Raw genomic sequence first — 57,671 nt, forward strand, 5'->3', positions numbered from 1 at the left:
TTAGAGAAAAGATGGGACAAACATGTTGAGCCTACTTTGAATAATATCTTGAAACAAGAAGAAGCAACTTGGGGAAATGTTGAAGGTCAAGTCGCTCAAGCATTAATGGGAACAGTTATAAGGATTCAACTGCTCGTAGTATAGGTTATTGGGTATCAACAGTAGGACAGACTTTAATATAAAGATATGGAAGTGATTTCATGAATAATGAAGAATTAGAATCGAAGATATTACTAATAAAGAATTCTATAGATGTGCTACAAGAGCATTTGGCTCCAGACCTAATTACTAAGGATTTAGTGTTGTTACGCTATTATTACTCTGCAAATGAAATTAATAAATTGAATTTATATTTATATAATTTAGCAGTAAATAATGAAGTAGTAACAAAAAAGCAATTTCAAGAGAAACTTAGTGAAATAAGAGAAATGCCTGAAGTACCACTTCGACAAGTAGAAGACGTATTAAAAGGCTATAAAAATAGTGATTTATATGTTGAATTGATTGAAAGTATTTTAGCCCAATAGGACATTTACTTATGTACTTGTCCTATTTTTTTATGAGTAGAGACAAATGACAATTTAACACTTATGATTTTAAATATCTAAAAAATAATGATAGAATACAATTAGATTAAGCTTAATTCGATATGTAAAACGGTTAATTAATCATTATTATTGAATTTCAAAAATTATTGGAGTGATTTTCATGGCAAAACCATTATTTGAAACAACTGTCATAAGTAATGGAGGAAGAGATGGAAAAGTTTTTAGTGAAGATAATACATTTTATCAAGACTTAGCTGTTCCAAAAGAAATGGGTGGCAACGGCGTTACAGAGTCAAACCCTGAACAGTTATTTGCAGCAGGTTACAGCTCTTGTTTTAACAATGCGCTAATGCATATTTTGAAAGGTGCAGGTAAAGGTACAATTGAGCCAGAAGTACGTGCGACTGCTTATTTATTGCCAGATAAATCTGATGGCGGTGTGAAATTGGCAGCTGAATTAGATGTATTACTTAAAGATCTCAGCCAAGAAGAAGCGGAGATGTTCGTTGAAAAAGCGCATAATTATTGTCCGTACTCGAAAGCACTAAAACACACGATTGATATTGAAATTACTGTAAGCGTTAATTAAGTAAAGTGATGCAAAAAGCTAGATAAGATTTTTTTGGAATTTTATCAAGCAGTCATATATTTATATAACCATATCTTAATTGGTGCGGTTATTTTTTATAAAATAATATAATCCAACTAAATGTTTATGTACTTTTATTAAGAAAAAGTATCAATTGGGTCATAAGCATATTAGAATAAATCAGAAAATATTTTTTGGAATTTAGCACTGTATTTTTAGTGATGATGATATTGTTACATCATTAAATAATGGGTCACCCTCAGTGGAAGCATCAACATTCTTAACAATAATTTTATAATTTGGAGTGGCAAATATGCCTAAATCACAACAAGTATTAGTTGGTATATGTCTAATATTATTTAGTTTTAATTTTATAGCCCCTATTATTGGAACAATGCTGCATATTAAAATATTAGAATTTAGCTCACCTCTAATTAAAACTGTACAATTCGCCTTTGTCATTATTTTTGGTATTTTTACATATAGACAAATTAAACGTAAAGGTTTCTAGAAGAGTAAGACTAAAATACTATATGATTGGAGTTTTAATATGTCTATGCCAAACATAGTCATGCTGATACTTACTATAATAATGCTGTTATTTGTATTTGTTTTTGGTCTATTACTTGATAAACCAGTGATATACATGTTTATTGCGTTGTTTGTGCATTCAACGCTTTTATTCGTCATTCGTTATTTCTGGCAAGATAAAGAATTTGGGCAAGCTTTTACACATTCTTTTGATTTCATTACCATAACAATTGTTATTATATTTATAATTTTGAAAGTTCATAAAGCAAAATCAAGTGAATAATACGTTTGATTATAGGTTTACCTACTATTGATAAAACGAAGAGTGTATCTTTTATATAAAAGTACAATCAGAATAGACTAATAAAATTTGAAGATCAGTGTTATGGGAAATTATAAACACCTAAAATACCATTTTAAAATAAGATTGAATCATATTTAATCATATAAAAAGAGTTGGGAACATTACTAAGGTACAGTTTCCAGCTCTTTTTATTTTGACTTAAACATTTTGACAGACTTGATATTACCAATATTTAAATTTAAAACTTACATATTATTACTATTTTCTATCTATATTTTTACTTAAATAAAAATATCACCCTAATAAACGACTCCTTGCAATATTATGGTAATTAGTAATAAATCCATAAATATTCGTTATTAATTTATAAAATATATTGTATACATACAACAGATAACTTCTTGGTAGTTAAGGAAAATTTTATATTACGAAAATTCACTTTACCAGTAATAATGAGGGAGATATTCATATTACAATAACTCTATTAGAAAGGAAGTTTTAAAATGAAAAAGGTACTATTATCTACAGCTTTATTAATGACAGTTGTACAATTTAGCAGTCAAGGGGCAAATGGTGAAGAGATTCCTCATGGTATTTTGCATAAGAATGGAAGCTTTACAGAACCAAATGTGTTTCCACATAAAGATATAGCAGAGGTTGAAAAACCTATAGAGTTAAAGGATGGTACGAAGAAAATACCTCATGGTATTTTACATAAGGATGGAAGTTTTACAGAACCAAATGTGTTTCCGCACAAAGATATAGCAGAGGTTGAAGAGCCGAAGGAATTAGAAGATGCTACGAATGAATTTAATCATAAATCTAATAGTGAGACGTCATTGCACAATAATGCAGTAAATGAAAAATTAAAAGATGAAGGTGTTTTAAACCCTAAAAATCCAGGAATAGAAAGTGATCGATTTAATAAAAATCAGCAGTTAGACGCTTCAAAAAATAATGATTTCTCAAAAGTTAACTCTGAAGTAAAAAATTCAAAAAATAGCGTGAAGCACAATGTAATAAAAGAATTACCTGATACAGGCATGATTTCAGATAATAGAATATTAACCATTTTTTTAGCGAGTATCTCATTGATTGCGGGTAGTTTATTATTATGTAAACGTGTTAATTTTAAAGTTTTTCAAAAATAAGACATTTTAGGTATTACTATTGTGATAATCTTACAGTGATATCATTTTGAATAGCATTAACAAAAATTCAAATATTATGATGTGGATGTATTCACAATCGTGTACTTTCCATAAGATATTCATAGCTGAAACATTATTATGTTTCAGCTATTGTTTTTATTTCAAATATAGTTGGATTGGAATATTTCCAATTATAATAAGTTAGATTATTTACAAACAATTCACGTTTTAAAATGTATGATATTATAAAAATATAATTTGAAGTATCTTTTTGAACTTGAACGAATAATAATCAGTTATACAGTACATTTTAGGAGAGGTAAAATGAAAACGATTGGCATTATTTTAGGGATTTTAGTTATTCTTTCTTGGCTATTTGTAATAAAGGAATATAAAAATGGAAATCAGGACACTCATAGAGCTCAAAATGTTATGTTATTAGCTTGTTTGTTAACTATAATTATGACCGTTTTACAATTATTTTATTAGCCGTTCGTGAAAATAGGTTTGTAAATGAACAAATAAGTAATGCTATATAGAAGTCTAAACATGTTTTCCTATACAATAAACTTAGGACTGAGACTTAACTTTATTGTAAAGAATACCTACGCCACAGCTGCTATATCCTAATTGATAATCGAATTTAATGATTTCGATATAAGGGTTTTCCTCTAAGAATTCATTAACTTTTTTGTTTAGGCCTTTTTCTGTCATAGCTGTTAAATTTACAAATTTCATATGATGACTCCTTTACTATTTTTGTTTTTATTATATTATACAGTATTTTAGAAACATACTTTTTACAGTTCGAGTTTTAATTCAACTATATCATTGCTCATTTATGGTAGAAAGTTACCATATTTTGATTATTCGATTACAAATTTGAATTAAGTAATAATAGGTAAAATCCTGTTGCCATAACTGCAAACAAACACCACATAAAGCGACATTGTTTACCATTCATTGCTGCCGTACCTTCTTTTTTAGCTCGTCTAATAAGTTTGATATGTAAAAGTATTGTTGAATTTGAAGCATATACAAAAACGAAAATAATACCTAAAAGTGTAAGTAAAAATAGTTGCACAATACCCCTCCAACTTTATGATATTTAGCCCATATAATTTTAAAAATAACTACGTACAATGTTAATTATAAAATAACACATATGTTTTTAGGTTGTAGTAAAAATTTGAATTAATATTTTTATATATATTTAATTATTAAAAATCTTGTGGTACGATATGGATTAAATGAGACGATATCTTGGGGCTCCAGTCATGTCAATGATACTGTTAAGCATTGTTTTAATCGTTAATTTTGTTGAAGCGTTGTATTTAGGAATCAAATTTATTCGGTTGAAAATGCGTAATGCACCAGATCAAGCGTATAAAGATTTAGTGAGTTCTCCGTTTTGGTTAATGTCACTCATTATTTCGATTATATTATTTGTGATTGCATACATATTGAGTTGAAAAACTTTAATTGTGGTTAAGTGGGATTTTCTATATTTTATAAATAAAAAGTTATTGTATTTGTGATGCCCAATTTTTTAAAACTATACAACAGACTGTCTTTATTTCATTTTAAATGAATTTCAGTATAGGAATAATGTAAATTAACATAGCGAAAAAAGGGAGTAATCCAATGAAATTTTCATCTATATTAATCAGTATGATAACTGGTTTACTTATGTTTTTAGTGACGTTTTATACTAGCAATCATTCTGTTATACCATCATTAGTTATGGGGATTGTCGGTTTAGTAACAAATATATGGATTGGCATCGAAGCAAAAAAGCGATTATGAGCATTAAAATGGTAGAAAATATTAGAAGTATTAAAGACTGAGGCAAATGTTGTCTCAGTCTTTATTTTATCATTCAGCAATTTTTGTATTTATGAATGTTATTATGGTGGTATTACTATCAAAACTTAGGAATCTGTTTTATGCATCATCAATCCAATAAGGAATAATGAACTGTTAGACGATATCATCTTATACTCATAGAATATAATGTATTTTGATAGTATAAAATAATGAAATGTTTTAAAAATTTTTAAAAAGGATAGATATAAAATAGGTTCATTATAAGGAGATGATGTATATGGTTTCGGTGTTTTTAGAAACGATATAGAGAATCGATAATATTTTATAAATTTATTAAATTACTTCCTTGAATTATAAGTATAAAAAAGAATGGTCTAAATTAAAGTTTAAAATATCATTTCAGGGTATAGTTGTAATATATAACTTTTGGAGTAATTTTATTTTATTGTAAGTGGTACGGCATGATTTATTGTTTTACGTTTAGTGTCAAAAAGATAGCATGTAACCTTAATATGAGATGGATTTTGTGAATGAAGTGGGGGATATGTATGGTTAATTATTACAATAAAGATATCAAAATTGATAGAACTAATGAGATGCGCACGGATGAAATTTCTAAAATGATTGAAGAGGGTGGACTTGGTGCTGATCAATATTATGTTATAGATAAGTATCAGCCTAACCATAAGAGATTAGTAGAAAATATCGATCAATTTCGGCAAGAATTAGTTCAAATGGATAATGATGATTTAGTAGACATTTTGATTATTAACACTCAAGAAAATACAAGTTCTAAGTATAGCCAAGCATTAATGATTATTAAGCATGAAATAGTCAAAAGAATGAATAACTAGGGTGTAGTCACTAAAAAATTACAATCAAAGCGCACAAGTTAGAAAACATATTTTGCAAATAAATAATTCTATCTTGTGCGCATTATTATATTATTAGCTCATCAAAATAATATTTTTATTAAGTGTATTGTTTTGATTCATAATGTGATGTTTAAAGGTGATTGAATGCTTTTTTAGGTACTTTATTTTTAGGCACTTCTTTATAACTTTGAACATGCCCAAGTTCGGTGTCTAATTTTAAGTAATGATTTGTTTTTAATGGTTTTTCACCAAAACCATTAAAATCTAAATGTCTTTTTTCACCTTTTTTGTTATATCCATTTTGCTTATAATTATATGTGACAAGAGTTTCTCCATCATCACTTTTGTTGTGCTCAACTTTTGTTGGCTTTTGAGTTTTTACATAATATGCTTCATTAGTAATGAGCGGATTTAATTTGGCAAAACTAACAACATCAGGATTGTCCGAATGTTTTTCTGCATAAACTTTCCAGCCAAAAAGGCCGATAAAAACAATGATAATGATAACAAAGATATTTAGAAGTACTTTTACAAACCTGTTCATACTTATTACCTCCTTAAAGTAACTATCTATAATGTAAAAGTTATTTGATTTGTTCGCTATATTTTTAAGTTACAAAAATGCATTTTAATATAACGATTTTGTCATTTTTCATATTCAATTAAATTATATATTTCAAATGGATTATATTACTAAAAATAAAGTGCAAAATATATTTATTTGAAAATAGGGGTATACAAAGGTCTGATTATTCGTTATACTAGGTATTAAGTAATTTAGTTCGTGAAATTGATTTGTAGTTTTATTCTTTTGAATTTACTCCTTTTGATTTTTTAGACAGATTACAAATTTTTGTGCAAAAGCACTTGGAGGATTTTTATTATGAATAACGGTACAGTTAAATGGTTTAACTCAGAAAAAGGTTTTGGTTTTATCGAAGTAGAAGGTGGAAACGATGTATTCGTACACTTCTCAGCAATTAACCAAGACGGCTACAAATCATTAGAAGAAGGACAAGCTGTTGAATTCGAAATCGTTGAAGGCGACCGTGGACCTCAAGCAGCTAACGTTATTAAATTATAATAACGCATAAAAAAAGACGAGCAACGCTCGTCTTTTTTTATTTGTCTTAAAATCGAACTCTGAAGTTATATACATGTATTTACTTTAAAAGGTGTTAATTCAAAGTCAACTTGTTAGTTATGACTCGGATTTGCACCTATTTTTTTACTACCAATAAAATATTAATGACTCTTGCAAGATTGCTTAGCATTAATACATCATTTGAAGCCAATTTTATAAAAGAATGGCAATAGCCACAAACAGCAGCATAAAAATTAATTTTTGGGTGTATGCATGTAGAATAATTTTTAACATCATTTTGGGTTGAAATAGAGCCTTTTTTAAGTACTTCAATGAGAAATTACATATAAATACGTTGTATTTTGACGAGACGCTTGAGGGAACAGGACAAGTTGAAGACTACAAGCTGAAGTTGTCCCCTAAGAAAGTGAGCCAACAATACGAAATATTGAATAATAAAATAGCTATGAAAAAATCTATCGTCATAGATTTCTTCATAGCTAATCTTAGTATGTTTTTTACACCGTTCAAGTTGTTGAAGCGTTGCTACTTTCACTTAAATAGATTTAATATTATACTTCACGCGTATTATCCGCTTTATTTTTTGTTTTTATCAGTAGTGTTAATATAAAACCAATAATTAATAATAGCGTAGTGAATGCAAATGCTGCGTCGACACCTTGTACAGTCGCTTGTTGTGCAATATCTGCTTTGGACTGATGCTTACTTGGAACATAGTTTGTACGAACAATTGCCATAATTGTAATCATAATGGCAGTACCAATCGCACCTGCAATAATTCTTAAAGAATTAATAATCGCAGTACCGTGTGAAATATTTTTATTTTCTAATGCGTTAATACCAATTGTATTCAGTGGCATTATAATCAATGCTACAGCAAACATTCTTATAGCGTAAATGACGACAATATACCAATAAGGTGTGTCTGAAGTTAAGAAACAATGTAGTATTGTCATAAAAATTAAAAGGACAAATCCAGGAATCGCCAATACTTTCAAGCCATATTTATCATATATTTTCCCTGTATAGACGGACATAAATGCGTTGACTACTGCGCCTGGTAAGATAACAAGGCCTGACAAAATTGCAGATAGACCTAATCCTGATTGGACATAAATTGGAATCAATAAAGCTGGTCCGACAATGCCGATAAATAATACCATAGACGCAAATGCAGATAATGAAAATGTACGGTTTGTAAATACACGCATATTTAATAGCGGATTATCGATTCTTATTTGTCTTGTTACGAAAATGGTAACAATCAAGATTCCCACAATAAGTGAAATAATAACGATTGGTGATGTGAAACCTAAGTTGCCTGCGCTACTAAAGCCGTAAAGCATTAAACCAAAACCTAATGTTGTATATATAACAGAAGTTTTGTCTAATTGTGTATGTTTGGTTTCGTTATTACTTTCTACAAATATTGCACCTACAATAAATGCGATAATCGCAATAAAAGCTACCACAATAAATGGTGCTCTCCAGCTAAATGTATCAATTAAAAATCCGGTTAAGGTTGGTCCGATTGCTGGGGCTGATTGTGCTACTATACCGGTAAGTCCCATTGCAAATCCACGTTTCTCAGAAGGGAACAGTGTAAATACAGTGAATTGCATAAGCGGTAAAAGTATCCCTGCACCAATCGCTTGAATCACACGTGCAAACATGAGTAAGCCAAATGTAGGTGAAAGTGCTGCAATGATTGAACCAATTAAGAACGCGCTCATAGAAAAAATATAGAGCGGTCTTGTGTGAAATCGATCCATAAGAAAGGCTGTTAGTGGAATCATGATACCATTCACTAACATAAAGCCTGTAATCAACCATTGAGCAGTTGTGTCAGTTATTTCTAATCCCGTAATAATTGCTGGTAGTGCGGTGTTGAGCAATGTTTGATTTAGCATCGCTACAAAAGCACTACTTAGCATAACTAATATAATCGTATTTCTTTTTTTATTAGATATAACATTCTCCGACATTATAAATGCATCTCCTTTTTATAACATCCCATCGATAAATTTTAATTATTTTAAGTTAGCAAAGCAAACCATTCGGTTTAAAAAATTAATATTTTTTGCAAAGAATTTTTAGAGAAAATGAATGCATAGATAATATAGGTTGGAATCGCTTGTTTTAGAGGTAACATAGATCACTGTTGTTTAATTAATGGAAAAAGCTACGCTGTTTGCATGATTGCGCAAACAGCGTAGCTTTTTTAAATAGATGGAGCGATTAATCGAAATGAATCATTTCAGATACATATAAAGCGATACGTATATTTAAGGAATGAACAGGGTCTTCAATATTTGTACCAATCATATTACTGCATTTATTGATTCTATATTTTACAGTATTTCTGTGTATAAATATTTTATCTGCCGTTTTTGTTATATCGCATTGATTATCCATGTACACTTTTAAAGTTTGTTTTAATTCTAAATCTTTTTTTTGTTTGGGATAACTCAGTGGGCCCAAAGTATGTTTTACGAAAGGTAATAGCTTTTCTTGAGGGATAAGTTGTAATAGCTCCTGAATATCTTTGGAATGATATTGTGAGATAAAAGTTTTTGCATGATTTAGCAGTTCATTTTCAAAGGCTTCATTTGCTTCAAAAAATGAAGAAGGTAACTGTGTGAATTCTGTTACTTCATTTCCGATACCAAATGAAATCGTATCATCAAAGTACTCACTATAACTTTGTTGTATTTTTTTTAGGTATTCAAAGTAATATTCATGTCGATTTTGGATTAATATCGCAAAACGATCGTTACTCGGTAATTTATAAACGCTGATATAAGAATCAATATCAGTTAATTTATGCTTTAACCAAAGGAATGTGAGATGGTGCCGCTCATTTAAGTAGTAACTATTTTCTAGATTATTTTTGGTGTCAATGCCGCAAATGATAATTTGATAATAGTCAGAGGGATAAATATAATATTGTCTTAATAAATCAGCATGCTTTTTGATCGAAAGGGTTTGATCGTTTTGATTATTGACTAACGATTCGAAAAATCGATTAATATCATTTTCCTCGGCTTCTTGTATTTTGGTGTTTTTGTATAAGGCGAAACTTAACACGCTGACTACTTGTTCGAGTGTTAATAAACTAAAGGGGTAGGAAAGCTTATTAACTTGAGAAACCATTAAATAGTATGGAAAGTATGTGTAACCTAATACTTTGAAAATTACATGGTCTTTATTTTCAAAGACGAGGTTATTTTTATCATATGTTAGCGCATCTTGATAATGGTTCATGAAATACTTGGTATGTTCAGCCATTAAAACGTTACCTTGTCTATAATGACGACTGTATGCTTCAGGTGCTTTGAAAGGATCGAATAGAATGATAGGTACACCTAAGAGTTTGCTCATGCGCTCAATCATAGTATCAATACTGAAGCCTTTGATTAATAATTGGTTTAATTCTTGTTGTACTTGTAATGCATAATTTAACTTTCCAGTTTCAGAGTCAGAAATAAATGAAGAAATCTCGTGTGTAATTTCACCTAAGTTCCAACTTTCTGGTATTTCAATTAATGGGAATTCGATAGCATCCGCAAAATCAATGACATCTTGCTCGATTTCGTGTAAAAATCTTGAAACTTTGATTCCAAGTCCAGCAGTGTGTATATCATTTAAATCTTTAATTAACTTTTTTAAGTTATCTTGATTATCTTGAAACAAGACACCGGTTGTTAAAATAAAAGAATTATTTGAAGTAAAATGCTTAATATCATTATTTTCAGTAATGTCTAAATTTGTCACTTCTGCTGATAAATCTCCGTTGCTATTTAACAATTTTAAGCCTTTAAATTGGGGAACGGATAAAATTTCGTTTAGAGTAGTCATAATTATGTCCTCCGCTTCTGATTTACACAATCACTAGTAATGAAAATGCATGAAAATATATATAATGATAAATTCTATTTGTCTGTATTTATCTTAAAAAACAGGGTTTTTGTCAATTTGTGATAACGATTGTTCAAAATGTTCAAAAAATTTAATGTATATCATTAATTATACACTTATTTTGTTCGATTCCTATAATTTTATTGTTTAGAAATGTCATTAATAACAAAGAAAAACGCTTACACTCGTACTACACTTATAACTGAAGATTATACAACTAGTTATTAGCTTGTTAAAGTAAAGGAGATAAAAATAGAATGGGAAGACAGGAGAACAATGCGGCATTATCACAAGCGGTTTTCGAGAAGCGCGGTTATAATAAAGATATAATGCCTAAGACACCGACACAAAGAAATAACTCCGCATTTAACTTTTTCACACTATGGATGGGTGCTGTCCATAATATACCTAACTATACTGCAGTTGGGGGATTCTTATTATTAGGACTATCGCCATTACAAGTCATATTTGCATTAATATTAAGTTCTTTTGTAATCGCTTTATTATTAGTTAGTAATGGTTATGCTGGTTCTAAATACGGTATTCCATTTGCTATGCATTTACGTCATACATATGGTGATGTAGGCGCGAAGTTACCCGGTATCCTACGTGGCGTTGTCGCAGGTATCGCTTGGTTTGGTCTACAAACGTTTGCGGGGTCACAAGCACTATTAATACTATTAAATAAAATATTCCCTGGTTTTGCGGATATTGGACAAGGCATATCGATACTTGGTATTTCTGTTCCAGGTCTCATTGCATTTTTAATATTTTGGGCTATTAGTTTTGCAATTGGATTTGGTGGAGGAGATATTTTAAATAAATTCACAGCTATATTAAATCCACTTATTTATATTGTCTTTGGTGGTATGGCTATCTGGGGCGTTATGGCTGCTGGTGGCGTTGGAAATATTTTAGATTATGAAATTTCTACAAAATCTAGTGGTATCATTTACCCAGCGATTTTATCCTTTATTTTAATTATCAACTCGCTATTAGGTGTGTGGGCAGGACCTGGTGCAAGTGTTTCTGATTTTACGCAAAATGCAAAATCTACTAAAACACAACTGGTTGGTCAAATTTCAGGTATTGTAGTTGCCCACATTTTATTCGCGATTGCTAGTGTGTTCATCATTATTGGTGGCTCGATTTATCTTGGACATCAAGAATGGAATATCCTAACAATTATTAATGAATGGAGCAACTTCTGGGCGATTCTGATATCTACTGGTGTGCTATTGATGACGACGATTTCAACAAATGCGACGAGTAATATCATCCCAGCAGCATATCAACTCACTGCACTTTTACCAAAATGGATTAACTATCGTCGTGGCGTAATTATTGCCTCGGTATTGAGTATAGTCATTATGCCGTGGAAGATGATGGAAGAGGAAGATAGTATTTTCTTATTCCTAAACGCGATAGGTGCTATTCTTGGTCCGGTAGCAGGTGTTATGATTGTTCATTTCTATATTGTGTCTAAATGTCACATTGATATAGATAAGTTGTATTTTGATTTGAAAGAAAAAGAGCACAAAATACCACGTATTAATATTTCTGCATACGTCGGAACGGTTGCTGGTGTCATCATTTCACTATTAGGATTTTTACCAGCATTTACAGTGATATCAGACTTTTCTTGGTTTATAGGCTTTGTCATTGCCGGTGGTGTTTACTTAATTTTACATTATGTATTCCATGCAGAAAGTAGAAAAAAAGGAGGAGCAGATTATAATGAAGTATGATTTGATTATTAAGAATGGTTTAGTCATTTTAGAAGACGGAGAGCAACAAGTTGAAGTCGGTGTTAAAGACGGTAAAATTGTCGCTATTGGTCAAGCATTGGGAGAAGCTGAACAAGTTATTGACGCACAAAATCAAATTGTTTCACCTGGTATGGTGGATGCGCATGTGCATATAACTGAGCCAGGCGGTGGCTATCGTGATGGTTGGGAAGGATATGTTACAGGGACAAATGCTGCTGCTAAAGGTGGCGTGACTTCATTTGTGGAAATGCCATTAAACCAAGTTCCAGCTACAACTGACAAAGCGTCTATCCAAGCAAAATTTGATGCTGGAAAAGATGAATTATCAGTGGATGTTGCAAGTTATGGTGGTTTAGTACCATATAACTTAAACGGTGGTATTCAAGAATTAGATGAAGCAGGTGTTGTGGCTTATAAAGCTTTCTTAGCAACATGTGGTGACCGTTCTATTGAGGGTGACTTTGAAAATGTTGATGATTATTCATTATATGAAGGTATGAAGCAAATTGCTAAGACTGGCAAAATTTTATCAATTCATTCTGAAAATGCGGCAATCACTGATCGATTAGGTGAGATCGCAAAAGAAAATGGTGAAACGACATTAAGTGCTTACGTGGATAGTCGTCCGGTATTTACAGAAGTTGAACCAATTCGTAAAATTATTTTATTTGCTAAGGAAACGGGCTGTCGTGTGCACATTGTACACGTTGCTTGTGAAGAAGGCGTTGATGAAGTCATCAAAGCACAGCAAGAAGGTGTAGACATTACTTGTGAGACATGTACACACTACTTGTACTTCTATAAAGAAGAATTAGATGACATTGGACCAGTTGTTAAATGTTCTCCACCAATCCGTGAGCAATCTCGTTTAGAGGGAATGTGGAACCGCGTATTAAACGGTGATATTAGTTTTGTAACATCTGACCATTCACCTTGTACGCCAGACTTAAAAGATACTGACAATGCATTTGAAGCATGGGGTGGTATTGCTGGATTACAAAACAACGTAGACATTTTATTCGACGAAGGTGTTCAAAAACGTCAAATGCCATTAACAAAATTTGCTGATATTATTGCGACAGCACCAGCAAAACGCTTTGGTTTAGATACAAAAGGTAGTATTGCAATCGGTAAAGATGCTGACTTCGTATTTATTAAACCAGACGCACCTTATACATTACAAGCTGAAGATTTAGCTTATCGTAACAAAATGAGTCCATATATCGGTCGTGAAATTGGTGCTCAAGTCACACGTACAATTTTAAGAGGACAAGAAATTTATAGTGATGAAGCAGGTATTTCAGACAAACGTATTGGACGTTTTATCTAAAAGTTTCTTGAAAAGCTTGAAGTTAAGGATGTTGGAATATTAAAAACAAGCGCAACAAGGATTAATCCGTTTACTAAATGGATTGGTCCATACTGTCGACAAAGTCTCTGACTTTGTTGGCAGTTTTTTTATGCGCGCTTTCTAGGGACACTACCTTAGCTGTAGTCTTTCGCTAGTGTGCTTACCACAGGAGTAGGTATAAACCACTGCCAATATCACTCAAAATGATTACAATATATCAATCAAATCAGTGAGACAAGTGATTCAAAGAAATAGAAGTAAATGTAGCAGACCATTGATATTTAGGGTAGAGCTGAAGATTTAAAATTTGTTAATACTGTAAAGAAACAAAAACTGATCCATTTATTAACGGCACTATTGTTTTTTGTTTTCACAAGCTCTGAACTCGGTTTGAGTGAACGACTCTAGGGAATAATATTACATATTACATTTTTAAGTATCTACATATATCGCTTTTAAAGTGATTGGAGCTTAAAGTCATATTACTTTGATCACAACATATGGTGAGATGCTTTAAAGCAAAGGGGTTGTAATATTTGGAAAAATTAATTTCTTTTTCGGATTGGTTATGGGGTTATCCACTTGTACTCCTGCTTTTGTTTGCAAGTGTATTTTTGACAGTCTATTTAAATTTTATTCAATTTAGGCATTTTTTCTATATGCTCAAACAAACATTTGGGAGTGTTAATAAAAAACCTAGAGGGGAAGGAACAATTACACCACGTCAGGCTTTAACTTCCGCCTTATCTTCAACTGTAGGTGCAGCTAATATCGTGGGTGTACCTACTGCGATAATGATGGGTGGGCCTGGTGCGGTATTTTGGATGATGGTTATCGCTTTTTTAGGCATGGCTTTAAAATTTAGTGAGAATGTCTTAGGTGTCCACTATCGTGAGCAAAATAAAAAAGGTGAGTTTGTGGGCGGTCCGACTTATTACATGAAAAAAGGCTTTAAAAACAAGAAGTTAGGCACAATTTTTTCGTTGATATTTGCCTTTGCGCTGATGATTGAAATTGTTCCAAGTATTATGGTTCAAGGTCATTCTGCAGCGAGCACGATGAAGGATACATTTAATGTGCCTATGGCGGTTTCTGGTGTTATATTAGCAGTTCTTGCTGCACTCGTCGTTTTTGGCGGTGTGAAACGTATTGCTTCGTTTGCTGAAAAAATTGTACCAATCATGGTTGGGCTTTACTGTTTTTTTGGCTTTTTAATCATTTTAATGAATATTAGTCATGTCCCTAATGTTATTTGGTTAGTGATAGAACAGGCATTTAATCCTACGGCAGCTGTAGGAGGTACATTTGGTGCAGCATTAGCTACTACAATTCGTTGGGGCTTTGCGAGAGGGATTTATTCTAATGAAGCTGGTCTTGGTACATCGTCAATTGCGCATGCAGCTGCAAAAACGGACCACCCAGTTCGACAAGCTTTCTGGGGTATCAGTGAAATTGTGGTAGACACGTTAATCATTTGTAGTACCACTGGTTTTGTTGTTTTAGTTTCAGGTGTTTGGAAAGCGAGTGATGCGAAAGCACAGTCTGCAGCGTTAACTGCCAGAGCATTTGAAAATACTTTTGGTCAATTTGGAAGTATGATGGTATCTATTTCGATGATGTTCTTCGTATTTTCAACCGTTGTAGTAGTTATTTTTTATGGATCAAGAATGGCAGAATTTTTATTTGGACTTACGGCAGGTTGGGTGATGAAAACAATATATGTGCTTTCGATGATCGTAGGTGCGTTAGGTGCTGCACAACAATTGTGGGACTTGCTTGATTTGGCACTTGCAGCCGTATTGATTCCAAACGTTATCGCAGTGATAATGTTATCGCCAAAAGTGAAATCGTTAACCACAGATTTCTTTAAAAATTATAAATAAACCTTATTAATATAAAAAGTACCAAACCTCATACTTGTCATTACTAAAAGGAAATATTGGCTTTAACTTTTAGTACGATGCATCATGAATGAGTGTTATGGTACTTTTAATTGTTGATGATATTTATGATTTCGGGCTCTGAACTGGTAAATGATGTGTCGTATTATAGTCTAGGATGTGCGTGTTATTGTCGTTAATTTCTAATGTACTGAAACTACCATTAGCAAGTCTAGTAATACCAGTGCCGATTGCTCCATTAGAAAAATAATAGAATATAGCATTAATAAAGGCGCCATGAGAGATAATTAAAATATTTTTATTTGTGTGATCTTGATGTACAGTCTCAAGCCCCTTTAAAAAACGTTCGGTAACCATTGCTTCAGTTTCTTTGTTTGGATATTCACGATTCGGAAAACGCGCATCTCGTTCGTAATAAGTAAGGCCTTCTGCATCTCCAAATGCAATTTCAATAAATGATTCCTTTTCATAAAGTGGTATGTTTAACTTTTGTTGAATAATTTGTCCAGTTTCTTTAGCTCTTAGTAATGGGCTCGTAATCATGAGGTCCCATTCATTTTGAAGTAAGGAAGTGCCACAAGCTTGCGCTTGTTTTATGCCTGATTCATTCAATGGGATGTCTGTTCTGCCCTGTAATTTACCAGCAATATTCCAATCTGTTTCTCCATGTCTAATAAAACATATTTTTGTCATTATAAATCAACCTTTACCATGATGTGTTTTAAGCAGTATCTCTTTGATATTATTAACGATTTTTCTATTTATTATGGTATAACACGAATTAAATTTCCACTTATTATAAATAATCATAACACGTTTGCTTGTGTTAGATGGTGAAACACATATCAACAGGCGTTGGTTTCAAGAACCCTGTGTTTATGAAATGATGCATGATCATGATTGGTGTGATTATGCTGAAAGATTGTATATCATATTGCGATTGATAGGTCAAAAGACTAATGTGCATTAAGTTTCCAGTACTGTGTCAACTTTTGCTAATTCGATCGTTGTTGCAATCATCACATTAATACCTTTTTCGATTTGGCTATCGGTTACAGACTCTTTTGGCGAATGACTAATGCCATTTTTACATGGAATAAAAATCATACTTGTAGGACAAATGGGTGCGAAATTCATCGCATCATGACCAGCACCACTATACATATAGCGATATTGATATGCTAGTGCCTTACAACCGTCTTCAGAAATCTTAGCAATCGCTTGATTAAATTGTCGAGGTTGATCCTGACCTAAATCTTCTAATTCATAATCTGCTTGACGTTTTGTGGTAATGGTTTCGATGTGCGTTTTCATCTCTTCGACAACTTTTTCTCGAATATCTTCATCTTTTCCTCGAATATCGATGAGTAGTGTGACTTCACCAGGAATTGCATTCATTGTATTAGGATAAACGTTGGCATACCCCACAGTCGTTACTATCCCCTTATCATGATAAGCCTGACCTAAGGCTTCGATTTTTAAAATGACTTCAGCAGCAGTAGTCAATGCGTCTGTACGCATCGGCATAGGTGTTGATCCTGAGTGGCTAGTAATACCAGCTATTTGTAACTTGAAGCGGTGTGGTGCAGCAATGTGTGTGACGATGCCAATATCTTTTTGATTATTTTCAAGAATTGGACCTTGTTCAATATGTAATTCTAAAAATGCTTTGATTTTGTTTCTTTCAAATAATGCTGCTTTACCGTTCATATCTTGCGCTAAAGGTGCAACAATATCGTAAAGTACGTTGCCATCGTTATCTTTGATAAATTTCATATCATCTTTTGTCATTTTACCAGTAAGGTATTTACTTCCTAAAGTTGCTTCGTTGAAACGTGTAGATTCTTCGCAAGCAAATGCAATAATTATAATTGGATGATCCGTTTCTATATGATGCGCGTTTAAATGTTCGACTACTTCCAGTGCACCAAGCACACCTAATAGACCGTCATATTGGCCGCCATCCTTTACAGTATCGATATGTGAGCCTAGTACAATTGGTTTTAAAGAAGGATGCTTTCCTTCTCTACGTGCAATAACATTACCAAAGAAATCAAAGTAAACATCTAAACCTGCCTTTTGACATAACATTGAAAATTTTAAGGCTGCGACACGTTCTGGATGACTAAAAGCAATGCGGTTAATCCCCCCGTTTTTGGGGTTGCGAGCAAAATTATTAAATGTTTGAAAATTTTCTATTACATTTTGTAAGTTCATCATTTATCCCCTTCGATATTCAGTTTAATTTGATTCAAAAATTGAATAACTCGTTCATATACTGCTTTACTCGTTGAGTTAACTTCACGATCAAAATCATGGCTGTCTAGGTCTAAACGTTCAAAGTGACTCGTTTCAATTAATCTAGCTATATATTCACTTTCACTATAAGGTACATCAGGATCTCCTGTACAGTGTACAATGAACATAGGAGGGAAGTTTTTTATTTCTTGTGGTGTGATATTATAAGTACTTTGTGTAGATGATTGAATCCCTAAATAGGACATCCAACGTGCTTGACCACGAACATATAAGTAAATTGGATATCTTGTTTGCAACGGCGCAGATGTTAATGGTTTAGATTGAATCAATTGATTTAATATTTTCGGTGTAATTTGTGTAGATAGCGCTTGATATTGTTTATTTGGCTTCAAAAAGGCAGGCACATGTACACGCGAGTAACCATAGAAATCAATGATACTATCAACTTTACGATGACGTGCGACAAGCATAGCTAAAAATGCACCGGCTGAACGTCCGAAGGTAATCAGTGGTAACGAAGGATAAAGTGATTTTAAATGATCGTAGTTACTCAGTGCATCTTCAATAATCGTATCAATATGACTTTCTGGAGCAAGTCGATAGGAAACCATTATTAAGTAATAGGATTCGGATAAAATATCTATATACGCTTGCGGTAAATCGTTTGGTTGTCCAAAAATGAGTCCGCCACCATGAAAGTACATAATGACGCCTTTAGGGCTTTGGTTTTTAGCTGCTATGATGGAATAAGGTAATGGAAAACCATCCTTTGATAGACAAGTAGCTTTTTGTTGAGTCAAATTGACCTAGCCTCCTATTAGATATATTTTGCTAAATATATTATCTCAAATAAAAAACACGACGTATTTGTATAAATCGAATAAAAGTAAAGAACATTATTGTTAGAATTGTGAATGATAAGTCATATGTAAACGCTTATAATTGTATGTGAAATGAAAAAGGAGTTGAATTACATGGACATCCGATCTTCTTTTGAGGCTCTAGACAAAAAATTCACTGCGTTTGGCGGTTTGACTGGTGGAGGCATCACGCGTCTACTTTATTCTAAAGAATGGTCAAATGCTGTACAAGCATTGAAAGAAACACTAGAAAAAGATGGATTTGAAACAGAATTCGATAGCATCGGCAACTTAAAAGGACGTATTGAAGGTAGTAAATACCCCGAAGAAACAATTATGTCCGGTTCTCACATTGACACAGTTGTTGAAGGTGGCCATTTAGATGGTCAATTTGGTGTGTTAGCTGCTGTTGTTGCGATGCAGTCACTTAAAGCCGAATATGGCCAACCATTACGTTCATTAGAAATTTTAGCTTTAGCAGAAGAGGAAGGTAGTCGTTTCCCATTTGCTTTCTGGGGAAGCAAAAACTTCTTCAACTTAGCTGATAAAGCTGATGTAGATTCAATTGCTGATGGCGAAGGTGTTGCTTTTAAAGAAGCGATGCGTGAATGTGGCTTTGATTATCGAATAGCAGATAATGATTATAGTTACATAAAATCATTTATCGAAGTGCATATTGAACAAGGTAAAGTATTAGAGACGGAAAATAAATCAATTGGTGTCGTTAACGGCATCGTTGGTCAAAAACGCTATACGATTAACTTAAAAGGTGAAGCAAACCATGCAGGTACGACACCGATGGGCTTGAGAAATGACGCAGTTGTAGCTTTCAGCAAAATTGCTAATCAATTAACAGATCGTGCGCGAGAAATAGGGGATCCATTAGTCATTACATTTGGTCGTGTAGACCCAGTGCCGAATACAGTTAATGTGGTTCCAGGAGAAGTTACGTTCTCTATTGATTGTCGCCATATTAATCAAGATGAGTTAAACCAATTTGCAGAAGAAATTGATGCATGTATTAAACGTGTATCTGAAGAAGAAGGCGTGCAATGCGACATCGATTTATGGATGGATGAAGCACCAACTTTGATGGATGAACGCTTGGTTAAAGAAGTTCAAAATGCTGCTGAAACAGTAGTGGGTGAATCAAAGTGGAAATTAATGCCTTCTGGTGCAGGTCACGATTCTCAAATTTTTGCTAAATATGTGCCGACATCAATGTTGTTTGTACCATCTATTAATGGTGTGAGTCACAACGTTGAAGAAGAGACAAATGTAGAAGATTTAGTTAAAGGTATCGAAGTGTTAAAACAAGTATTATATAAACTTGCTTATAAAGAATAATACTTAGTGATAGGCACCTAGAACAACATCATTGGGCTATATAAATAAACATGGTTCAACAAACTTTTTATAGAGAAAAGCAAAAAAGATTTTAAATACAGATAAAGAAAAGGAGCATTTTATTTATGGGTTATATTAATCATAATCAAGGATATAGAGAAGGTTTATTAGAAACACGTTCAGTAATTAAAAAAGATAACTATGCAGTCATCACACCAGATGGTTTAGTAAATAATGTTGTACCTGGTTTTGAAGATTGTGACGTAACGATTTTAGGTTCACCAAGACTTGGTGCGCGTTTCGTAGACTACCTCGTAACATTGAAAAATCAAGGTGGAAATAGACAAGGATTTGGTGGAAATGGTGTTCAAACATTCATCTATGTTGAATATGGAAACATCAACGCGTATGCAGATGATAAAAAATATGAATTGAGTGCAGGTGGTTATTTATATGTACCATCTCATCAAGTAATGACATTTGAAAATAGCAATCAAAACAATGACAGCCGAGTATTCTTATATAAAAAACGTTATCAACCTTTAGAAGGTTATACGCCAGAAGTTGTAACTGGAAACGTTAATGATATGGTTCAAGAGCCATATGAAGGCATGGAAGAAGTTAAAATTCTTGATTTGCTACCAAAAGAATTAGCATATGATATGAATATTCACATCTTGTCATTTAAACCAGGTGCTTCACACGGTTATATTGAAACACACGTTCAAGAACATGGGGCTTATGTATTAAGCGGACGTGGTATGTACAACTTAGACAACGAATGGCAACCAGTTGATAAAGGTGATTATATCTTTATGGGTGCTTATGCACCACAAGCAACTTATGCTGTTGGTTTAGACGAACCATTCGCTTACATCTATTCCAAGGATGCAAATAGAGATATAGAAATTTAAGGAAGGTTGTTAGTCATGGAAGAGGGAGCATTAATATACGTCGAACGTGGTAAACTACGCCAATTATTTAAAGAGAAATTAACACACGCAGGTTTACCTGACGCGCAAGCTGAAAAAACAGCAGATCTGATGATATTTGCTGACGAACGAGGCATTCATTCACATGGCTCAGTTCGAATGCAGTATTATGCAGAACGAATTGCTAAAAAAGGTTTTAATTTGGAACCAGATTTGAAATTTACGAAGACGGGTCCTTCAGCAGGCACATACTTCGGCGATAATGCTGTTGGCCATTATGTTGCATATCAAGCGATGGAAGAAGCGATCAATTTAGCAAAATCCAGTGGTATCGGCATGGTAGGTATTCAAGAGATGGGGCATAGTGGTGCCATTGGCTATTTTGCAGAACAAGCTGCAAAACAAGGTATGGTTGCATTAACCGTATGCCAATCTGACCCAATGGTCGTACCATTTGGTGGTACAGAATCTTATTTTGGTACGAATCCAATCGCTTTTGCGTCACCACGAAAAAGTGGTGATCCTATATTGTTTGATATGGCAACAACGGTACAAGCGTGGGGGAAAATATTAGATGCACGCTCAAAAAACAAATCAATACCTGATACATGGGCAGTGGACAAACATGGTGAACCTACTGCAGATCCTTTTGAAGTAGCTGCGTTATTACCTGTTGCCGGACCAAAAGGTTACGGTTTGATGATGATGGTAGACATATTAGCAGGTAGCTTGTTAGGTTTACCGTTTGGTAAGCATGTCACTTCAATGTATGAAGATTTAAGTCAATATCGTAGATTAGGACAATTTCATATCGTAATTAATCCAGCATATTTTGGTGATGAAACACAGTTTTTAACACAGGTTTCTGACATGGTAGATGAGTTGCATGACGTTAAACCTGCTAAAGGTTTTGATCAAGTGTATTATCCAGGTGAGATTCAAGAAGAAGTTAAAAAACAATATGCAGAGCGAGGTATTCCAGTTCCGCAAGAAATTTATGATTATTTAATATCTGATGACATATATTAGGAAGTAATAAAAAGAAGTGAACGAGATAATTTAATGTAATAAATGGTGACTTATGACATTTAGCATGGTGCGTCTTTAGTAACTTCTTTTTTTACTGCTTGAAAACACAAATTTTAAGGAAATATAACACAATAATAGTAATAAGGAGGTTGTACTATGCGTGTTTCTAAAAATGATTTATTTGATTTAATGAAAAATAAACTAGTTAAAGCAGGATTAAATGAAGATGCTGCAAAGGATGTCGCTGATGTTTTGACTTTTGCAGACCATAGAGGTATTCATTCTCATGGTGCAGTCAGAGTGGAATATTATGCGGAACGTATTGCTAAGGGAGGTATTACTGCTAACCCTGAGTATCAATTTGAGCAAACAGGTCCTTCGACAGGTGTTTTTGAAGGGGATAATGGCCCTGGACATCAAGCTGCGAAACAAGCGATGGAAAAAGCAATTGCAATGGCAAAAGAAAATGGTGTCGCAGTTGTTGGTGTGAAACATATCTCTCATAGTGGTGCCTTAGGTTACTTTGTGGAAATGGCATCTAAAGCAAACATGGTTGGTTTAAGTATGTGTCAATCTGATCCAATGGTCGTACCGTTTGGTGGTACAGAACCTTATTTTGGTACAAATCCAATTGCATTTAGTGCGCCGTCTAATGATGAGAGAATTATTACATTTGATATGGCGACAACAGTACAAGCATGGGGCAAAGTGCTCGATGCTAGAGCCAAACATCAATCTATTCCAGATACTTGGGCAGTAGATGCTAACGGCGAGCCAACAACAAATGCAAGAGATGTTCATGCACTAGTTCCAGTGGCAGGTCCAAAAGGTTACGGTTTGATGATGATGGTAGATATCTTGTCTGGAAGCCTGTTAGGTGTGCCACATGGTGTTCATGTTTCATCTATGTACAAAGACTTAACTAAAGGTCGTGACCTAGGACAATTACACATCGTCATTAACCCTGCATTTTTTACTGACTTAGATCAATTTAAATCACGTATTTCAACGATGTTAGATGAACTAAAAGCGCAACCAGCTGCTGAAGGATATGGAGAAATATTCTATCCAGGTGAACGTGGACGCTTACGTAGTGAAAAATACGATGAAAAAGGCATTGAAATAGTTGATGAAATTTACGATTACTTAGTGTCAGAGGATGTACACTTTGATCGTTATCATGGAAAAAATAGATTTGCAGAATAATAACGGAGGAATAGTATGTTATACACAATAATTAAAGAAAACACGTACCAAGATTCGATTGTATTAATGTTGTTATCGAATAAATTGTCTGCTATTGATGGTGTGAACCAAGTTTCAATTATGATGGGCACGCCTGCCAATAAGGATATTTTCAAATCATCAGGATTTGACACTGAAGCATTAGATAATGCGAAACCTAATGACATCGTTGTTATCGTAGATACTGATGATGAATCTAAAGTTGATGAAGTTAATGAACAAGTTGATGCAGAACTCAAAGGTAAAGGTGAAGAGGATGACAAGTCTAAAAAGCAAGACGAAGCTTCAAACTGGAACCGTGCTTTAGAATTAGCAAACAATCCAAACTTGGCATTAATTTCAATTCCTGGTCAATATGCAGCGATGGAAGCTGAAACTGCTTTGAAAAACAATTTAAATGTATTTATGTTTAGTGATAACGTTGCAAAAGCTGACGAAGTGCGCTTAAAACAAATGGCGCATGAAAAAGGATTATTAGTGATGGGGCCTGACTGTGGTACAGGGATAATCCATAGCCTACCACTTGCATTTACTAACACAGTGAACGAAGGTGACATTGGCGTTATCGGTGCTTCTGGTACAGGTATCCAAGAAGTGACTACTATCATTGACCGTGAAGGCAAAGGTGTGACAAATGCAATCGGTACTGGCGGTCGTGACTTATCAACTGAGGTTGGTGCGATTACGATGTTAGATAGTATAAAAGCATTAAATGCCGATCCTAAAGTTAAAGTCATTACTGTTATATCTAAACCACCAGCTAAAGAAGTCGAAGAAAAAGTATTAAATCTTCTACGTAATATTGAAAAACCTGTGGTTACCTTATTCTTAGGTTCTAAACCAACTTACACAGAAGAAAATATCTATCATGCATATACTTTAGAAGAAGCGGCACGCGTATCTGTCCAACTATCTAATGATGAAACGCCGCAATTTAACCCAACTTTTAAGGAAAATCTTGGTATTAAATTTGCTGACAATCAAGACGGCATCAAAGGATATTATTCAGGTGGTACTTTAGCTTCAGAAGCAGCAATGTTAGTGAAGGATACTTTAGGCGACGCTTCAGGTGAAGTAACACCAGAAGGATTCTCATATAAAGGTGGAAACCATGAAATTATCGACTTAGGCGATGACATTTATACACAAGGTAGACCACATCCAATGATTGATCCATCGAAACGCATTGAAATGTTAGAAACATCATCTGATGATCCATCAACTGCTGTAATTATGTTAGATAATGTTATTGGTTATGGTAGTCATGATGATATGGCTAGCGAACTTGCACCGACAATCAAAACGATTTTAGACAAAGTTAAAGCTAATGGTCGTTCATTAGCAGTGCTTGCTACAGTTGTTGGTACGCAACATGATCATCAAGGGTATGATAATCAAGTTAAAACTTTAAAAGAAGCTGGTGCGATTGTTTGTGAAACAAACGACCAAATGGTTCGTACTGCGCTTAACTTAGTTGGCAGCAGCGTAGCACAACCAAAATTATCAACGAAATCATTTGATTCAGAACCTGTAGATTTAACTGTCGATGAAAAAGTGATGAATTTAATAAACATGAAACCAAGCGTGATTAACATTGGATTGAAGAGCTTTACTGAAGCAATCCAAGCAAGCGATGCACCAGTCGTGCAATTCAACTGGCGTCCAATTGCAGGAGGAGACGAAAAATTAATGAAAGTACTGCAATTCTTAAACAATTATGAAGGAGAGACGGTATAAAATGGCATATAAAACAATAGATGAAGCTAACCAAGCAGTCATTGATAAGATGATTGCAGCAGCACCATTTTTAGTGGATGTCGTGCCAGCTAAATCTAAAATTCCTGAACTCAAAGAAAACGTATTATTACATGCTGGTCCACCAATTAAATATGAAAATATGACTGATCCTATGCAAGGTTCTTGTGTCGGTGCAATTCTTTTTGAAGGATGGGCAGACAATGAACAAGACGCACGTAAATTGTTAGAAGAAGGTCAAATCACTTTCATCCCTTGTCACCACGTCAATGCAGTTGGTCCAATGGGTGGTATTACATCAGCTAATATGCCTGTACTTGTTGTGGAAAACAGAGAAACAGGTAACGAAGCATATTGCCAAATGAACGAAGGTATCGGCGCAGTATTACGTTTCGGTGCTTATAATGATACAGTAGTCAATCGTCTTCACTGGATGAAAGATGTTTTAGGACCGGTATTAAGTAAGGCATTACACAAAATGAACGATGGTTTAAATGTGAACGTATTAATCGCTAAAGCAATTGCAATGGGTGATGAATTCCACCAACGTAACATTGCAGCTTCATTAGCTTTCTTAAAAGAAGTTACGCCTATCATCTCATCATTAGATGATGTTGAAGCAGAAAAACGTACTGAGGTATTACAATTCTTAGCTGATACAGACCAATTCTTCTTGAACATAGCGATGGCTACAGGTAAAGCTATGATGGATGCAGCACGTACAATTGAGCACGGTACAGTTGTAACAGCGATGTGTCGTAACGGTGAAAACTTTGGTATTCGTATCGCTGGTATGGGCGATGAATGGTTTACTGCACCAGTCAATACACCACATGGGCTATTCTTCACAGGTTACTCTGCTGAAGATGCTAATACTGATATTGGTGACTCAGCGATTACTGAAACGATTGGTGTTGGTGGTATGGCAATGATCGCTGCACCAGCTGTAACTAGATTCGTTGGTACTGGGGGCTTTGATGACGCATTAGATATCAGTAATGAAATGACTGAAATTTGTATCGGTGAGAATCCAAACTTTGCCATCCCTACATGGAACTTTAAAGGTGCTTGCTTAGGTATTGATGCACGTAAAGTCGTTGAAACTGGTATTACGCCAGTTATTAATACAGGTATTGCTCATAAAATTGCAGGTTATGGTCAAATCGGAGCAGGTACCGTTCACCCACCGATTGAATGTTTCGAAAAAGCAATTACGGCATATGCTGAGAAATTAGGTTTTAAAGCGTGATTTTCCACGCAACAGCTATAGGCAATATTGCCCAGAAAATATTGGCAAATCATCAAACCTTTTATGTGCATAGTATATTTAACAAAGGATTCAATATTGTCAATGATGCGCAAGAACTGGTATTTATAGGTACAGATGAAAATGGCATGTTTCCGTTCGGCATATTAATAGATCAACAAACGAAACAAAGTTTGTTAAAAGAGATTGCTTTAAACCAACAAATCTCTATAGCTCCTAACACGATATATATTAGTAAAACGTGCCAACTTGTGTGGCATGTCCCATCATTGCCATTTAAAGACTTCGCTGAAAAGGTAAATAATGATGAACTCAAGCAGAATATATCGACATATGATTTTACGATGTATGAAGAAGGTGACTTTGACCGCCAAACAATGAGCCGAATCATACATGCGCTTAAAGATGAAGATGTTGAAACCGTAGAACATTATTATCGCTACTTAATTGGTAGAGGAAAAGGGCTTACGCCCTCTGGTGATGACATTCTAACTGGTATGTTGTTCATTCATTTTACTGATCCTTATATTAGAAAACCAAATTTAGAAAAATTAAAACAACTACTTGATGAACCATTAACAACACTAGTAGGAGAAACATTTTTAAAATGCGCACAGCAAGGGGTGTTTAGTTCGAAAATATCAGAGTTACAACATGAGCCGTCACTGGCAAATATTGAGCGACTGCTTAAAGTAGGTTCGTCATCAGGAAGAGACACAGTATATGGCATGTTTGTAGCATTAACTTGAAGGAGTGAAACGTATGAGTAAGCGTGTTGTACTTGCTTTAGGCGGTAACGCTATTTTACAACCTAAACAAGAAGCGTCATACGACAATCAATATAAAAATGTGTTTGCTGCTACACGAAAAATGGCAGAGTTGAAAAAAATTGGACATAACGTTGTCATTACACATGGTAATGGACCACAAGTCGGTAATATTATTGCACAAAATGAAGCGGCAAAAGACGTTGTAGATCCACTTCCAATCAATGCATGTAACGCCGAATCACAAGGATTTATTGGTTATATGATGGAAGAATCTTTAAAAAATCATTTACATGCATTAAATATTCAAAGTGATGTGGTAACATTATTAACAATGGTAGAAGTGGATAAAGATGATAAGGCATTTGATAATCCAACAAAACCAATTGGCGTATTTTTTGACGAAATTGAAGCAAAACGCCTAGAAAAAACACATGGTTTTGTGATGGTAGAAGATGCTGGTAGAGGTTACCGTCGTGTTGTTCCTTCACCAGAGCCACTCGTGATTCACGGTGTCAATCAAATTAAAGCATTGATTGACCAAGCGATCGTTATTTCATCTGGTGGCGGTGGTATACCAGTTTATCGTGATGAAAACGGGAATATTCAAGGTGTGGAAGCGGTTATCGATAAAGACCGCTCTGGTTTAAAACTTGCGCAACAAGTTGAAGCAGACACATTTATGATGTTAACAGATGTATCAAATGTTTGTGTGAACTTTGGTAAACCGAACGAAAAGAAATTAGCAACAATTTCAGTTGAACAAGCAAAAACTTATGTTGCCGAAGGGCAATTCCCTGAAGGAAGTATGTTACCTAAGATTGAAGCTGCGATTCAATTTGCTGAAATGGGTAAAGAAGCGATTATCTGTTCATTAGATGATGCAGTTGAAGCATTAGAAGGTAAAGCAGGTACACGTATTTTATTAAATGTTGAACAATAATGGATGAGTTCTTTAGAAACAATTACTTGCGAATCGTTCAAATGGTTTTCATTTGATCGATTCGTTGTATTATTATATTAAAAGATTTGGAAGAAAGGTGGTATAAGATGACTGAACCCTATCGTATACATAGAATTAAAGAAAATTGGGGCGTAATTTTGGCAATTGTGTTTATTGCTTCTACTTTACGTGCGCCACTCACATCAGTAGGGCCTGTAGTTGATGAGATCAAGCATGTAATGGAAATTAATAACAGTGTTGCTGGCATCTTAACTACTATACCGCTCATTATTTTTGCGATTGTTTCTCCATTAGTATCGAGAGTAACGTCGCGTATCACAATGTCTCGTACAATTCTGTACTCTACTATATTACTAATAATTGGATTGTATTTACGTGTAGCTGGTGATTTTACTTTATTTATTATTGGTACATTAGTATTAGGGATAGCAATTGCATTTGGTAACGTTGTACTACCTAGCTATGTAAAATGGTATTTCCCAATGCAAATCGGCATTGCTACGGGCATTTATAGTGGAACTATGAACTTTACAGCAGGCTTAGGTGGCGGGTTAAGCTTCCCATTATCACAAACATCACTCGGTTTTAGGTTGTCACTGTCATTTTGGATTATTCTAGGTATTATCGCGATTATTTTGTGGATTCCTAAAGCACGTCAAGGTGCGCAATTAGAACAACATACAATTGATCAAACACAAGTCAAACATCGTAAGAAAGTCAATATTGTCAAATCAAAATTAGCTTGGATGGTTGCTTTGACGATGGGCTTCCAATCTATGGTATTCTATACCGTTGTCGCATGGGTGCCATCTATATTAGTTGATAGAGGGGTAGATCCATCCACAGCAGGTTATTTATTAATGCTCAATCAATTTTCTCAAGTACCTATGACATTTTCATTTCCAATTATAGCATCTAAATTGAAAGACCAACGTATATTGGTCGTTATTATCACAATTTTATTCTTAACTGGTTTTGGCTTATTCTTTACACAATCATTAGTGTTACTTGTTATTGGTATGGTTATTGCTGGTTTAGCAATGGGAGCATGTTTCAGTTTATGTATGACATTCTTCTCAATCCGTGCACGGACGAGTGATGGTAGTATTTCATTATCCGGTTTTGGTCAATCTGTAGGATACTTAATTGCAGCGATTGGACCATTTTTAATTGGATACTTGCATGATTTCACAGGAAATTGGATATCAGGCATTGTTGCATTATTACTCATGTCATTACTATTCTTTATTTTTGGTTATCCTGCAGCTAAAAATAGAGTTGTAGAAGATGAATAATAGCAAAGACTTAAATTTATAATGAAAAAATTAAAAAGGTACGACACCAATGGTTTTTGATGGGCACCTCTAAAGTTGGACTAAAAATCTAACTTCTGAGATGTGCATCATTTTAGGATTGGAGTTGTACCTTTTTTGATTTATATAGTCAAATGATGTGTTGAAATCTTATGATATCGCATTATTATCATAGTGATTGATAAGTGTTTTAATTGCATTTTCTATATCAAGATTTTTGATAAGGCCTTGAGCAAGAAGGTGAGTTGCAAATGCAGCTAAAAATGTTAAGATATTCTGTTTTTGGATAGCATAACCCATGATACCGATTCTCCATATTTTACCTTTTAACTCTCCAAAGGATCCTGCAATTTCTATGCCATAATTTTTTAATAAACTGTCTCTGAATGCTATATCATCTATACCATCAGGAATATTAACGCATATAACCATTTTCATTTCGTTCGATTCATTGCCGTATATTTCGAGTCCTAATGCCTTCAAGGCTGCTTTTAAACCTTCTTGGTGAAAGGCATGCCGTTGCGCACGTGCTTCCAGTCCTTCAGATAGTGCTAATCTTAGACCAGTATGAAGTGCATATATTGCAGTCGTTGCTTCAGTATGATGATTTAAACGTTTTGGGCTCCAATAATCTTGTAATTGTGCTAAATCTAAATAATTACTTCTGATAAAATGATCTGGTTCTGTGGTTTCAGTAGAGCGAATGCCAAGTTCTACACGTTTGCGCGCATTGATGGCATCACTAAATCTATCGTTGAAAGTAATTGGGGTAATACCTGAAGGAATAGATAAACATTTTTGAGCGCCACCAATGACTGCATCTAATTCCCACTCATCTACTGGAATAACCATACCTTGGTATGTAGCCACAGCATCAACAACAGAAAATATCCCTCTTTCTTTACATGCTCGACCAAGTTGATCAATTGGTTGCAATCTACCAGTCGATGTTTCACCGTGTACAATAGCAAGTACTTTTGGTTGATATTGATCTAAAGCTTCAATGATTTCTGATTGTTCAAATACCTCTCCCATTGGTTTATAAATGCTGTGAACGATACCACCAGCACGCGTAACCAGTTCAGCGAATAAATAGCCAAAACGTCCGATGACTGGAACTAGGACATCATCACCAGGTTTAACAATACTGGAAATCACAGCTTCTAAGCCAGCACGACTTGTGCCATCAATAGGAAATGACCATTGATTTTTTGTTAAAAAAGATTTACGAATTAGTTCCATTGTTTGATTCATAATGTCTACAAATTCATAGTCAAATTGACCTAAAATAGAGTTTGACATTGCTTGTGAAACGCGGGGGTCTACGCTAACAGGGCCAGGTGTCATAATTAATCTTTTGTTGATTTTTAAATCATCCATATTTATTACCTCATTTTCCTTTAAATTCCGTCATTATATATTATACTTTATTAAAGCTGAGTTATATTCGTCAAAATCGATAATTATTTAACAATCATTTATCTGAATATTACAAAAATAAAGAAGATAAATAGAAATTATCCTATATACTTGCATGTAGATAAAATGAATTTCAATAGTTTCAGTATTTATAAATGTTTGAAAGAACTTACATAAAATTGTACACTATATAAGCATGCCAAGGGCATGCACACACTATGGGTCGCTGTGAGCATGCCTTAGGCATGTTTCCAGACTTCCTCATAGAAGCAAGCTACTTCCATTAAGGAAGTGGCTTGTATTTTTTGAGAGATAGTCGTTTGAGCAATCTTGATTTTCATTAATCATAACGCGTTGTATCGTAAACGATTTTCTATTACAATGTGTATGGATGTTAAAAGTTGGAGTGACAATAGATGATAAATGTAAAAGAACCTAATCCGATATTTTTGGAAAATAAATCTTCTGAACGTGCTATATTGTTATTACATTCATTTACAGGTACGATTAGAGATGTAAAATTATTAGCTACAAAATTAAATAAAGCTGGTTTTACATGTTATGCGCCTTCCTATAAAGGGCATGGCTTATTGCTCGAATCATTGATGGCTTATGACGCAGAGGATTGGTGGCAAGATGCGCTAGAAGGATATCAATATTTGCAAGATCAAGGTTATTCAAATATAAGTGTATGCGGCATCTCATTAGGCGGTATTTTGTCTTTAAAATTGGCGGAAGAAAAGCAGGTTGCTTCTGTTGCAGTGATGTCGACACCGTTTAGTAAAGACGATGCTGGACTTGCAAAAAGGCTGGAATTTTATGGAGAACGCATGGGAAACTTAGTAGGTTTGTCACAAGAAGCAATACAACAACAGATGAATCAAATTGAAAACTATGCCGTTGGTTTTGATAAATTTAAAAAACTTGTTGATGATGCGATGGCACACTTAAATCAAATTTCTGTCCCTATTGCTATAAAGTTTGGCGAACAAGATGAAAAGGCTTATGAAGCTAGTGCAAATTATATTTATAATCAAATTGAGCATGAGGATAAAGAAATTCAAGGTTATCCTACGTGTAAACATTTAATGACGTATGGTGAAGGTCATTTGGATGTAGAGCAAGATGTGATAGCGTTTTTTGAAGATTATACATAAACAATTTAAATACTAAAAAGGATGGTTTCTACCCAATATGAGTAGAGCCATCCTTTTATGTTTCAATATGTTTAAAATTAAGTTCTCCAAAATGTAGTACAATTCGCTTTGTCTTCGATATTGAATTGAATCATGGACTGCAATAGTTCATAGTTAACGTCTTGTGTCCATTTAATACGAAATAAATTATTGGTTTGTGAATATCCAGATTCTGCAATCTGTTCAGTAAATTCAGCCATTCCTTTTGCTTCAGGTGCTACTGAGAAATGCTGTTTAGATTTACTAAAAGCAATAATAAACGTACCGTGATGCGTAAACATCGGTTGATTCCATTTTACTGTTGTTTCGAGTTCAGGAAAAGTCTCAGAAATCCAATTAAAGATAGCTTCCATTGTGGCTGTTTGTTTGTCATTTTCTAATGACTCCAAAAATTCATTAAATTCAGTCATACCCAATCACAATCCTTAAATAGCAAATTTGATTATATAGCTAACATGTATTATACCAATTACATACAAATATATCATTTTATAGGTGAGTGAATATTATGGAAAATTCTAAATTATGCGTATAAACAACTTTAAAAATCCGAAAACCTTTTTGAAATTTTACTATTTTACATAAAAAATACATCCCATAGTTGAAGGGATGTATTGATGAGAATGGATATGTGTTGACATACCGTCTGGTTAATAGTGCGCACTAACTTAAGTCATTTTAGCTTGCGATTTAGCATAGCAGAAATCGATAATAATACCGATTAGCAGACACACTATAAATGGTATCAACCATGCTAATTGGATATTTGCTAATGGGAAATGCGCATATACAACATTAAGTATTTTAATTAAATTAAAGTCATTTAATATTTGTAATAAAGAAATAATCAATGTTGCAATTGTTGGTATGATAAAGCTATATTTCATTTCAAATGAGATGAAGATACTCAATAACGAAATAAGCACTAATACGATAGATGTTGGATAAATAAATGTAAGTAATGGTACAGCAATTTCCAAAATAAGTTCTAATCCTAAAGTAGAAACAGTAAAACCTAATATTGAAAAGATAAGTACAAATAATTTATAAGAAATCTTTGGTAATTTTTTCATTGCAAACGCTGAACAAGCATTTACAAGTCCAATACAAGTTGTTAAACAAGCTAGTATCACAATTATCCCAAAAATTAAGTTTCCTAAAGACCCAAATACACGTAATGAGTTAAAAGTTAAAATATCTGTGCCATCTTTTAAGCCTGTTTGATCAGTTGTCGCGCCAACATAAGCTAAAGCAAAATAAATGATAAATAATAGCACGGCAGAAATAAAACCTGCTTTCACAACATTTTTAACTAATAACTTTGGTTCATTAATACCATTTAATTTAAAACTTTGAACAATGACTACTGAAAAAGCGAGTGCAGCAACGAGGTCCATTGTGAAATAACCTTCTAAGACACCAGACACAAGTGGTGTTTGCGCAAAGTCGCCACCAGCTTTACCAATTGAACCTTCTGGTTTAATAATAACTAAAATACATAAAATAGCGATAATGCATATTAAAATAGGTGTTAGGTATTTACCTAAATTATCTATGATTCGATTTGGATAAAGTGCAATCAAGTAAACGACTAAGAAGAAGACTGCTGAAAATATAATTAAAGTTAATTGATTATGTACAGGTAATACGTTTTTTGTGCCAATTTCGTAAGCGACATTTGCAGCACGTGGTATACCATATAATGCACCAATAGATGCATAAATACAGATTGCAAAAATCGTACCAAATAACGGATGGACTTTGTTACCAATACTTTCAACGCCACCGTTCATATAAGCTACGACGATGACTGTTAAATATGGTAATAAAATACCAGTGATTGAAAATCCTATCATTGAAACCCACATATTTTCTTGAGCTGTATATCCTAACATAGGTGGAAATATTAGATTTCCGGCTCCAAAGAAAAATGAGAATAACATTAGACCAGAAATCAGTATGAGTCTATTCATTTTAATACCTCTATTATTTTTAAAATTATTTGTTGCAAAACATACATTAATATAACACAAAAGTTATATGAATTCAATGAAATTTCAGAAAATTAGAATGTCTAAAATGTTAAATGAAGTAGTTTTTAATGTCATGTTTGTAAATGTGATGATATCGAGTGTTTTAAGTAATTAACTATTGAGCTCAATTCAAAAAAATGTTATAGTAGTTTCCTATGTTACATAAACGCTTTAACGCAGTAAAGAATAATAGGGTGTAAAGGATGTATGAAAGATGCATAATGAATCTCAATGGAAGTCATCGCTCGGTTTCATATTGGCAAGTGCGGGGTCTGCGATAGGGCTAGGCGCAATGTGGAAATTTCCATATATGGCAGGTATTTATGGCGGTGGGGCTTTCTTATTAATGTTTTTAATATTTACACTGTTTGTAGGACTGCCATTATTAATGATGGAATTTACAGTGGGAAAAATGGGCAAAACATATACTACTAAAATATATGAAAAATTAACAAATAGAAAATGGTTAAATATTATAGGATGGAATGGTAATTTAGCTGTATTTATCTTATTTGGTTTTTATAGTGTCATCGGTGGTTGGATTATCATTTATATATTTAATGTATTACTTCAAATATGCTCGTTTAATGGTGGTAAATTAAGCCAAATAGAATTTGAATCTATTATAAGTAATCCATGGTTGACGGTTACAGGCCAAGGGATATTTATTTTGTTGACGATGTTCATTGTAATGATGGGAGTTGAAAAAGGATTAGAAAAAGCATCTAAATTTATGATGCCGTTATTATTTATCTTCCTTATTATTATTGTTGTAAAATCGCTAACTCTCGATGGCTCGTTTGAAGGATTGAAATATATATTGCAACCACGCTTAGAAGATATTTCAATAGAGGGGATTTTATTTGCGCTAGGCCAATCGTTTTTTACACTGTCATTAGGAACAACAGGCATGATTACATATGCTAGTTATGCATCTAAAGAAATGACTATTAAAACTTCGGCTGTTTCTATTGTAGCGATGAACATTCTAGTATCTGTGTTAGCAGGTTTAGCAATATTCCCTGCGATTTCAGCTTTCGGTTATAGCCCAACTGAAGGACCTGGATTACTATTTAAAGTGTTACCAAAAGTATTTGATCAGATGGCATATGGTTCAGGTTTTTATTTTATTTTTTTAATATTATTTTTATTTGCAGCACTTACTTCTTCAATTTCGTTACTAGAACTCAATGTGTCAAACTTTACTAAAAATGATAATTCGAAACGTAAATCTGTATCGCTTTATATAAGTGTACTTGTTTTTATGATAAGTATTCCTGCAACATTATCTTTTGGAAGTCTGAGTCATGTAAAATTTGCAGCAGGTACTATTTTTGACAACATGGATTTCTTAGTTTCCAACATTTTAATGCCTATAGGTGCGTTGGGAACAACACTTGTTGTAGGACAATTACTTGATAAACACGCTTTAAAAGAACACTTTGGAAAAGATAAATTTAGGTTGTTTATGCCTTGGTATTATCTCATTAAATTTATTTTACCAGTCGTTATTATATTAATATTTGTCGTACAATTTTTATAGCAATTAAATAACATTAATTATTAGCCCTTTATCATATCAATGTGAAAATTGAGTATTGATAAAGGGCTTTTTTGAATAATTTGTAAAGTATGAATTAAGTTATTATATTTTTATTTATATTGTTGACTATTTTTTATTTGTTTAGTAAGGTCAAATTAAATTATTTATTTAAAAAATTTGTTGTATTGCATTAATTGTTTTAAATAGATAATTTAATTTTTACTATTATTTGAAAACGTTTTCTGAAAGGAGTAATTTATGAAAGAGATTATTGGTAAAATTTTCGAATTAGTACCGCGTTTTATTTTAAATCTATTCATTTAGCATAAGGAAGTTTGTTATTTATTAAATTCTATTAACCAAGAGGTGTCTAGTATGGAACAGAAAAAAAACAAATATAGTATTCGCAAATTCACTTTTGGCGCATCATCTATATTAATTGGATCTTTACTCTTTATGGGCGTAGACAGTGCGCAAGCTGCTGAAACAGAAAAACAAGCAAGCGAAATGAGCTATCAGGACATTGGGGAACATATTGGGGAAACAAATAGTGATAACACTACTGGGGAAAGTAGTGTACCGGTTAATAAGAATAATAATTTAGAGCATGATAAACAAACTTCAGAAAATCAAAGCTTACATAATGATAAATTAACGACTGATGCAGAAAACGTAAATAATGAAAAGGTAGACTTAGAAAATAATAAAAATAACACAACAGAAGAAGTAGATCCAGACTACAACAAACAAGATAAAGCCAAAGTAGAGACAACAGAAGAAGTAGACCCAGACTACAATAAACAAGATAAAACTAAAACAGAGGCAACAGAAGAAGTAGACCCGGACTACAACAAGCAAGATAAAGCCAAAGCAGAGGCAACAGAAGAAGTAGATCCGGACTACAACAAGCAAGATAAAGCCAAAGCAGAGGCAACAGAAGAAGTAGACCCAGACTACAACAAGCAAGATAAAACTAAAACAGAGACAACAAAAGAAGTAGATCCAGACTACAATAAACAAGATAAAACTAAAACAGAGGCAACAGAAGAAGTAGACCCGGACTACAACAAGCAAGATAAAGCCAAAGCAGAGGCAACAGAAGAAGTAGATCCGGACTACAACAAGCAAGATAAAGCCAAAGCAGAGGCAACAGAAGAAGTAGATCCGGACTACAACAAGCAAGATAAAGCCAAAGCAGAGGCAACAGAAGAAGTAGACCCGGACTACAATAAACAAGATAAAGCCAAAGCAGAGGCAACAGAAGAAGTAGACCCGGACTACAATAAACAAGATAAAACTAAAACAGAGACAACAGAAGAAGTAGACCCGGACTACAACAAGCAAGATAAAACCGAAGCACAGACAACAGAAGAAGTAGACCCAAACTACAATGAACAAGATAAAGTAAAAGAGATGAAAGTAAATGAAAGTGCATCCCAATCAGAATCTCAAAATGATATTAAATTTGGACAATTAAAAAATGACAATTTAGCTAACGAAGATAGCCAAAGCAATCAACAGAAAAACGATCCAGATAAAAATTTAGCTTTACTTAAGAAAAATGCGGTTGCTACAACAAATAATCAAGTGAATCAACAGAACGCTGAAAAAACGCAAGAACAACCAACAAAAAAAGCGAAACAAGGCCAATATAAAAACCAAGATCCCATTATATTAGTACACGGTTTTAATGGTTTTACAGACGATATTAAACCCTCTGTTTTACCTCATTATTGGGGAGGTGACAAATTAAATATTCAACAAGACTTAGAACAAAAGGGTTACAATGCATATGAAGCAAGTATTGGTGCGTTAAGTAGTAACCATGACAGAGCAGTTGAATTATACTATTACATTAAAGGCGGTACAGTAGATTATGGGGCTGCACATGCTGAAAAATATGGTCACGAACGTTATGGCAAGACATATGAAGGTGTATATAAAGACTGGCAACCAGGTCAAAAAGTTCATTTAGTTGGTCATAGCATGGGTGGACAAACGATTAGACAACTAGAAGAATATTTACGTAATGGTGATCCAGAAGAAATAGAATATCAAAAACAACATGGTGGCGATATAGCACCAGTATTTCAAGGTAATAACAATAACATGATTAGTTCAATTACTACCTTAGCAACACCCCATAATGGTACACACGCAGCTGATCAATTAGGTAATGAAACGCTTATCAGACAAGTTGCGTTTGATTACGCGAAACTAAAAGGTAATAAAAATTCTAAAGTTAGCTTTGGTCTTGAGCAATGGGGTTTAAAACAAAAAGATGATGAGACATATAATCAATATGTTAAACGATTGAAAGACAGTAAATTATGGACGACAGACGATAATGGCTTTTATGATTTAACCAGAGCAGGAGCGACTGAATTAAATAAAAAAACTTCACTAAATCCGAACATCGTTTATAAGACATATACTGGAGAATCTACAAGAGATGGATTATTTGGTAAACAAAAATCAGATATTAACATGTATTTACCTATGGGATTAACAGGTAATGTGATTGGAAAAGCACCTGAAAAAGAATGGCGTGTCAATGATGGCCTGGTTTCAACAATTTCAGCATTACATCCATTTAATCAAGCACATGTAGAAGCATCGAACCAGGTTCAAAAAGGTGTTTGGCAGGTGACACCAATTATGCATGATTGGGATCATGCGGACTTTGTTGGACAAGATAGTAATGATACAAAGCGTTCACAAGCAGAATTAAGACAATTTTATGAAGGTATTGCTTCAGACTTAGTAAAAACTGAAAACGCTGAAGCATAGATCAAGCGATGCAAATACATTTTATGAAGGTGAGGGTAAATGATGAGTGGAGACTTTTTTGATTTAGTAGGTTCATTATTCAATATATTGAAAACTTTATTTTCGTAAGAAAGTAGAAATAAATATAATGAAGGAAATTAAATATTATTATATAAAGAGAATGGTTAAGACGATTTGATATGAAAAATTGAGCGAGGATAAATAATCAAAATTTATGGTTTTGATTTTATCCTCGTTTATTTTTTATTAAGCGTACTATGATTTGAGTCATATTTTCTTGAATACAATTTTTGTATAATAATGAAGTATGATAGGTGAATAAGCTTATTGAACGGGTAAAAGAAGTGAAACAAGACGTTAAAGAAGGAGGAGAGAAATAAAAAAAAGAACAACATCAGTGAATGGTTTCAGTGCAACTATTGGTTATAGTATGTATCAAAAAAAAGACTGATACATACCGTACCAGTCTCTTTATAGAGGTTAGAAATTATTTACCTGTGAATAAACCAACGATTTTTTTGATGATATCAATGATAAAGTCCATGTCCTTCACCTCACTTTTATTTGTTAACTTCACTATAAAAGACTTGTGCTAAATTTTGTTTGAAATTCCCTAAATAGTAATAAATTATTCCAAAATGGAATTTAATAAAAAAATATAACAATAAAGTATTCAAAAGTGTATGAAAGATGATTACATTATCATTTATACTTAATAGAAGCTTATTTTCAAAAAGCAACATTTTTTAAATATAAAATTTCCATAGAAACAAAGTAAATGTCAATTCGTAAATCAAAAACATTGATGTCTTAACATCATACTATTATCAAATTTTGTGAAATTAACTATATGTAATAAAGTTTAAAAAGACTGAGCGTAATTGTTTGCAGTGATACCGTATATTTTTTTGAATTGTCTATTTAAGTGTGTTAAATCAGAAAATCCTAATTCACTAACTGCTAAATGTATATCTTTATCTATTTCTATGATATTTTTTGCTTCTTCAATTTTGCTGTTTAATAAAAATTGATAAGGTGTTATCCCAGTTTGCTCTTTAAAATATCGTATAAATTGGAATTTTGACATGCCGAATTCATGTGCTAAATCTGTAATTTTCAAATTTTCTTTTAATCCATAAAGTATTCTTCCCTTAATCTTACTTATATAGGCGTTACTTTCAACATGTTTCTTAATTGTAGATTGATTTACTAAATCATCTACAAGTTTGATTAATTGCTCATCTATAATTTCTCCCTCGTATTCATGAAATATAGCATTCGCTAGATGATATACATCAGATTCAATTTTACTATTATAAATTATTGGTGTTGTAAATTGAATAGGTTCTTTACGTTCAGCTGCATCTAATAATACAGATGGTTCAATATATAACATAAAATATTCAAGGCCTGAACGATCGTGAGCCATTCCATCATGGACTTGTTCTGGATTAAATAACATGATGCCATCTTGGTATGAAAGTTGAAGCTTACCATCCAAATGATAATGTTGTATTCCTCTTTTAGTAACGCCAATAGCATATTCGCTATGTGTATGATTTTTATATGAGAAGTCATTAATACTTGCAGATAAAGCAGTAATTCCTCCATTTTTTTTATATATGAATTCTTCCATCTTTTCACCTTCTTTTAAGTTCTTTAAACCCATAACATAATTGCAGCATAAATCAAAAGTATACCTAATACAATGTTTAAAATTTTATTATATTTTTGAAATATTTTATTAAATATAGCGCCAAAACCCACCCAAATCATAAAAGCAATAAACCCAATGGTACCTATGATAAATATATTTGTCAGTAATATATAATTTTCACTTGAATAGGGTGATATAAAGCTAGGAAAAACGGTTAAAGTGAATAAAATTACTTTAGGGTTTATAAATTGCAACAATAAACCAGAAAAAAATGAACCTTTCACTTTTGACTCATCTTTTTTTGAAACATCCATATTGAATATTTGATAAGCCAAGTGAATCATATAAATGGTACCTAAAATTTGTAAATAAATGATGATATTTGGAAGGACTTTATTTAAAAAAGAGTTCAATATAGCAGAAATTACAAGCAATACTACAAACCCAATGGTTGAGCCATATATGAATCGCATACCAGATTTTATTCCATAGTTCTGAACATTAGATAAAATTATGATGTTGGTGGGGCCAGGTGTTGCAGTAACAATAAAACAATAAACAATCAAAGTAATCATATTCATCATATACTCCTTAAAATTTAATCGTTCTAATAGAGTATACGTAAATGAATATTTTATATAGGATATTATTGCATTGATAATTTTCCAAGAATATAAATACTGCAATTTTATCCTATATATAACACTTGATTCTATATAAGATATAGAAAAATATTTGTTATCACCTTAAAGGAGTAAATTATATATGGCTTTTGATACTAAAATTAAAATTGTTTTGAGAGAAGACTTAGAAGTATGGCAAAAATTAAATGTAACTGCCTTCTTAATGAGCGGAATTGCTGGAACCCAAAATATTATTGGGGAACACTATATAGATAAGGATAACGTACAATATTTACCGATGTCTCAGCAACCTGTGATGATACATTCATCGACACAAGAATCCATGGTAGAGTTGTTACAAAAATCTTTGAGTAAAGATGTTGTTATCACAGTATATACTGAAGAGTTATTCTCCACATATAACGATGCAGATAATCGCGCGGTAATTGCTAAATATAAAACAGAGGACTTAAACCTTGTTGGCATTGGTATACGCGGTAAGAAAAATCATGTAGATAAATTATTTAAAGGATTTGCGTTGCATAGCTAAATAAATTAATGACATTAACATAAAAAACCAACGTACATTTTTGATGTACATTGGTTTTTAATTAAAAGTTCAAATTATACTTTTAACATTAATTATAGAATGGTATTAAACAAATGTGATGCATTAGTCAGTAATTGCACCTTTTGAAGCAGATGATACGAGTTTGGCATATTTTGCTAAAGTACCACGTGTTTCTTTTAGTGGTGGTGCTTGCCATGCATTGCGGCGACGTTCTAGCTCTTCATCAGAAATATCAAAACTAATTTCTAAATTTTTAGCGTCAATGGTAATGATGTCGTCTTCTTGAAGTAATGCCATTGGGCCGCCTGCTTGGGATTCTGGAGCAGCGTGACCAACTACTAGACCATGTGAACCACCTGAAAAACGTCCGTCTGTTAGCAATGCTACAGATTCACCTAATCCTTTTCCTACTAAAATAGAAGAAGCTGATAGCATTTCTGGCATACCAGGCGCCCCTTTTGGTCCAGCATAGCGAATCACCACAACATCTCCAGGTTGTATATCGTCATTGAGTATGGCTTTTGTTGCTGCAGGTTCTGAATCAAAAACCTTAGCAGGTCCTTTAATATAAGTCACACTTAAACCTGAAATTTTGGCTACTGCGCCCTCAGGTGCTAGATTACCTTTTAAAATAACAAGTGGACCCGTAGGATGTTTAGGCTGATCAAAATTAATGATGGCTTTATCGTCAGAAAGGCTAGGTTGTTGAGCTAAGTTTTCAGCAACGGTTTTCCCAGTAACTGTTAAACAATCTCCATGAATTAACCCTTTTTCATGTAATAATTTCATTACGCCTGGCACGCCACCTACTTCATCAAGATGTGCCATGACGTATTTGCCGCTAGGTCTTAAATCAGCAATATGCGGTACGCGTTTACGTATTTTTTCAAAATCATCAAGTGTCAAATCTACGTCAATAGTATGCGCAATAGCTAGTAAATGTAAAATCGCATTTGTAGACCCACCTAATGCCATGACAACAGTAATTGCATTTTCAAATGCTTCTTTGGTCATGATATCTTTAGGATATATACCTTGTTCCAATAAATGATAAACAGCTTTGCCTGCTGCACGACTATCTTTAGATTTATTAGTTGATACAGCTGGGTGAGACGCACTTCCAGGTAAGCTCATTCCCATAGCTTCAATGGCAGAGGACATTGTATTCGCAGTAAACATCCCGCCACAAGCACCAGCACCAGGGCAAGCAGCGCACTCTACTTTATGTAATGCTGCCTTATCTATTTCTCCATTATTGTATTGTCCCACACCTTCAAAAGCAGATACGGCATCCAAATCTTTACCATCTAATTTTCCGGGTAATATAGTACCGCCATATACAAAGACAGCGGGTAAATTAAGACGAGCGATACCAATCATACATCCTGGCATGTTTTTATCACAGCCACCGATTGCTACTACGCCATCTAAATTTTCTGCGTTGACTACAGATTCAATTGAATCAGCAATGATTTCACGACTTGGCAATGAGAAACGCATACCATCTGTGCCCATGGAGATACCATCTGAAACTGTTATCGTATTAAAAATCAATGGTGAACCTCCGGATTCGCTTATACCGCGTTTAGTTGCACGAGCGAGACCGTCGATGTGCATATTACATGGTGTGACTTCACTCCATGTACTAGCGACACCTATCATAGGCTTTTCAAAATCTTCATCTTCAAAACCAAGTGCACGTAAATAAGATCGATTTGGTGTACGACTTACACCTTCACTAATCACTTTGCTGCGAATTCGTAAATCGTTTGGTTGTTGATTTTGCGATTGTTCCTTGCTCAAATAATCCCCTCCAAAATAAAAAACATAATATATTAAGAATAGTCTGAAAATTAATAATAAACACCAAGCAGTGTGACGCTTAAACGTTCATACATATCACTAAACCGTGAGGTGCCAAAATGTGTAAAAATTATTAGATTAGCTATACAAATGTATAGACATACACAATATCTATTTATTTAATTGATGTCAATATCAAAAGATTGCCTATAATCATTATTACCCCTTATCATATAAAATTATAGAATATATTGAAGAAAATTATACATAACTTAGAATAACTATATTTTTGTTGTTTTGAGTGAATGAGTGGGGTTGATCGAGTTTAAGTTGAAGATGCTTTTTGATGTACTTAAAATTCCTGGTTTGCTTGTTACTTCTAATTGAATTCATGCATCGTGAGTATCGAGCTTATTTTTAAGCTATTAAGAAATGGAGGAGTTGTATGACTAATTTTAACGTATTAGAAAATTATTTAGAGATAGACACACATACAGATCATGGCAATCACTTAGAAACATTGAACTATTATATTGAAAGATATGTATTGAATGTGCCATTTGAAAATATTAATGTGCAGAATGGACAACCTATTGCTTTAGATAATGAATCAATGATAGATAAAATTGTGAACCAACATAGAGGTGGTTATTGTTATGAACAAAACAGATTGTTTTGTGAATATTTAACAAGTAAAGGCTATAACGTTTATATGGTTTCTGCGACAATTTATAATGGTTCAGGCTGGGCCATGGAAGGTTCACATATGGCATTAATCGTTATATTGAATCAGAAAAAATATTTAGTTGATGTCGGTTACGCGGATATACCTAAAGCAGCCATACCTATTGCACATGATGAGCAACCTGTTTATGATGTGAACGGTGAGTTTAAGGTAAGTAAAGTAAGTGACCATACATTTGAAATGAAGAAAGAAGTTGATTATAAATGGCAGACGCAATATCAATTTAAAGATGAACCTAGAGAACTGGCAGATTTTGAACCAGGTATAGCGTTTAATCAAAATAATGAATCATCTATTTTTGTACAGAAACTGTTAATTAGTAAAGCAATGCCATATGGTAGGGTGACAATGTCGAATGATCATATAACAATTACACATCATGGTCAAAAGGAAAAGAAAAATATAACATCTGAAAATTATAAATACTTTTTACATCGTTATTTTAATATTAAAGATATAGATATAAAAACATTTGACTGAAATATACAGTTTTCAAAGCCATGTTTCATTAGAAATAACAAAAGGTTTACTTTGTAATAATAATGTCATATAAATTATATACAAAAGTGTTAAATTAAATTGTATAATAGTAAGCGTGATGGAAACGAAAAGTATCGGATTTATATTTGGGAGGTTAACATAAGTGCATAAAAAAATAATAGCAACTGTAATTGGGACAAGTGCGCTTGCAGCTATTAACTCTGCAAATGCAGATGCAGCTACAACATACAAAGTCAAAAGTGGCGATTCTCTTTGGTCAATAGCGAATAAATATAATATTTCAATAGCAAAATTGAAATCATTGAATAATTTGACATCGAATGTGATTTTTCCAAATCAAACATTGAAAGTGTCAGGGACTACAACTTCAAGCACTTCAACAAGTAGCTCAAGTGCGACAACATATACAGTGAAATCAGGTGATTCATTGTCATCGATTGCTGCAAAACATGGGACGACATACCAAAAAATTATGAGTTTAAATGGACTCTCGAATTTTACAATCTATCCAGGTCAGAAATTAAAAGTATCTGGATCAACATCTACGTCAACAAGTGGTTCAACTGCATCAGGTAGCACAACGACATACACAGTGAAATCAGGCGATTCATTATCGGCGATTGCAGCTAAATACGGTACGACTTATCAAAAAATCATGAGTTTGAATGGTCTTAAAAACTTTAATATCTATCCAGGACAAAAATTAAAAGTATCTGGTACTGCATCGTCATCTAGTGGCTCAACAGGTTCAACTGGCTATAAAACGCCGGTATTCAATCATTCAAATTTATATGACTGGGGTCAGTGTACATGGCATGTATTTAATAAACGTGCTCAAATCGGTAAAGGGATTAGTACTTATTGGTGGAATGCTAATAATTGGGACAACGCTGCACCAGGAGATGGCTACACAGTAGATCATAGAGCAACTGTAGGGTCAATCTTACAAAGTGACCTTGGATATTATGGACATGTAGCATTTGTAGAATCTGTAAATTCAAATGGTAGTATTACGGTTTCTGAAATGAACTACAGTGCTTCGCCTGGCATCGTCACTTATAGAACAATTCCAGCATCTCAAGTAAGTTCATATAAATATATTCATTAAAGCTGTCGAAGAAATAAATATTTTTGACACTCACGCATAAACGTCAATTTCTATTAATTATATAGAAATTGACGTTTGTTTTGCTTTTATGAAATTTTACAACACATTGATGTGCGGTTTATATTTATGGTTCTTGACGTAATGATTTTATACGCTTGGCAGTTGAGAACAACGTACTTGCCAAAGTGAATGTTGAAAATATTTTAGCAAATTTCTTAGGTGATTTTAAGGCAGTGTAGAAATCTAAGACTGCACCCACACTTGTAATAGCCATGCTCGTGTATAGTAATTTTTTATTTTTTGATTGATATGCATACCAATTAAAGCCTTCTACGGCAATACCTATGAAATTAATTGTATTTGAAATGCGGTTAATTTTTGTTTTTTTAGCCATGAATGAAATCCTCCATTTTATAAAATCCGTTTTATTATTATAACATTAAATAAATTAAACTCTATGGTGAGAGAGATACCAAATGTTTTCAAGGAAGAAAATATGATAACATAAGTGCTGAAAGTACAAAAATAGTTTGATTATGATGTTTATTCATGAGGGGGAGTGGAGACGTTAGTTATGATTAAATGTGTATGCTTAGTAGTTGAATCAGATGACAAGTTGTTATTAGTACAAGCTAGAAACAGAAATAAATATTATTTTCCAGGTGGAAAAATAGATTCAGGAGAATCCCTAAAACAAGCTTTACGAAGAGAATTACAAGAGGAATTACAGTTGGATATCTCGGAAGAAACTTTTACATATATGGGGAAAATTGTAGGAGATGCTTATCCCCAAAAAGATAAAAAGACGGAGTTAAATTGTTTTTCAACATCTTTTGAAATTGATTGGTCATCAGTAAAACCAGCACAAGAAATTACTGATATAAAGTGGATAAAAAAAGATGAAACAGAAAACATTGCACCTGCCGTGCTTACATGGATTGAATATGCTAAAGAAGCGGTATCTAAAATGGTGAAATTAAGACCGTATCATACATTGTTATTTTCTGATTTAGAGAAATTTACGTTGTTGGAAGAAGATCGTAAATTCACTAAAACCCCTTTGGAAAATATTGATTTAGCAAATCGAGATCAAGAACGTCACCCTACGTTAGTGTATGATGACAAAGACCGATGTGTTGGCTTTTTTACGTTACATGAAGGAGAAGGGATCAAACCTTATTCTACAAACCCAAATGCAATATTTTTTAGATCTTTTAGTGTGGATAGTCAATATCGAGGATTCGGGTACGGTAAAAAGGTTATGCAAGCATTGCCTCAATATATCAAGCGGTATTATCCGACGATCAATGAAATTTATTTAGCGGTTAATACAGATAACCATTTGGCTAGAAAACTTTATATTCAAAATCATTATGAAATCGTAGGGGAAACGTTATTAGAAAACAAACCTGTCTACATAATGAAACAAAGTTGTTGAAATTAAAAGTTGCGTCGTAAAAGCTAACAGAGTTTGTTAGACTTTGCGACGTTTTTTTACGTGAAAAACTTGATAAATGTGGTTGCGTAATAGAGTTACAAATGGAAAATAAATAAGAGTAAAAAATTGATAACTATAATTAAATTTGAAGATTTTAAACGCAGAATTAAAAATATATTATAATTATTTAAATTTAGATGAATCAATTATGTTTATTTAAATATGAAAATCTGCTATGGTTGGTTATTAAATGTTAAATATATAAATAATATAAAATAAGGATATGATTATTTTGAATGTATAAGCTGTTAAACTGAATTGCTCAAGCATGATTAGATTGAATAGACAATATGAACCGAAGATTTTTATTTGAACTTCTTGATGTGCAGTTTGGTTTATGAAAAATCATTTTTAAACCGTTAAGATTGGCTTTTGCAAGTGCTTCGCATATGAGATTGTACGTAGAGCTTAATAGATATTATGGTTGAAAGTCATTTATTAATGTTGTCTGCTGTCATAAGTTTAGATGATACTTTGTAGAAGTTTGATTTTTAAAAGTTTAGCATGACATAAATAGTAGATTATTTTATTGATTAATAATCATTGTTCTTAAGTTGAAAAGTAAACATGAGCTTTGGCACTTCACATTTGATGTGGGGTGTTTTTCTATGTGTGTCGACAGCGAGTATTGCGATAGCCAACTATTATGATGAAAAACAATGTAATAGGAGGTTATTTTATGCTTATAAAACGTAACAATGTGAGCCAAAATGTGAGTCCATTTAATATTATGTGTAAAAATTTTAATGAAGAAATAAAACCTTTTACATATCAAAGGTTCGTAGATTTTGGGGAATGTTACTATTATTTGAAAGGTACTTCATTTGATTATATTGCGACAAGCGTTATTACTAGATATGAAAATGAAGCTTACGATACATTTAGTTCTAGATTTGATCATTTTGATGAAACTGAAAAGGTATACATTGAAAAATTAGAGGTGGCACCTCCTTTTGAAAACAAAGGGATTATGACAATTATGTTTTGTGACATTATGTTAGCATTATTAACGAGAAGTTTAGCGAATGAAAACCATATAGAGATTAAATTTATCAATACTTCTGATTTAATCAAAGATGGGAAGATAGTCAATGTGTACCATAGTGTGATGCCCAAATATGAATTATCCTTAGCACAACCTAGTAGTTCGAGAATTGTATTGGAAGGTAGACGTACTAAATTTAATATTGATTTTTATCAAGATATTTATTATATATTCCCACTGCAAACAAGAGAAGAGGATATCGCATATTACACAAAGTTACGAGAACGTAAAATACGGTTATTAAATGAAAAATTGCAAGAACTTTAAATGATATCATTGCGTTGAAAAAACGCTTGGAAAGTTAAATTCACAAATAAAAGCTGAAAAATTTGTGCCATTGTAGGATGGAAAAAAGCTTTAATTATAAAAATTAGTATGTATGCATCATATAATTATACAAATTTAAGAAGGAAGTGGGAGGCATTTAATGATGTCCCACTTCCTTTTCACTTTTTAATGTGACGATTGATGTGTGTGTTCTGGATGACGCTTTTTTTGATATTTAATTAAAAGTGCAGTTATCCAAGCAGTAATAGGGATGCTGATTGCAACAGCGATACCACCTAGAAGAATGGATATAAATTCTTGTGCGAAGATTTTAGAATTGATGATATGTCCAAAAGAATAGTTCAATCTAAAAAACCAAAAGAATAACGTTAATTGCCCACCAAAATAGGCTAGATAAATTGTGTTTGCAGATGTAGCTAAAATTTCACGTCCTACCCGCATACCAGATTGAAACAATGCTTTGCTTGATAAAGTTGGGTTGGTTTCGTATAGCTCATACATGGGTGAACTGATTGTTATTGCTAAATCAATCACCGCAGCTATGACGGCAAGCACTACTGTGAACACCATGAATTTCACCATATCAATGCCAATATTCATAGAAAAAATATACGTTTCATCTTGTTGCTCGGTCGTAAATCCTTGTAAATGTCCGATAGATACTGATAAATAAATGCCGACTATCAAGCATAAAGTAGTAATAATCGTCGCGCAAAATGCTGCTTTGGTTTTTGTATTGTAACTATTTAAAACGAATAAATTACATGCTGCGATAACGATACAGAATATCAGTGTTACAAGATAAATAGGTGCACCGAGCATAATGATAATAACAGTGATTAATAATATGACAAAATTTAAAAAGAGTGTTAAATAAGAGATGATTCCTTTTTTTCCTCCAAAGATTGCCATTAATAAGAAAAGTATAAAACCTAAGATTGTTATGACGCTCACTGATTAGCACCTCGCATTTTAAACCATAATTGCATTAATAAAATAGTGATTGGAATAGTTAAAACAATGCCAATACCACCAGTAATTGCCCGGGAAATTTCTAATGACCAATTCATGGAAATTGTATAAGTAACTGTATTGGCATTTTTAAGATATATAAGAAACATTGGAAGACTACCAGATAAATATGAAAATAATAAGATATTTGTCATTGTCCCCATAATATCTTGGCCAATATTACGTCCTGCGAGCGCCCAACGAGTCATGTTGATGTTAGGCGTTCTGCGTAATATTTCAGCCATGCCACTTGCTATTGTGATAGCAACATCCATGACAGCACCGAGTGTGCCAATCATAACAGAAGCGAGGAAAACGTCCTTAGGAGGCAAAGTTAAGAAACTCATAGTTTCAAACTTTAAGCCAGCACCGCCTGTTAATTCAATAACTAATTGGGTAGCACCAACACAAATAAAAGTCCCTAATAAAGTGCTTGCTATCGTAATTGACGTTCGCCATCGCCAACCAGTAACTAAGAGTAAAGTGAATATCGTGCTGAAAATGACACCGATACTCATAAGTGCAAATAAGTTTAAATTCGGGAATTTACTGTGTAAGTAGATAGCCAAGAGCACAACAATAGTATTGAAAACTAAAGACAGTATCGATTGTAAACCGATTTTTCGACCTACCAGTAAAACGGTTAATAAAAATATTCCAGTTATCATAACGACGAGGCTATCTCGTTTCTTTTCTATGATATAAGTATCACCTAGATGCTTGCCAATGTGTAACAAAACTTTGTTGTGTTTGGAGAATGCTTCACTATCAGCTTGTGATGCGATGTAATGGTGTGGTATCTTCGTCGTTTGCCCCTTGAACTTCCCGTTTAAAATTTTAAGTGTTAGGGTTTGGTTATATTTAGTATCTTTATTGTGATTATCATCCGTAATGTGTGATGTGGATTTATTTTCGATTTTTGTGATTTGACCGATTGGTGTATCGTAAAATCTGTCATTGAAAAATGTGAAAATAAATACAGCTAAAAATAAGATCATGAATATCAAGACGACCCAATCAAAAGGCCGTTTAAATAACGTTTTAAAAGGCATTGTTTTGTTTCAGTCCTCTCTATATAGACAATGCGATTATACGCTCACAACGATTTAAATTCAAAAGTTTTATGCATACGATTAATGATAAGTTGTGCTTCTACTTAATAATTTATCAATGAGTTCTAATAAAAATTGTAAATCGTGTTTTCGATTGTCTAGTCGAACAACTTGGCAAATAGTTCTTTTCAATGCAGTATGTTCTAATGATATTTTTTCCCATTTTTGTAGATTTTTTGTTAGCAAATGATAAGAAGCTGTGACGATGTAACCACGCGATTTGCTTAGGATATATTCTGCTAGTTGAGGATGTGTGATCGTTTGTATAGGTGTTTTGGTTGTTTTTACTAATGCTTGTCTGATTTTCGTTGGTAATGGATATAATTCGTAAATAGATTTATTCGAAAATTGTACTAAAGGTGGATTTGTAGCCATAGTGATGGGGTCATCTTTAGGTACATAGACATGAAATGTTTCTTCAAATAAAGGACTTACTTTTAAAGAACGGTGTTGTTTGAGTTCATCTGACATAGTAGTAAAAGCAATATCAATTTTATCTGTGAGCAAAGCTCCAAATATATCGTCCTCTTCCATTAAAATAGGCTGAATGATAGATGTACTTTCGTTTTCAAAGGATTGCATTAATAAGGTTAATACCTGCGTTATATAGCTTTCAACGTAACCAATACGTATAATATAATGCTCTGTTTCAGATTGGTTATGAAATAAACGTACTGTGTTATCAAGTTGTTCGATAATCTTGGTTGCTTCAGAAAATAATTGTTGTCCTTCTTCGGTAATGTGTATGTTACGTCCTTCTCTGTTAAACAACGTCACTTGTAACTCTTTTTCTAATAATGTAATTTGCCTGCTTATGGCAGATTGAGCAATGTTAAGTTCTAATGCAGCATCTGATAAATGTTCTCTTTTTGCAACTTCTATAAAATATTTCAATTGTTTAATTTCCATATAACCATCCCCAACATATTAATATTATTCGAATTATTAGAATAATATCATCTATTTTATATATTGAATAGATTAATGTATTACTATATAGTTTACTATACTTATTTAATATTCAGAATTTTCGAAAAAGAGGTGAGGGTTATGATCGAATATGGTAAGCAATTGGGGTTATATGATAGTCGTGAAGAGCACGATGCATGTGGTATTGGATTCTATGCCAATATGAATAATGAAAGGTCACACGATATCGTTGAAAAGTCATTGGAAATGCTACGTAGGTTAGATCATCGTGGAGGAATTGGTGCAGATGGTATAACTGGTGATGGTGCCGGTATCATGACAGAGATTCCTTTTGGGTATTTTTCTGAACAAACAGATTTTGAATTACCGGAAGAAGGTCATTATGCAGTAGGCATGTTTTTTTCAAATGAGAAGATAAAAAATTCAAAGCATGAAGCAACGTTTAATCGTTACTTTGAAAGCGAAGGATTGAATGTTATTGGTTATAGAGACGTACCAGTTGATATCAATGCCATTGCCGAACATGTAGCTCAAACAATGCCATATATACAACAGGTATTCATCGCCTTAAATAATCAAACGCATATAGAAAAAGCATTGTTTTTAGCACGTAAGCAAATTGAATTATATGCTAAAAAACAACAAATAGATTTATATTTTACAAGTTTGTCTCATAAAACAATCGTCTATAAAGGGTGGTTGCGTTCTGATCAAATTAAGAAACTCTTTCAAGATTTAAATGATGAGCATTATATATCAAAACTTGGACTTGTACATTCCCGTTTTAGTACAAATACCTTTCCGAGTTGGAAACGTGCACACCCCAACCGATTATTAATGCATAATGGGGAGATTAATACCATTAAAGGTAACGTAAATTGGATGCGCGCAAGACAAAATGATCTCATTGAAAGTATTTTTGGTGAAAACAAACATAAAGTAGAGGAAATCATTGATGAAGACGGTAGTGACTCTGCTATTGTAGACAACGCATTAGAATTTTTATCTTTAGCAATGGAACCAGAAAGAGCAGCGATGTTAATGATACCGGAGCCTTGGCTTTATAATACGGCGAATGACAATAATGTCCGTGCTTTTTATGAATATTATAGTTACCTAATGGAACCGTGGGATGGCCCGACAATGATTTCTTTTTGTAATGGGGAGAAAATTGGTGCGCTAACAGATAGAAATGGCTTGCGTCCAGGACGTTATACAATCACTAAAGATAATTACATTGTTTTTTCGTCAGAAGTGGGTGTTGTAGATGTACCGGAAGAACAAGTTGCTTTTAAAGGCCAACTCAATCCAGGTAAATTATTATTAGTTGATTTTCAACAACAAAAAGTAGTTGATAATAATGAATTAAAAGCACGTATCGCTGATGAATTACCATATGAGAATTGGCTAAATCAATTTAAAATAGACTTAGATTTAAATCATGTAAAAGTGACACCATCGGATTGGGATGAAACAACTTTAACAAGGTTACAAAAGCAATTTGTTTATACGAAAGAAGAAATCGACAAATATATGACAGAATTAATTGAAAGTAAGAAAGATCCAATTGGTGCTATGGGGTATGATGTTCCAATTGCTGTTTTAAATGAAAAAGATGAATCGTTATTTAATTATTTTAAACAACTTTTTGCACAAGTTACCAATCCGCCAATTGATGCATATAGAGAAAAAATAGTGACAAGTGAATTGTCTTATCTAGGTTCAGAAGGTAATTTACTAAATCCTAATGAAGATGTGTTGAACAGAATTCAATTGAAAAAACCGGTGCTAACTGAGGCGCAATTAAAAACGATTGACGACAGTAGGTTTAAAGTTAAGCATTTATCAACATTGTATCAAGAAAATTTAGAATCGGCGTTAGACCATTTAGGGGAACAAGCAATTCAATCAGTAAAAGATGGCTATGAAATCATTGTCTTAGATGACCGTGTATTAGTAGAAGAGCAAGGTTATGCAATGCCAATATTGCTTGCGGTCAGTCATGTGCATCAGTTATTAATCAGAAAAGGTTTACGCATGCGCACAAGCATCATCGCACTTTCTGGTGAAACGAGAGAGGTGCATCATGTAGCGTGTTTATTAGGGTATGGGGCGAATGCAGTCGTACCATATCTAGCGCAACGTACAATAGAAAATTTAGTAGATAAAGGACGCTTAAACGGAGAGGTTACTGAAAATGTCCAAACATATACAGATACTTTGTCAGAAGGTGTCATAAAAGTAATGGCTAAAATGGGCATTTCTACCGTTCAAAGTTACCAAGGAGCACAAATTTTTGAAGCGGTAGGTTTGTCGCAAGATGTGGTTGACCAGTATTTTACAGGTACACAAACCAAGTTATCTGGTATCGATATAAACTTGATAGATAAAGAAAATAAAGCAAGACAATCATCTGAGAGCGAGTACTTGGAATCTGGCAGTACGTTTCAATGGCGTAAACAAGGTCAACATCACGCATTTAACCCGACGACAATTCACTTACTACAACATGCGTGTCGTTTGAATGATTATAAACAGTTCAAAACATTTTCAAATGAAGTCAATCATCAACGTACAGATCATATTCGTCATTTAATGGAATTTAAAAAACAAGACCCGATTGATATCAATGAAGTAGAAGCAACGACTGAAATCGTTAAACGTTTTAATACAGGTGCGATGAGTTATGGCTCTATTTCTGAAGAAGCACATCAAACACTTGCTGAAGCAATGAATCAAATGGGTGGTAAAAGTAATAGTGGTGAAGGCGGAGAAAACCCAGAACGATTTGTGGTGGATGATGAGGGTCGAAATCGATCTAGTGCAATCAAACAAGTTGCTTCCGGAAGATTTGGAGTGACGAGTCACTACTTACAACATGCCAAAGAAATACAAATCAAGGTAGCTCAGGGAGCTAAACCAGGGGAAGGCGGGCAGTTGCCTGGTTCTAAAGTTTATCCGTGGATTGCTGAAGTCAGAGGGTCTACGCCGGGTATTGGCTTGATTTCCCCGCCGCCTCATCATGATATTTATTCAATTGAAGACTTAGCACAATTAATTCATGATTTGAAAAATGCTAATAAAAACGCAAATATCACAGTGAAGCTCGTATCTAAAACTGGTGTCGGAACAATTGCAGCAGGTGTAGCTAAAGCTTATGCAGATAAAATTGTGATTAGTGGATATGATGGTGGGACGGGTGCTTCTCCTAAAACAAGTATCCAACACGCAGGTGTCCCTTGGGAAATTGGCTTAGCAGAGACACATCAAACTCTGATGATGAATAATTTAAGGTCGAGAGTGATTGTAGAAACAGACGGCAAATTACTTACAGGTAAAGACGTGGCATATGCGTGTGCGTTGGGAGCTGAAGAATTTGGTTTTGCAACAGCACCTTTAGTCGTACTTGGCTGTGTCATGATGCGTGTATGTCATAAAGATACATGTCCAGTAGGTATTGCTACTCAAAACCAAGATTTACGCGCGTTATTTAATGGTAGAGCAGATCACGTGGTTAATTTTATGCATTTTGTTGCTGAGGAATTAAGGGAGATATTAGCCGAACTTGGATTACGCACGGTAGATGAATTGGTGGGTCGCACAGACTTATTAAAACGAAAAGATAATTTATCTCAACAAAGACCTAAAGCTGCTTCTATGAATGTAGAAGCATTATTATATCAGCACGACGGTGAAAGATATAAAAATATAGTGCAAAATCATCATCTTGATGAAGGTTTCGATTTAACGCAACTATTACCTGATGCTCAATCAGCAATTGAGCAACATAAGTCATTTACTGGCAATTATGTTGTAAAAAATGAACAACGAGACGTGGGTGTTATTACTGGCAGTATGATTACTGATATCCACGGTGCCGACGGTTTGCCTGAGGATCGTATTTATGTCAATACGGTAGGGCATGCTGGTCAAAGTTTAGGTGCCTATATACCTCAAGGATTAACAATACATCACACGGGTGATGCTAACGATTATGTAGGTAAAGGACTTTCTGGCGGTAAAGTGATTGTTAAGGCACCGACGCAACAACGAGAATCAGAAATTATAATTGGCAATGTTTGTTTCTATGGTGCATCATATGGCAAAGCCTTTATTAATGGTAAAGCTGGTGAACGATTCTGTATTAGAAATAGTGGTGTACAAGTAGTTGTTGAAGGTATTGGTGATCATGGTCTTGAATATATGACAGGTGGACGTGTCATTGTGCTTGGAGATGTCGGGAAGAACTTTGGTCAAGGTATGAGTGGGGGCGTCGCTTATATCTTCCCATCTGATGTTGAAAAATTTAAAGAAGCGCATCAATTAGACAGTTTAGACTTCGACGAAATCACTGTTGAAGCAGAAAAAAATGTTGTAAAAGAAATGTTAGAAGACCATTTACTTTATACAAATAGTACTAAAGCTAAAAATATATTAGAGCATTTTGAATCTGTAGTTGATCAAGTAGTAAAAGTCATACCAAAAGATTATAAATTAATGATGCAAAAAATTGAATTGCAAAAGCGCGAATCTAACCAGCAAGATGAAGCGTTATTGAATGCTTTTAATGACAAGAGAACACATTTAGAACCAGCACAACAATTAACGGCTGTGTATTAAATTGAAGGGGGACTGAGTATGGGGGAATTTAAAGGATTTATGAGTTATGACAAACAACCCTTGCCTGAATTGTCTTTAGTAGAACGTTTGAAAGGACACGCACCCTTTCAGCAGAGGTTTACCAAAGAAGAAGCATCAGAACAAGGTGCGAGATGCATGGATTGTGGCACACCATTTTGTCAGACAGGTGAGCCACATGGTAGAGAAACAATTGGTTGTCCTATTGGGAATTACATTCCTGAATGGAATGACTTAGTGTACCAAAAAGACTTCAAGACAGCATATGAACGGTTGAACGAGACAAATAACTTCCCAGAATTTACTGGACGCGTATGTCCGGCACCATGTGAACAATCGTGCGTAATGAAGATAAATAGAGCATCTGTTGCGATAAAAGGGATTGAACGTACCGTTATAGATGAAGCTTTTGAAAATGGTTGGGTCGAACCTAAGATACCAAGTGAGCGCAAAGCAGCATCAGTAGCGATAGTAGGAAGCGGTCCGGCTGGCTTAACAGCTGCAGATGAATTGAATAAATTAGGTTATTGGGTAACTGTATATGAACGTGCGCGTGAAGCAGGCGGGTTGTTAATGTACGGGATCCCCAATATGAAACTAGATAAAGCGGTCGTGCGACGTAGAATTAAATTAATGGAACAATCTGGTATCACCTTTATCACTGATACGGAAATAGGGGTAGACATCAGCAAAGAAAGTTTAGAGGAACAATTTGATGCCATTATTATTTGTACAGGCTCACAAAATGCTCGCGATTTACCATTAGAAGGCCGAATGGGCATGGGTATTCACTTTGCTATGGATTACTTAACAGAACAAGGCGAATATTTAAATGGTGAAATTGAAACGCCGTCCATTTCCGCAGAAGGAAAAAATGTGATTGTCATTGGTGCAGGTGACACAGGTGCAGATTGTGTGGCAACTGCATTGAGAGAAAATTGTAAATCTATCGTTCAATTTAACAAATACACGAAGCAACCAGAAGCCATTGAATTTGATGAAAATACGTATTGGCCGTTGGCAATGCCTGTGTTTAAAATGGATTATGCGCATAACGAATATAAAGCGCGTTTTGGTTTTGAACCACGAGCATATGGTGTGCAAACGATGCGTTACGAAGTGGATCGTATTGGTAATGTAACAGGCGTTTATACACAAATACTTGAAGAAACAGAGGATGGTATGGTGGTTGTCGATGGTACAGAACGTCATTGGCCAGCTGATTTGGTATTGTTATCCATTGGATTTATTGGTACAGAAACTACTGTGCCACATGCTTTTGATATACAAACTGAAAGAAATAAAATTGTCGCAGATAATAAAGATTTTAAAACGAATCAATCAAAAATTTTCGCGGCAGGTGATGCAAGAAGAGGTCAAAGTCTTGTTGTTTGGGCTATTCAAGAAGGAAGAGCAGTCGCTCGTGCAGTGGATGAATTCCTAAATGAAAAAACATTGGTGTAATACTTTAATTATAATTGACTTTTTTAATGGGCTATAATATTATAATTATTGTGTTCATTTGGAGGAATACCCAAGTCCGGCTGAAGGGA

At 33.7% G+C, this 57,671-nt stretch carries 51 protein-coding genes and 1 tRNA gene (2 of these 52 only partly in view); 34 read left to right on the forward strand and 18 right to left on the reverse strand.

What is annotated here, in order from left to right; all coding sequences use genetic code 11:
* The 7 genes from AB1J10_RS01615 to AB1J10_RS01645 form a co-directional block, all read left to right on the forward strand.
* On the forward strand, positions 1 to 144 hold the 3' portion of the coding sequence (locus tag AB1J10_RS01615) for a hypothetical protein (RefSeq protein ID WP_226857796.1). 33 nt of this gene lie to the left of the window's left edge; only the last 144 of its 177 coding nucleotides appear in the window; its start codon lies beyond the left edge, outside the window; the stop codon is at positions 142 to 144.
* Between the two features lie 56 nt (positions 145 to 200).
* Complete coding sequence (locus tag AB1J10_RS01620) at positions 201 to 527, forward strand: hypothetical protein (RefSeq protein ID WP_070038347.1); 327 nt, start codon at positions 201 to 203, stop codon at positions 525 to 527.
* A 181-nt stretch (positions 528 to 708) separates the two neighbouring features.
* On the forward strand, positions 709 to 1,137 hold the full coding sequence (locus tag AB1J10_RS01625) for an Ohr family peroxiredoxin (protein WP_046207036.1): 429 nt from the start codon (positions 709 to 711) through the stop codon (positions 1,135 to 1,137).
* 313 nt (positions 1,138 to 1,450) lie between these two features.
* Positions 1,451 to 1,648: a hypothetical protein gene (locus AB1J10_RS01630; RefSeq protein ID WP_046207035.1), complete on the forward strand. Its 198-nt coding sequence runs from the start codon at positions 1,451 to 1,453 to the stop codon at positions 1,646 to 1,648.
* A 39-nt stretch (positions 1,649 to 1,687) separates the two neighbouring features.
* Positions 1,688 to 1,951, forward strand: coding sequence for a hypothetical protein (locus AB1J10_RS01635; RefSeq protein ID WP_238394772.1), 264 nt, complete (start codon positions 1,688 to 1,690; stop codon positions 1,949 to 1,951).
* A gap of 524 nt (positions 1,952 to 2,475) precedes the next feature.
* Positions 2,476 to 3,123, forward strand: a complete 648-nt coding sequence (locus AB1J10_RS01640; RefSeq protein WP_369002981.1) for a hypothetical protein — start codon at positions 2,476 to 2,478, stop codon at positions 3,121 to 3,123.
* A gap of 324 nt (positions 3,124 to 3,447) precedes the next feature.
* A complete protein-coding gene (locus AB1J10_RS01645) occupies positions 3,448 to 3,612 on the forward strand; it encodes a hypothetical protein (protein WP_186821097.1) in 165 nt (54 codons plus the stop codon).
* Between the two features lie 81 nt (positions 3,613 to 3,693).
* On the opposite strand, the gene AB1J10_RS01650 is transcribed toward AB1J10_RS01645, so the two are convergent.
* Both AB1J10_RS01650 and AB1J10_RS01655 read right to left on the reverse strand, forming a co-directional pair.
* Positions 3,694 to 3,861, reverse strand: coding sequence for a hypothetical protein (locus tag AB1J10_RS01650; protein ID WP_164987248.1), 168 nt, complete (start codon positions 3,859 to 3,861; stop codon positions 3,694 to 3,696).
* 136 nt (positions 3,862 to 3,997) lie between these two features.
* Entirely contained in the window at positions 3,998 to 4,207 is a 210-nt protein-coding gene (locus tag AB1J10_RS01655; protein WP_046207033.1) for a hypothetical protein, read from the reverse strand.
* A 193-nt stretch (positions 4,208 to 4,400) separates the two neighbouring features.
* Here AB1J10_RS01655 and AB1J10_RS01660 point away from each other — a divergent pair, with 193 nt between their 5' ends.
* The 3 genes from AB1J10_RS01660 to AB1J10_RS01670 all read left to right on the forward strand — a co-directional run bounded on the left by AB1J10_RS01660 (position 4,401) and on the right by AB1J10_RS01670 (position 5,804).
* A complete protein-coding gene (locus tag AB1J10_RS01660) occupies positions 4,401 to 4,595 on the forward strand; it encodes a hypothetical protein (protein ID WP_046207032.1) in 195 nt (64 codons plus the stop codon).
* A gap of 172 nt (positions 4,596 to 4,767) precedes the next feature.
* A complete protein-coding gene (locus tag AB1J10_RS01665; RefSeq protein ID WP_157948037.1) occupies positions 4,768 to 4,929 on the forward strand; it encodes a hypothetical protein in 162 nt (53 codons plus the stop codon).
* Positions 4,930 to 5,498: 569 nt separating this feature from the next.
* Positions 5,499 to 5,804, forward strand: coding sequence for a hypothetical protein (locus AB1J10_RS01670; RefSeq protein WP_046207031.1), 306 nt, complete (start codon positions 5,499 to 5,501; stop codon positions 5,802 to 5,804).
* 151 nt (positions 5,805 to 5,955) lie between these two features.
* Here the strand turns inward: AB1J10_RS01670 and AB1J10_RS01675 are convergent, their stop codons facing one another.
* Positions 5,956 to 6,369, reverse strand: a complete 414-nt coding sequence (locus tag AB1J10_RS01675) for a YxeA family protein (RefSeq protein ID WP_046207030.1) — start codon at positions 6,367 to 6,369, stop codon at positions 5,956 to 5,958.
* A 339-nt stretch (positions 6,370 to 6,708) separates the two neighbouring features.
* Here AB1J10_RS01675 and cspD point away from each other — a divergent pair, with 339 nt between their 5' ends.
* Entirely contained in the window at positions 6,709 to 6,909 is a 201-nt protein-coding gene (gene cspD / locus AB1J10_RS01680) for a cold-shock protein CspD (protein ID WP_019469926.1), read from the forward strand.
* Between the two features lie 572 nt (positions 6,910 to 7,481).
* Here the strand turns inward: cspD and AB1J10_RS01685 are convergent.
* The gene (locus AB1J10_RS01685; protein WP_070038344.1) at positions 7,482 to 8,915 is read right to left on the reverse strand and encodes an MDR family MFS transporter; all 1,434 of its coding nucleotides are present in this window, start codon (positions 8,913 to 8,915) and stop codon (positions 7,482 to 7,484) included.
* 253 nt (positions 8,916 to 9,168) lie between these two features.
* Complete coding sequence (locus AB1J10_RS01690) at positions 9,169 to 10,788, reverse strand: PucR family transcriptional regulator (RefSeq protein ID WP_070038342.1); 1,620 nt, start codon at positions 10,786 to 10,788, stop codon at positions 9,169 to 9,171.
* Positions 10,789 to 11,105: 317 nt separating this feature from the next.
* Here AB1J10_RS01690 and allW point away from each other — a divergent pair, with 317 nt between their 5' ends.
* The 3 genes from allW to AB1J10_RS01705 all read left to right on the forward strand — a co-directional run bounded on the left by allW (position 11,106) and on the right by AB1J10_RS01705 (position 15,851).
* On the forward strand, positions 11,106 to 12,596 hold the full coding sequence (allW, locus tag AB1J10_RS01695) for an allantoin permease (RefSeq protein WP_070038340.1): 1,491 nt from the start codon (positions 11,106 to 11,108) through the stop codon (positions 12,594 to 12,596).
* Positions 12,586 to 13,947, forward strand: a complete 1,362-nt coding sequence (gene allB / locus AB1J10_RS01700; RefSeq protein ID WP_046207026.1) for an allantoinase AllB — start codon at positions 12,586 to 12,588, stop codon at positions 13,945 to 13,947. Before allW ends, allB begins: the two co-directional genes overlap by 11 nt.
* 557 nt (positions 13,948 to 14,504) lie before the next feature.
* Positions 14,505 to 15,851: an alanine/glycine:cation symporter family protein gene (locus tag AB1J10_RS01705; RefSeq protein WP_046207025.1), complete on the forward strand. Its 1,347-nt coding sequence runs from the start codon at positions 14,505 to 14,507 to the stop codon at positions 15,849 to 15,851.
* 123 nt (positions 15,852 to 15,974) lie between these two features.
* On the opposite strand, the gene AB1J10_RS01710 is transcribed toward AB1J10_RS01705, so the two are convergent.
* From AB1J10_RS01710 to AB1J10_RS01720, 3 genes are all read right to left on the reverse strand, one after another.
* The gene (locus AB1J10_RS01710; protein WP_070038338.1) at positions 15,975 to 16,562 is read right to left on the reverse strand and encodes a histidine phosphatase family protein; all 588 of its coding nucleotides are present in this window, start codon (positions 16,560 to 16,562) and stop codon (positions 15,975 to 15,977) included.
* Between the two features lie 273 nt (positions 16,563 to 16,835).
* Positions 16,836 to 18,086 (reverse strand): M20 family metallo-hydrolase, encoded by a 1,251-nt coding sequence (locus AB1J10_RS01715; protein WP_070038335.1) that lies wholly within the window; start codon positions 18,084 to 18,086, stop codon positions 16,836 to 16,838.
* Positions 18,086 to 18,928 carry an alpha/beta hydrolase gene (locus AB1J10_RS01720; protein WP_070038332.1) on the reverse strand — a complete coding sequence of 281 codons (843 nt, stop codon included), beginning with the start codon at positions 18,926 to 18,928 and terminating at the stop codon, positions 18,086 to 18,088. Before AB1J10_RS01720 ends, AB1J10_RS01715 begins: the two co-directional genes overlap by 1 nt.
* A gap of 174 nt (positions 18,929 to 19,102) precedes the next feature.
* On the opposite strand from AB1J10_RS01720, the gene allC reads away from it, so the two are divergent.
* The 9 genes from allC (at position 19,103) to AB1J10_RS01765 (ending at position 29,589) form a co-directional block, all read left to right on the forward strand.
* On the forward strand, positions 19,103 to 20,335 hold the full coding sequence (gene allC, locus AB1J10_RS01725) for an allantoate deiminase (protein ID WP_070038330.1): 1,233 nt from the start codon (positions 19,103 to 19,105) through the stop codon (positions 20,333 to 20,335).
* 125 nt (positions 20,336 to 20,460) lie between these two features.
* Positions 20,461 to 21,249, forward strand: coding sequence for a (S)-ureidoglycine aminohydrolase (gene allE / locus AB1J10_RS01730; RefSeq protein WP_046207020.1), 789 nt, complete (start codon positions 20,461 to 20,463; stop codon positions 21,247 to 21,249).
* Between the two features lie 15 nt (positions 21,250 to 21,264).
* A complete protein-coding gene (gene allD / locus AB1J10_RS01735) occupies positions 21,265 to 22,296 on the forward strand; it encodes an ureidoglycolate dehydrogenase (RefSeq protein ID WP_064209614.1) in 1,032 nt (343 codons plus the stop codon).
* 156 nt (positions 22,297 to 22,452) lie between these two features.
* Positions 22,453 to 23,502: an ureidoglycolate dehydrogenase gene (gene allD, locus AB1J10_RS01740; RefSeq protein ID WP_046207018.1), complete on the forward strand. Its 1,050-nt coding sequence runs from the start codon at positions 22,453 to 22,455 to the stop codon at positions 23,500 to 23,502.
* 15 nt (positions 23,503 to 23,517) lie between these two features.
* Positions 23,518 to 25,278, forward strand: a complete 1,761-nt coding sequence (locus AB1J10_RS01745; protein ID WP_064209612.1) for an acyl-CoA synthetase FdrA — start codon at positions 23,518 to 23,520, stop codon at positions 25,276 to 25,278.
* Position 25,279: 1 nt separating this feature from the next.
* The gene (locus AB1J10_RS01750; RefSeq protein ID WP_064209611.1) at positions 25,280 to 26,545 is read left to right on the forward strand and encodes a DUF1116 domain-containing protein; all 1,266 of its coding nucleotides are present in this window, start codon (positions 25,280 to 25,282) and stop codon (positions 26,543 to 26,545) included.
* Positions 26,542 to 27,312: a DUF2877 domain-containing protein gene (locus tag AB1J10_RS01755; RefSeq protein WP_369002982.1), complete on the forward strand. Its 771-nt coding sequence runs from the start codon at positions 26,542 to 26,544 to the stop codon at positions 27,310 to 27,312. Before AB1J10_RS01750 ends, AB1J10_RS01755 begins: the two co-directional genes overlap by 4 nt.
* A gap of 13 nt (positions 27,313 to 27,325) precedes the next feature.
* Complete coding sequence (gene arcC, locus AB1J10_RS01760) at positions 27,326 to 28,273, forward strand: carbamate kinase (RefSeq protein WP_070038326.1); 948 nt, start codon at positions 27,326 to 27,328, stop codon at positions 28,271 to 28,273.
* A 107-nt stretch (positions 28,274 to 28,380) separates the two neighbouring features.
* Positions 28,381 to 29,589 carry a CynX/NimT family MFS transporter gene (locus tag AB1J10_RS01765; protein ID WP_046207013.1) on the forward strand — a complete coding sequence of 403 codons (1,209 nt, stop codon included), beginning with the start codon at positions 28,381 to 28,383 and terminating at the stop codon, positions 29,587 to 29,589.
* 168 nt (positions 29,590 to 29,757) lie between these two features.
* Here the strand turns inward: AB1J10_RS01765 and AB1J10_RS01770 are convergent, their stop codons facing one another.
* Positions 29,758 to 30,987, reverse strand: coding sequence for a pyridoxal-phosphate-dependent aminotransferase family protein (locus AB1J10_RS01770; RefSeq protein WP_046207012.1), 1,230 nt, complete (start codon positions 30,985 to 30,987; stop codon positions 29,758 to 29,760).
* Positions 30,988 to 31,442: 455 nt separating this feature from the next.
* Between AB1J10_RS01770 and AB1J10_RS01775 the strand changes: the two genes are divergently transcribed.
* Complete coding sequence (locus AB1J10_RS01775) at positions 31,443 to 32,183, forward strand: alpha/beta hydrolase (RefSeq protein ID WP_046207011.1); 741 nt, start codon at positions 31,443 to 31,445, stop codon at positions 32,181 to 32,183.
* A 77-nt stretch (positions 32,184 to 32,260) separates the two neighbouring features.
* On the opposite strand, the gene AB1J10_RS01780 is transcribed toward AB1J10_RS01775, so the two are convergent.
* Both AB1J10_RS01780 and brnQ read right to left on the reverse strand, forming a co-directional pair.
* The gene (locus AB1J10_RS01780; protein WP_046207010.1) at positions 32,261 to 32,632 is read right to left on the reverse strand and encodes an iron chaperone; all 372 of its coding nucleotides are present in this window, start codon (positions 32,630 to 32,632) and stop codon (positions 32,261 to 32,263) included.
* A 258-nt stretch (positions 32,633 to 32,890) separates the two neighbouring features.
* Positions 32,891 to 34,195, reverse strand: a complete 1,305-nt coding sequence (gene brnQ / locus AB1J10_RS01785; protein ID WP_046207009.1) for a branched-chain amino acid transport system II carrier protein — start codon at positions 34,193 to 34,195, stop codon at positions 32,891 to 32,893.
* Positions 34,196 to 34,469: 274 nt separating this feature from the next.
* Between brnQ and AB1J10_RS01790 the strand changes: the two genes are divergently transcribed.
* Together AB1J10_RS01790 and lip are read left to right on the forward strand one after the other, a co-directional pair.
* Positions 34,470 to 35,798: a sodium-dependent transporter gene (locus tag AB1J10_RS01790; RefSeq protein WP_070038324.1), complete on the forward strand. Its 1,329-nt coding sequence runs from the start codon at positions 34,470 to 34,472 to the stop codon at positions 35,796 to 35,798.
* A 375-nt stretch (positions 35,799 to 36,173) separates the two neighbouring features.
* Positions 36,174 to 38,588, forward strand: a complete 2,415-nt coding sequence (gene lip / locus AB1J10_RS01795; protein WP_070038322.1) for a YSIRK-targeted triacylglycerol lipase — start codon at positions 36,174 to 36,176, stop codon at positions 38,586 to 38,588.
* A gap of 862 nt (positions 38,589 to 39,450) precedes the next feature.
* Here the strand turns inward: lip and AB1J10_RS01800 are convergent.
* On the reverse strand, positions 39,451 to 40,224 hold the full coding sequence (locus tag AB1J10_RS01800) for a helix-turn-helix domain-containing protein (RefSeq protein WP_107365399.1): 774 nt from the start codon (positions 40,222 to 40,224) through the stop codon (positions 39,451 to 39,453).
* A gap of 23 nt (positions 40,225 to 40,247) precedes the next feature.
* Positions 40,248 to 40,826, reverse strand: a complete 579-nt coding sequence (locus tag AB1J10_RS01805; protein WP_070038318.1) for a LysE family translocator — start codon at positions 40,824 to 40,826, stop codon at positions 40,248 to 40,250.
* A 184-nt stretch (positions 40,827 to 41,010) separates the two neighbouring features.
* Here AB1J10_RS01805 and AB1J10_RS01810 point away from each other — a divergent pair, with 184 nt between their 5' ends.
* Positions 41,011 to 41,418: a DUF2000 domain-containing protein gene (locus tag AB1J10_RS01810; protein WP_046207004.1), complete on the forward strand. Its 408-nt coding sequence runs from the start codon at positions 41,011 to 41,013 to the stop codon at positions 41,416 to 41,418.
* 123 nt (positions 41,419 to 41,541) lie between these two features.
* Here AB1J10_RS01810 and ilvD read toward each other — a convergent pair whose 3' ends face one another.
* Positions 41,542 to 43,242 carry a dihydroxy-acid dehydratase gene (gene ilvD, locus AB1J10_RS01815; protein ID WP_064209961.1) on the reverse strand — a complete coding sequence of 567 codons (1,701 nt, stop codon included), beginning with the start codon at positions 43,240 to 43,242 and terminating at the stop codon, positions 41,542 to 41,544.
* Between the two features lie 445 nt (positions 43,243 to 43,687).
* Between ilvD and AB1J10_RS01820 the strand changes: the two genes are divergently transcribed.
* Together AB1J10_RS01820 and AB1J10_RS01825 are read left to right on the forward strand one after the other, a co-directional pair.
* Positions 43,688 to 44,467 carry an arylamine N-acetyltransferase family protein gene (locus tag AB1J10_RS01820; RefSeq protein ID WP_070038316.1) on the forward strand — a complete coding sequence of 260 codons (780 nt, stop codon included), beginning with the start codon at positions 43,688 to 43,690 and terminating at the stop codon, positions 44,465 to 44,467.
* 163 nt (positions 44,468 to 44,630) lie between these two features.
* Complete coding sequence (locus tag AB1J10_RS01825; protein ID WP_046207001.1) at positions 44,631 to 45,596, forward strand: LysM peptidoglycan-binding domain-containing protein; 966 nt, start codon at positions 44,631 to 44,633, stop codon at positions 45,594 to 45,596.
* 124 nt (positions 45,597 to 45,720) lie between these two features.
* Here the strand turns inward: AB1J10_RS01825 and AB1J10_RS01830 are convergent, their stop codons facing one another.
* A complete protein-coding gene (locus tag AB1J10_RS01830; protein WP_019467864.1) occupies positions 45,721 to 45,990 on the reverse strand; it encodes a hypothetical protein in 270 nt (89 codons plus the stop codon).
* A 180-nt stretch (positions 45,991 to 46,170) separates the two neighbouring features.
* Between AB1J10_RS01830 and AB1J10_RS01835 the strand changes: the two genes are divergently transcribed.
* Both AB1J10_RS01835 and AB1J10_RS01840 read left to right on the forward strand, forming a co-directional pair.
* Positions 46,171 to 47,034, forward strand: a complete 864-nt coding sequence (locus AB1J10_RS01835) for a GNAT family N-acetyltransferase (protein WP_081338775.1) — start codon at positions 46,171 to 46,173, stop codon at positions 47,032 to 47,034.
* 739 nt (positions 47,035 to 47,773) lie between these two features.
* Positions 47,774 to 48,406, forward strand: coding sequence for a hypothetical protein (locus AB1J10_RS01840; protein ID WP_070038314.1), 633 nt, complete (start codon positions 47,774 to 47,776; stop codon positions 48,404 to 48,406).
* 186 nt (positions 48,407 to 48,592) lie between these two features.
* Here AB1J10_RS01840 and AB1J10_RS01845 read toward each other — a convergent pair whose 3' ends face one another.
* From AB1J10_RS01845 to gltC, 3 genes are all read right to left on the reverse strand, one after another.
* On the reverse strand, positions 48,593 to 49,381 hold the full coding sequence (locus AB1J10_RS01845) for a YibE/F family protein (RefSeq protein WP_046206996.1): 789 nt from the start codon (positions 49,379 to 49,381) through the stop codon (positions 48,593 to 48,595).
* Positions 49,378 to 50,490 carry a YibE/F family protein gene (locus tag AB1J10_RS01850; RefSeq protein ID WP_046206995.1) on the reverse strand — a complete coding sequence of 371 codons (1,113 nt, stop codon included), beginning with the start codon at positions 50,488 to 50,490 and terminating at the stop codon, positions 49,378 to 49,380. Before AB1J10_RS01850 ends, AB1J10_RS01845 begins: the two co-directional genes overlap by 4 nt.
* Before the next feature lie 81 nt (positions 50,491 to 50,571).
* Positions 50,572 to 51,459 (reverse strand): glutamate biosynthesis transcriptional regulator GltC, encoded by an 888-nt coding sequence (gene gltC, locus AB1J10_RS01855; protein ID WP_070038313.1) that lies wholly within the window; start codon positions 51,457 to 51,459, stop codon positions 50,572 to 50,574.
* Positions 51,460 to 51,600: 141 nt separating this feature from the next.
* Between gltC and gltB the strand changes: the two genes are divergently transcribed.
* The 3 genes from gltB to AB1J10_RS01870 all read left to right on the forward strand — a co-directional run.
* Positions 51,601 to 56,100: a glutamate synthase large subunit gene (gene gltB / locus AB1J10_RS01860; RefSeq protein ID WP_070038311.1), complete on the forward strand. Its 4,500-nt coding sequence runs from the start codon at positions 51,601 to 51,603 to the stop codon at positions 56,098 to 56,100.
* An 18-nt stretch (positions 56,101 to 56,118) separates the two neighbouring features.
* The gene (locus AB1J10_RS01865) at positions 56,119 to 57,582 is read left to right on the forward strand and encodes a glutamate synthase subunit beta (protein ID WP_070038308.1); all 1,464 of its coding nucleotides are present in this window, start codon (positions 56,119 to 56,121) and stop codon (positions 57,580 to 57,582) included.
* Between the two features lie 60 nt (positions 57,583 to 57,642).
* Positions 57,643 to 57,671 (forward strand) — tRNA-Ser (locus tag AB1J10_RS01870) (it continues 64 nt past the right edge of the window).

Source organism: Staphylococcus cohnii species complex 1663 (assembly GCF_041008415.1).
Classification (GTDB): domain Bacteria; phylum Bacillota; class Bacilli; order Staphylococcales; family Staphylococcaceae; genus Staphylococcus; species Staphylococcus ureilyticus.

Bases quoted from the DNA above. Each gene is read 5' to 3' on its own strand.
- AB1J10_RS01620 (WP_070038347.1), top strand. From the start codon at position 201: ATGAATAATGAAGAATTAGAATCGAAGATATTACTAATAAAGAATTCT.
- AB1J10_RS01625 (WP_046207036.1), top strand. From the start codon at position 709: ATGGCAAAACCATTATTTGAAACAACTGTCATAAGTAATGGAGGAAGA.
- AB1J10_RS01630 (WP_046207035.1), top strand. From the start codon at position 1,451: ATGCCTAAATCACAACAAGTATTAGTTGGTATATGTCTAATATTATTT.
- AB1J10_RS01635 (WP_238394772.1), top strand. From the start codon at position 1,688: ATGTCTATGCCAAACATAGTCATGCTGATACTTACTATAATAATGCTG.
- AB1J10_RS01640 (WP_369002981.1), top strand. From the start codon at position 2,476: ATGAAAAAGGTACTATTATCTACAGCTTTATTAATGACAGTTGTACAA.
- AB1J10_RS01645 (WP_186821097.1), top strand. From the start codon at position 3,448: ATGAAAACGATTGGCATTATTTTAGGGATTTTAGTTATTCTTTCTTGG.
- AB1J10_RS01650 (WP_164987248.1), bottom strand. From the start codon at position 3,861: ATGAAATTTGTAAATTTAACAGCTATGACAGAAAAAGGCCTAAACAAA.
- AB1J10_RS01660 (WP_046207032.1), top strand. From the start codon at position 4,401: ATGTCAATGATACTGTTAAGCATTGTTTTAATCGTTAATTTTGTTGAA.
- AB1J10_RS01665 (WP_157948037.1), top strand. From the start codon at position 4,768: ATGAAATTTTCATCTATATTAATCAGTATGATAACTGGTTTACTTATG.
- AB1J10_RS01670 (WP_046207031.1), top strand. From the start codon at position 5,499: ATGGTTAATTATTACAATAAAGATATCAAAATTGATAGAACTAATGAG.
- AB1J10_RS01675 (WP_046207030.1), bottom strand. From the start codon at position 6,369: ATGAACAGGTTTGTAAAAGTACTTCTAAATATCTTTGTTATCATTATC.
- cspD (WP_019469926.1), top strand. From the start codon at position 6,709: ATGAATAACGGTACAGTTAAATGGTTTAACTCAGAAAAAGGTTTTGGT.
- AB1J10_RS01685 (WP_070038344.1), bottom strand. From the start codon at position 8,915: ATGTCGGAGAATGTTATATCTAATAAAAAAAGAAATACGATTATATTA.
- AB1J10_RS01690 (WP_070038342.1), bottom strand. From the start codon at position 10,788: ATGACTACTCTAAACGAAATTTTATCCGTTCCCCAATTTAAAGGCTTA.
- allW (WP_070038340.1), top strand. From the start codon at position 11,106: ATGGGAAGACAGGAGAACAATGCGGCATTATCACAAGCGGTTTTCGAG.
- allB (WP_046207026.1), top strand. From the start codon at position 12,586: ATGAAGTATGATTTGATTATTAAGAATGGTTTAGTCATTTTAGAAGAC.
- AB1J10_RS01710 (WP_070038338.1), bottom strand. From the start codon at position 16,562: ATGACAAAAATATGTTTTATTAGACATGGAGAAACAGATTGGAATATT.
- AB1J10_RS01715 (WP_070038335.1), bottom strand. From the start codon at position 18,086: ATGAACTTACAAAATGTAATAGAAAATTTTCAAACATTTAATAATTTT.
- allC (WP_070038330.1), top strand. From the start codon at position 19,103: ATGGACATCCGATCTTCTTTTGAGGCTCTAGACAAAAAATTCACTGCG.
- allE (WP_046207020.1), top strand. From the start codon at position 20,461: ATGGGTTATATTAATCATAATCAAGGATATAGAGAAGGTTTATTAGAA.
- allD (WP_064209614.1), top strand. From the start codon at position 21,265: ATGGAAGAGGGAGCATTAATATACGTCGAACGTGGTAAACTACGCCAA.
- allD (WP_046207018.1), top strand. From the start codon at position 22,453: ATGCGTGTTTCTAAAAATGATTTATTTGATTTAATGAAAAATAAACTA.
- AB1J10_RS01745 (WP_064209612.1), top strand. From the start codon at position 23,518: ATGTTATACACAATAATTAAAGAAAACACGTACCAAGATTCGATTGTA.
- AB1J10_RS01750 (WP_064209611.1), top strand. From the start codon at position 25,280: ATGGCATATAAAACAATAGATGAAGCTAACCAAGCAGTCATTGATAAG.
- arcC (WP_070038326.1), top strand. From the start codon at position 27,326: ATGAGTAAGCGTGTTGTACTTGCTTTAGGCGGTAACGCTATTTTACAA.
- AB1J10_RS01765 (WP_046207013.1), top strand. From the start codon at position 28,381: ATGACTGAACCCTATCGTATACATAGAATTAAAGAAAATTGGGGCGTA.
- AB1J10_RS01770 (WP_046207012.1), bottom strand. From the start codon at position 30,987: ATGGATGATTTAAAAATCAACAAAAGATTAATTATGACACCTGGCCCT.
- AB1J10_RS01775 (WP_046207011.1), top strand. From the start codon at position 31,443: ATGATAAATGTAAAAGAACCTAATCCGATATTTTTGGAAAATAAATCT.
- AB1J10_RS01780 (WP_046207010.1), bottom strand. From the start codon at position 32,632: ATGACTGAATTTAATGAATTTTTGGAGTCATTAGAAAATGACAAACAA.
- brnQ (WP_046207009.1), bottom strand. From the start codon at position 34,195: ATGAATAGACTCATACTGATTTCTGGTCTAATGTTATTCTCATTTTTC.
- AB1J10_RS01790 (WP_070038324.1), top strand. From the start codon at position 34,470: ATGCATAATGAATCTCAATGGAAGTCATCGCTCGGTTTCATATTGGCA.
- lip (WP_070038322.1), top strand. From the start codon at position 36,174: ATGGAACAGAAAAAAAACAAATATAGTATTCGCAAATTCACTTTTGGC.
- AB1J10_RS01800 (WP_107365399.1), bottom strand. From the start codon at position 40,224: ATGGAAGAATTCATATATAAAAAAAATGGAGGAATTACTGCTTTATCT.
- AB1J10_RS01805 (WP_070038318.1), bottom strand. From the start codon at position 40,826: ATGAATATGATTACTTTGATTGTTTATTGTTTTATTGTTACTGCAACA.
- AB1J10_RS01810 (WP_046207004.1), top strand. From the start codon at position 41,011: ATGGCTTTTGATACTAAAATTAAAATTGTTTTGAGAGAAGACTTAGAA.
- AB1J10_RS01820 (WP_070038316.1), top strand. From the start codon at position 43,688: ATGACTAATTTTAACGTATTAGAAAATTATTTAGAGATAGACACACAT.
- AB1J10_RS01830 (WP_019467864.1), bottom strand. From the start codon at position 45,990: ATGGCTAAAAAAACAAAAATTAACCGCATTTCAAATACAATTAATTTC.
- AB1J10_RS01835 (WP_081338775.1), top strand. From the start codon at position 46,171: ATGATTAAATGTGTATGCTTAGTAGTTGAATCAGATGACAAGTTGTTA.
- AB1J10_RS01840 (WP_070038314.1), top strand. From the start codon at position 47,774: ATGCTTATAAAACGTAACAATGTGAGCCAAAATGTGAGTCCATTTAAT.
- AB1J10_RS01850 (WP_046206995.1), bottom strand. From the start codon at position 50,490: ATGCCTTTTAAAACGTTATTTAAACGGCCTTTTGATTGGGTCGTCTTG.
- gltC (WP_070038313.1), bottom strand. From the start codon at position 51,459: ATGGAAATTAAACAATTGAAATATTTTATAGAAGTTGCAAAAAGAGAA.
- gltB (WP_070038311.1), top strand. From the start codon at position 51,601: ATGATCGAATATGGTAAGCAATTGGGGTTATATGATAGTCGTGAAGAG.
- AB1J10_RS01865 (WP_070038308.1), top strand. From the start codon at position 56,119: ATGGGGGAATTTAAAGGATTTATGAGTTATGACAAACAACCCTTGCCT.